This window comes from Methanofollis sp. W23, from assembly GCF_017875325.1.
Taxonomy (GTDB): Archaea; Halobacteriota; Methanomicrobia; order Methanomicrobiales; family Methanofollaceae; genus Methanofollis.
The window spans coordinates 1897131-1954801 of sequence record NZ_JAGGMN010000001.1 but is presented as its reverse complement, the minus strand read 5'-3'; the positions used below and the strand labels follow the sequence as shown (position 1 = coordinate 1954801).

The 57671-nt window shown below is 61.6% G+C and carries 40 protein-coding genes, 2 tRNA genes and 1 CRISPR repeat array (1 of these 43 only partly in view); of the genes, 18 read left to right on the top strand and 24 right to left on the bottom strand.

Going from position 1 to position 57671, the window contains the following annotated elements; translation table 11 throughout:
- The first annotated feature begins 59 nt into the window (after positions 1-59).
- Positions 60-3293: a lectin like domain-containing protein gene (locus J2129_RS08275; RefSeq protein ID WP_209630415.1), complete on the top strand. Its 3234-nt coding sequence runs from the start codon at positions 60-62 to the stop codon at positions 3291-3293.
- Between the two features lie 975 nt (positions 3294-4268).
- On the opposite strand, the gene J2129_RS08270 is transcribed toward J2129_RS08275, so the two are convergent.
- The 4 genes from J2129_RS08270 to J2129_RS08255 all read right to left on the bottom strand — a co-directional run bounded on the left by J2129_RS08270 (position 4269) and on the right by J2129_RS08255 (position 6763).
- Positions 4269-4340: transfer RNA gene (locus J2129_RS08270), tRNA-Ala, on the bottom strand.
- Positions 4341-4492: 152 nt separating this feature from the next.
- Positions 4493-5503 carry a transcription initiation factor IIB gene (locus J2129_RS08265; RefSeq protein ID WP_209630414.1) on the bottom strand — a complete coding sequence of 337 codons (1011 nt, stop codon included), beginning with the start codon at positions 5501-5503 and terminating at the stop codon, positions 4493-4495.
- 328 nt (positions 5504-5831) lie between these two features.
- Positions 5832-6488, bottom strand: a complete 657-nt coding sequence (locus J2129_RS08260; RefSeq protein ID WP_209630413.1) for a histidinol phosphate phosphatase domain-containing protein — start codon at positions 6486-6488, stop codon at positions 5832-5834.
- Complete coding sequence (locus J2129_RS08255) at positions 6485-6763, bottom strand: signal recognition particle subunit SRP19/SEC65 family protein (protein WP_209630412.1); 279 nt, start codon at positions 6761-6763, stop codon at positions 6485-6487. Before J2129_RS08255 ends, J2129_RS08260 begins: the two co-directional genes overlap by 4 nt.
- Before the next feature lie 54 nt (positions 6764-6817).
- Here J2129_RS08255 and hypB point away from each other — a divergent pair, with 54 nt between their 5' ends.
- Positions 6818-7465, top strand: a complete 648-nt coding sequence (gene hypB / locus J2129_RS08250; RefSeq protein ID WP_209630411.1) for a hydrogenase nickel incorporation protein HypB — start codon at positions 6818-6820, stop codon at positions 7463-7465.
- Positions 7466-7549: 84 nt separating this feature from the next.
- Complete coding sequence (locus J2129_RS08245; RefSeq protein ID WP_209631301.1) at positions 7550-7927, top strand: 30S ribosomal protein S8e; 378 nt, start codon at positions 7550-7552, stop codon at positions 7925-7927.
- A gap of 610 nt (positions 7928-8537) precedes the next feature.
- On the opposite strand, the gene J2129_RS08240 is transcribed toward J2129_RS08245, so the two are convergent.
- Entirely contained in the window at positions 8538-8876 is a 339-nt protein-coding gene (locus J2129_RS08240) for a DsrE family protein (RefSeq protein ID WP_209630410.1), read from the bottom strand.
- A gap of 152 nt (positions 8877-9028) precedes the next feature.
- On the opposite strand from J2129_RS08240, the gene J2129_RS08235 reads away from it, so the two are divergent.
- Positions 9029-9454, top strand: a complete 426-nt coding sequence (locus J2129_RS08235) for a hypothetical protein (protein WP_209630409.1) — start codon at positions 9029-9031, stop codon at positions 9452-9454.
- Positions 9451-9915, top strand: coding sequence for a DUF2240 family protein (locus J2129_RS08230; RefSeq protein WP_209630408.1), 465 nt, complete (start codon positions 9451-9453; stop codon positions 9913-9915). Before J2129_RS08235 ends, J2129_RS08230 begins: the two co-directional genes overlap by 4 nt.
- 654 nt (positions 9916-10569) lie before the next feature.
- On the opposite strand, the gene J2129_RS08225 is transcribed toward J2129_RS08230, so the two are convergent.
- Positions 10570-10977, bottom strand: coding sequence for a 30S ribosomal protein S6e (locus J2129_RS08225; RefSeq protein WP_209630407.1), 408 nt, complete (start codon positions 10975-10977; stop codon positions 10570-10572).
- A gap of 72 nt (positions 10978-11049) precedes the next feature.
- Positions 11050-12861, bottom strand: a complete 1812-nt coding sequence (gene infB / locus J2129_RS08220) for a translation initiation factor IF-2 (protein WP_209631300.1) — start codon at positions 12859-12861, stop codon at positions 11050-11052.
- 293 nt (positions 12862-13154) lie between these two features.
- Here infB and J2129_RS08215 point away from each other — a divergent pair.
- Positions 13155-13227: transfer RNA gene (locus J2129_RS08215), tRNA-His, on the top strand.
- A 1024-nt stretch (positions 13228-14251) separates the two neighbouring features.
- Here the strand turns inward: J2129_RS08215 and J2129_RS08210 are convergent.
- The gene (locus J2129_RS08210; RefSeq protein ID WP_209630406.1) at positions 14252-16564 is read right to left on the bottom strand and encodes an RND family transporter; all 2313 of its coding nucleotides are present in this window, start codon (positions 16562-16564) and stop codon (positions 14252-14254) included.
- Between the two features lie 27 nt (positions 16565-16591).
- The gene (locus tag J2129_RS08205) at positions 16592-16789 is read right to left on the bottom strand and encodes a hypothetical protein (protein ID WP_209630405.1); all 198 of its coding nucleotides are present in this window, start codon (positions 16787-16789) and stop codon (positions 16592-16594) included.
- Positions 16790-17225: 436 nt separating this feature from the next.
- Between J2129_RS08205 and J2129_RS08200 the strand changes: the two genes are divergently transcribed.
- The 3 genes from J2129_RS08200 to J2129_RS08190 all read left to right on the top strand — a co-directional run bounded on the left by J2129_RS08200 (position 17226) and on the right by J2129_RS08190 (position 20487).
- Positions 17226-17999, top strand: coding sequence for a TrmB family transcriptional regulator (locus J2129_RS08200; RefSeq protein WP_209630404.1), 774 nt, complete (start codon positions 17226-17228; stop codon positions 17997-17999).
- Between the two features lie 343 nt (positions 18000-18342).
- Positions 18343-19131 (top strand): FHA domain-containing protein, encoded by a 789-nt coding sequence (locus J2129_RS08195; protein WP_209630403.1) that lies wholly within the window; start codon positions 18343-18345, stop codon positions 19129-19131.
- A gap of 15 nt (positions 19132-19146) precedes the next feature.
- Positions 19147-20487: a serine/threonine-protein kinase gene (locus tag J2129_RS08190; protein WP_209630402.1), complete on the top strand. Its 1341-nt coding sequence runs from the start codon at positions 19147-19149 to the stop codon at positions 20485-20487.
- Between the two features lie 1643 nt (positions 20488-22130).
- Here J2129_RS08190 and J2129_RS08185 read toward each other — a convergent pair.
- Positions 22131-25298, bottom strand: coding sequence for a tetratricopeptide repeat protein (locus J2129_RS08185; RefSeq protein WP_209630401.1), 3168 nt, complete (start codon positions 25296-25298; stop codon positions 22131-22133).
- A 437-nt stretch (positions 25299-25735) separates the two neighbouring features.
- Between J2129_RS08185 and J2129_RS08180 the strand changes: the two genes are divergently transcribed.
- Positions 25736-27163, top strand: coding sequence for an aldehyde dehydrogenase family protein (locus J2129_RS08180; RefSeq protein WP_209630400.1), 1428 nt, complete (start codon positions 25736-25738; stop codon positions 27161-27163).
- 8 nt (positions 27164-27171) lie between these two features.
- On the opposite strand, the gene J2129_RS08175 is transcribed toward J2129_RS08180, so the two are convergent.
- A complete protein-coding gene (locus tag J2129_RS08175; RefSeq protein ID WP_209630399.1) occupies positions 27172-28692 on the bottom strand; it encodes an ATP-binding protein in 1521 nt (506 codons plus the stop codon).
- A 195-nt stretch (positions 28693-28887) separates the two neighbouring features.
- Here J2129_RS08175 and J2129_RS08170 point away from each other — a divergent pair, with 195 nt between their 5' ends.
- On the top strand, positions 28888-29259 hold the full coding sequence (locus tag J2129_RS08170) for an HIT family protein (RefSeq protein WP_209630398.1): 372 nt from the start codon (positions 28888-28890) through the stop codon (positions 29257-29259).
- Positions 29260-29771: 512 nt separating this feature from the next.
- Here the strand turns inward: J2129_RS08170 and J2129_RS08165 are convergent.
- Genes J2129_RS08165 through J2129_RS08155 form a run of 3 tightly spaced genes read right to left on the bottom strand, consistent with a single transcriptional unit; the run spans position 29772 to position 33554 of the window.
- Positions 29772-30431 (bottom strand): hypothetical protein, encoded by a 660-nt coding sequence (locus tag J2129_RS08165; RefSeq protein ID WP_209630397.1) that lies wholly within the window; start codon positions 30429-30431, stop codon positions 29772-29774.
- Positions 30432-30474: 43 nt separating this feature from the next.
- A complete protein-coding gene (gene larC, locus J2129_RS08160; RefSeq protein WP_209630396.1) occupies positions 30475-31704 on the bottom strand; it encodes a nickel pincer cofactor biosynthesis protein LarC in 1230 nt (409 codons plus the stop codon).
- Positions 31701-33554, bottom strand: coding sequence for a hypothetical protein (locus J2129_RS08155; protein ID WP_209630395.1), 1854 nt, complete (start codon positions 33552-33554; stop codon positions 31701-31703). Before J2129_RS08155 ends, larC begins: the two co-directional genes overlap by 4 nt.
- A gap of 553 nt (positions 33555-34107) precedes the next feature.
- Between J2129_RS08155 and J2129_RS08150 the strand changes: the two genes are divergently transcribed.
- Both J2129_RS08150 and J2129_RS08145 read left to right on the top strand, forming a co-directional pair.
- The gene (locus tag J2129_RS08150) at positions 34108-35250 is read left to right on the top strand and encodes an aldo/keto reductase (protein WP_209630394.1); all 1143 of its coding nucleotides are present in this window, start codon (positions 34108-34110) and stop codon (positions 35248-35250) included.
- A 2031-nt stretch (positions 35251-37281) separates the two neighbouring features.
- Positions 37282-37857, top strand: a complete 576-nt coding sequence (locus J2129_RS08145; protein ID WP_209630393.1) for a flavodoxin family protein — start codon at positions 37282-37284, stop codon at positions 37855-37857.
- A 68-nt stretch (positions 37858-37925) separates the two neighbouring features.
- Here the strand turns inward: J2129_RS08145 and J2129_RS08140 are convergent, their stop codons facing one another.
- Complete coding sequence (locus J2129_RS08140) at positions 37926-38114, bottom strand: hypothetical protein (protein WP_209630392.1); 189 nt, start codon at positions 38112-38114, stop codon at positions 37926-37928.
- A 61-nt stretch (positions 38115-38175) separates the two neighbouring features.
- On the opposite strand from J2129_RS08140, the gene nudC reads away from it, so the two are divergent.
- Positions 38176-38997 carry an NAD(+) diphosphatase gene (nudC, locus tag J2129_RS08135; protein ID WP_245320692.1) on the top strand — a complete coding sequence of 274 codons (822 nt, stop codon included), beginning with the start codon at positions 38176-38178 and terminating at the stop codon, positions 38995-38997.
- A gap of 901 nt (positions 38998-39898) precedes the next feature.
- Positions 39899-43177: an LAGLIDADG family homing endonuclease gene (locus tag J2129_RS08130; protein WP_209630391.1), complete on the top strand. Its 3279-nt coding sequence runs from the start codon at positions 39899-39901 to the stop codon at positions 43175-43177.
- Positions 43178-43517: 340 nt separating this feature from the next.
- Here the strand turns inward: J2129_RS08130 and J2129_RS08125 are convergent, their stop codons facing one another.
- Genes J2129_RS08125 through J2129_RS08115 form a run of 3 tightly spaced genes read right to left on the bottom strand, consistent with a single transcriptional unit; the run spans position 43518 to position 45928 of the window.
- Positions 43518-44042, bottom strand: a complete 525-nt coding sequence (locus tag J2129_RS08125) for an NYN domain-containing protein (RefSeq protein WP_209630390.1) — start codon at positions 44040-44042, stop codon at positions 43518-43520.
- A 12-nt stretch (positions 44043-44054) separates the two neighbouring features.
- Positions 44055-44609: an O-acetyl-ADP-ribose deacetylase gene (locus J2129_RS08120; protein WP_209630389.1), complete on the bottom strand. Its 555-nt coding sequence runs from the start codon at positions 44607-44609 to the stop codon at positions 44055-44057.
- Positions 44610-44614: 5 nt separating this feature from the next.
- The gene (locus tag J2129_RS08115) at positions 44615-45928 is read right to left on the bottom strand and encodes a methyl-coenzyme M reductase glutamine C-methyltransferase (protein WP_209630388.1); all 1314 of its coding nucleotides are present in this window, start codon (positions 45926-45928) and stop codon (positions 44615-44617) included.
- Positions 45929-46936: 1008 nt separating this feature from the next.
- Between J2129_RS08115 and J2129_RS08110 the strand changes: the two genes are divergently transcribed.
- Entirely contained in the window at positions 46937-47488 is a 552-nt protein-coding gene (locus J2129_RS08110; RefSeq protein WP_209630387.1) for a YIP1 family protein, read from the top strand.
- Positions 47489-48127: 639 nt separating this feature from the next.
- Here J2129_RS08110 and J2129_RS08105 read toward each other — a convergent pair.
- From J2129_RS08105 to J2129_RS08095, 3 genes are all read right to left on the bottom strand, one after another.
- Positions 48128-49405 carry a PEGA domain-containing protein gene (locus tag J2129_RS08105; RefSeq protein ID WP_209630386.1) on the bottom strand — a complete coding sequence of 426 codons (1278 nt, stop codon included), beginning with the start codon at positions 49403-49405 and terminating at the stop codon, positions 48128-48130.
- A 169-nt stretch (positions 49406-49574) separates the two neighbouring features.
- The gene (locus J2129_RS08100; protein ID WP_209630385.1) at positions 49575-50648 is read right to left on the bottom strand and encodes an ABC transporter permease; all 1074 of its coding nucleotides are present in this window, start codon (positions 50646-50648) and stop codon (positions 49575-49577) included.
- Positions 50645-52393, bottom strand: a complete 1749-nt coding sequence (locus J2129_RS08095; protein ID WP_245320690.1) for a PrsW family intramembrane metalloprotease — start codon at positions 52391-52393, stop codon at positions 50645-50647. Before J2129_RS08095 ends, J2129_RS08100 begins: the two co-directional genes overlap by 4 nt.
- Before the next feature lie 137 nt (positions 52394-52530).
- Between J2129_RS08095 and J2129_RS08090 the strand changes: the two genes are divergently transcribed.
- On the top strand, positions 52531-53418 hold the full coding sequence (locus J2129_RS08090; RefSeq protein ID WP_209630384.1) for an ABC transporter ATP-binding protein: 888 nt from the start codon (positions 52531-52533) through the stop codon (positions 53416-53418).
- A gap of 71 nt (positions 53419-53489) precedes the next feature.
- Here J2129_RS08090 and J2129_RS08085 read toward each other — a convergent pair whose 3' ends face one another.
- Positions 53490-54605 carry an acyltransferase gene (locus J2129_RS08085; RefSeq protein WP_209630383.1) on the bottom strand — a complete coding sequence of 372 codons (1116 nt, stop codon included), beginning with the start codon at positions 54603-54605 and terminating at the stop codon, positions 53490-53492.
- A gap of 221 nt (positions 54606-54826) precedes the next feature.
- Here J2129_RS08085 and J2129_RS08080 point away from each other — a divergent pair, with 221 nt between their 5' ends.
- Positions 54827-54973 carry a hypothetical protein gene (locus J2129_RS08080; protein ID WP_245320688.1) on the top strand — a complete coding sequence of 49 codons (147 nt, stop codon included), beginning with the start codon at positions 54827-54829 and terminating at the stop codon, positions 54971-54973.
- A gap of 16 nt (positions 54974-54989) precedes the next feature.
- Here J2129_RS08080 and J2129_RS08075 read toward each other — a convergent pair whose 3' ends face one another.
- Both J2129_RS08075 and J2129_RS08070 read right to left on the bottom strand, forming a co-directional pair.
- Positions 54990-55637, bottom strand: a complete 648-nt coding sequence (locus J2129_RS08075; protein ID WP_209630382.1) for a hypothetical protein — start codon at positions 55635-55637, stop codon at positions 54990-54992.
- Positions 55638-56004: 367 nt separating this feature from the next.
- A CRISPR array of direct repeats spans positions 56005-56705; the repeat unit is 29 nt; unit sequence GTGTTCCCCACACGCGTGGGGATGAACCG.
- Between the two features lie 138 nt (positions 56706-56843).
- Positions 56844-57671 carry the 3' portion of an acyltransferase gene (locus tag J2129_RS08070; RefSeq protein ID WP_209630381.1) on the bottom strand. 270 nt of this gene lie beyond the right edge of the window, so only the last 828 of its 1098 coding nucleotides appear in the window; its start codon lies off the right edge, out of view; it ends in the stop codon at positions 56844-56846.

Sequence of the window (57671 nt, the reverse complement as noted above, 5' to 3'; positions counted from 1 at the left end):
TTTCGCCAATCTCGGACGATTTTTTACCCTATTTTTTCCTTTTTATGAATGTGCCGGAGATGAGCACCATGACCAACCAGCACCTGCCGATCATACTCCTCCTCTCCCTCTGCCTCGCCCTTGGCGGCATGCAGGGGACAGCGGCCCTTGATATTGAGGTCGCACCATTGAACCCGGATTTTGTCAGGTATATGGATGAGCAGGAGACGGCACCTGTTGAGGTGCCGGAACTTTTTGCGGCTGCGGCCGCCCCTGAAACGCCAGAGAACACCTATCCCATCTCCCTGAATACGTTGGTCCCCGCGCCCGGTACCCCGGTCTGGTCCGAGGGCGCCGCCGCCCTGCCCGCCGACCCCCCGGCCGAGTCGTATTTCAACCTCGCCGACGAGGGACGCCTCACCCCGGTGAAAGACCAGGGCAAGTGCGGGGCCTGCTGGGCCTTCGGCTCGCTTGGTTCCCTGGAGTCGGCGCTCCTCACCGACGGCCTTGGCGAATGGGACTTCTCAGAGAACAACCTGAAGAACACCCACGGGTTTGATGGCGGCCCCTGTGACGGCGGCAACGCCTTCATGGCGACCGCCTACCTTGCGAGATGGTCGGGGCCGGTGAACGAGTCCGACGACCCCTACCTCCTCCCGAACCCCTCTCCAGACTCTCCCACTGGCCTTGCGTCGGCGATGCAGGTGCAGAACGTCACCTTCCTCCCGCCGCGGGACGGTCCCCTCGACAACGACCTGATCAAGACGACGATCAAAGACGAGGGTGGACTCTATGCCGGATTCCTGGTAAACTACACCTGCTTCAGCCCGAACGCCACCACCTACTACCTGCCCGAGAACAGCACCGCCAAACTCGACGGCGGCCATGGCGTCCTCCTGGTCGGATGGGACGACGCCTACCCGGCGGCAAACTTCGTCGAGACCCCGCCGGGCGACGGCGCCTTCATCGTGAAAAACTCCTGGGGCACCTCGACAGGGGACGACGGCTACCTCTACCTCTCCTACTATGACCGGAGTATCGGGCGCTTCCAGCATCCTGAGAACACATATATCGGTACAGGCCGTGCGACCGCGGCCGTGCTCTTCACCGGCGAACCCGTCGGCACCTATGACCACCTCTACCAGTATGATTCCCTGGGATGGACCACCAGCATCGGCACCGGCACCTCGACGACGATGTACGGCAGGAATGTCTTCACCGCCGAACGCTATGAATCCCTGGAGGCGGTGGGCGTCTACACCCGCGAGCCCGGCACCGCGTACGAGGTCACCGTCTCCCTCCACGACGGTGACGCCACCAGAGAGGTCGATGCCGCGGTCGGGACGATGGCGCTTCCGGGCTATCACACCATCCCCCTCGGCGCCCCGGTCCCCCTCGCTCCAGGTCAGACCTTCTCGGTGACGCTCAGGGTCAGCGCCCAGACCGACCCTTACCCCCTCATCGCCGAGAGGCCGATTGCAGGGTATTCGAGTGGCGCCGCCGCCCACCCTGGCGAGAGTCTTGTGAGCACCGACGGGGAAGACTGGACCGACCTGACCACGATCTTCTCTGACACCAACCTCTGTATCAAGGGCTTCACGCGCGATCCCGTCAGCGTCCCCGACGACTACGCCACCATTCAGGAGGCAGTCGACGCCGCCGATCCCGGCGGGGTGGTCCTTGTCAGAAATGGGACTTATCATGAGAACATCGTCATCGACCGTCCGCTCACCCTTGTCGGGAGCGGCGGGACCGTCATTGTCGGCGAGGGCGGGGACGTGCTCACCCTGACCGGCACCAATGTCACGGTCAGGGACCTCACCCTTGTCCATGGTGCCGACGGCGCCCTGGTCACCGGCGAGCATGCCGTGCTCGCGGGCGTGAATGTCACCGGGTGCAGCGGCGACGGGATCGCGGTCACCTCCCTGGAAGAGTATACCCTGACCGGGTGCACGGCGCTCGGGAATGCCGGTGCCGGCCTGAACCTCAGCGCGGTGAAGGGCGGCACGCTCTCCGGGAACACGATGGCCGAAAACCAGTGGAACCTCAGGTTCGCCCCGGCCGCCGGCCATGAGGGTTCGGTCATGATCGACGAGACCAACACCGTCGACGGCAGACCGGTCTATGTCTGGGCCGGACGGCATGACGAGGTGGTGCCCACAGATGCCGGCATGGTCTTCCTTGCGGGGTGCCAGAACATCACCGCCGAGGACCTCACCCTCTCGGGCAATTATGTCGGGCTTGCAGTCTTCAACTCGACCGGCGTCACGCTCACCGGGTCGGTCATCACCGACAACCATGTGGGGGCGTCCCTTGCGGCGGCGAGTCAGGGCGACACCGTCCTCTGGCACAACACCTTTGCAAACAACACCGCCGGCCACCTCGCCCTCCAGGGGGAGGTCGCCCTCAACTCCACGGCGCCGGTCCTGTACCGCTATAACGGCACCTCGTACACTCATTTCCTCGGCAACTCCTGGGGCGACTATGCCGGCACCGACACCGACGGCGACGGGATCGGGGAGACCCCGTACCTGATCGGGGGCCTCAACGACACTTCCCCCCTGACCGAGTCGGCCGACCACTACCTGGTGGAGGTCGTCCCGCCCACGCCGACCCCGACCCCTGCGCCCACCCCGAAACCTGCATCCCCCTCGGGTGGAGGCGGCGGCGGGGGCGGTGGTGGTGGCGGCGGCCATAGCGCCGCCCCGTCCCCTCAGCCCTATCGCCCCATGGGCCAGACCGAACCCCTCAACGAGGCCTCGTACGAGGTGAAGGGCGGGACCGCAGTCTCTGCGGTCGGCCTGACCGCGGCCGGCGACCTTGGCGGGGTCAGGGTAGCGGCCAAGAAGACCGACCTGCCCGCGGACATCGCCCCGCCTGGAGCCGCGGTCTACGAGTATGACGAGATCACGCTCTCCCAGATCACCGACGACGAGGTCGCGGGCGCCACGATCTCTTTTGCCGTGCCGCTCGCCTGGATCGAGGCGCAGGGCGTCGGCACCGGGGAGGTCGTCCTCCTCAGGTATCATGACGGTGCCTGGGACTCCCTGAAGACGACGTGTGCGAAGCAAGAGAACTCGAATGCCTATTACACGGCAAAGACCCCTGGATTCTCGTACTTTGCGATCGCCGTGGCAGAGGCGCCGCAGGGAGAGGGGTCTCCTGCTCCGTCTGGGGCGGTTGGAGAGGCAGGCCCTGACAGGGCCGCGTCCCCTGGTGCGGCCGCCACCCCGCAGGCGACCCCGATCGGATTCGTGATCCCCTGCCTTGCGGCCGGGCTTGCCCTCCTCCTCCTCTCTGGAAGGAGGAGGTGAAGCTCTTCTTTTTTGGGCTTTGTAGAATCTCTGTATGGCTCTCTCTGGCCGGGGGAGACCCCACCCCGCCAGACCCCCCACGACGAAGCTGGGGGCAGGGTGGCAGCATGTTCTTGAATGAGACCCTGCTCAAGAACCTTCTTCCACTCCCCTCTCAGGGCCAGGGGAGGACCTGGAGATTATCTCTTACGATGTGGAGGAGAAAATTTCCTCAGGGTGATAGCCCGCTCTCGATCGTCGAACTTTCACTCCTATCTTGCACCCGGGGGTTGCACCTCCAGGTCCTCCATGGAGAGGATCGTGGGGGCGACGAATTGAATGAGGCTTCCACTGAAGTCTCCAGTCTTGAAAAGAGCATATCCCAGAACTCCCTGAGGCCCGACCATCGTCTTGAACTGAAGTGCTTCCATCCAGAAATTCTACACGCTCTCCTCCATGGAGGGGCGTGCCGCCTCCCGTACCCCCTGTCGATGAAGAGTGGCGGAGGGGTGCGTCCTGTCTTCATGATCTTTACCCCGCCTTCCCGTCCCCATCGCCATCCCCGGCGGGGGCGAGGGGGAAGGCGACGAATGCATGGGTGCGCGATGAAAACGCAGGGGACCTCTTCATTGTCATCCATCGCTCTTCACCGGTGAGGATGAGGGCAGGAGAGTTTTGGATGACCTCATGGAGAGAATATGTGTCATCCGCCTTCCTATGGTCTCTCGACGGGGGCGGCTAAGCCCCCCGCCAGAGATAGCCATATAGAGATTTTTACACAGCCAAATATTCTCAACTCTCCTCCGGTCGCCGCTCCCGGGATCCCCGGATTGTGATAGGTCCGGGAAAGCGGAATCGAAACACGTGAGGTTTTGTAGAATCCCTCATTTATTCCGGGTGGAGGGGTGCCTCTCCTGCCGTCTTCAATTCCCTGACACGAAAAATTCGGTTTGACAGAGCGCTCACGCTCTTCTCCAGAAAAATCTTCAAAAGGAATGGACCCGGCGGGATTTGAACCCGCGGCCTCGTCGTTGCGAACGACGCGATCTTCCCCTGATCTACGAGCCCGTGCACGGGATCAGTGCCTGATCCTGCCAGGTACTGTTGCCCCTGTTCCTTTATATCTGTTCCTGATGAATCTCTCGTCGCCGGCGCCCCTCCCTGTGGGAGATGAGTCATCGAGCAGGAGGGCGCGCAAACGCCAGGTGAGAAAAAAAAGATCAGAGAATGATCTCGATATCCAGTTTCTCTGCCAGTTCCTTGTACCGGTTCCGGATCGTCACCTCGGTGACGCCCGCCACCTCGGCGACCTCGCGCTGGGTCCGCCGCTCCCCTGAGAGGATGGACGAGATGTAGATCGCCGCTGCCGCGACCCCGGTCGGCCCACGGCCGCTCGTGAGTTCGCGCTCGCCGGCCTGCCTGAGGATCTCGACTGCACGGCTCTGTACCTCGCCCTTCAGGTTGAGACCAGAGCAGAACCGCGGCACATAGTCGATCGGCGAGGTCGGCAGGAGCTTGAGCCCCAGTTCGCGGGAGATGAACCGGTACGTCCGTCCGATCTCCTTCCTCGAGACCCTGGAGACCTCGGCGATCTCGTCGAGCGTCCTCGGGACCGAGCACTGCCGGCACGCCGCATAGAGTGCAGCCGCCGCCACGCCTTCAATCGACCTGCCCCTGATGAGGTTCTTGTCCACCGCATCACGGTAGATGACCGCCGCCGTCTCGCGCACGTTCCGTGGCAGACCAAGGGCCGAGGCCATCCGGTCCAGTTCGGAGAGTGCGAAGGCGAGGTTCCGCTCGGTGGCGTTCGAGACCCGGATCCGCCGCTGCCATTTGCGCAGACGGTACAACTGCGCCCGGTTCTTCGAGGAGATCGCACGACCGTACGAGTCGCGGTTCCTCCAGTCGATCATCGTCGAGAGACCCTTGTCGTGGATCGTGAAGGTCATCGGTGCGCCGACACGCGACCGCTTCACCCGCTGATCGTGGTCGAAGGCCCGCCACTCTGGCCCGCGGTCGATGAACTCTTCGTCGAGGACCAGACCGCAGTTCTTGCAGACCAGTTCGGCCCTTTCATAGTCGTGGACGAGCTGACGGCTGCCGCACTCCGGGCAGACCGTCTCGCTTGTTGCCTCACGTTTGACCTGTTTTTCCCTGACCGGCGTGCGCACCCTCTTCTTGAGGGCCTCACGCTCGCTCTGAAGCATCTTTAGTTTCTCGATTTCTGCCATTTCCCATCACCTTTTGTATAGAGTTTCTCGCCTGTGCGTGGAGTATGGCCTCCCCGGCAGAAGACCGCCGCATAAGGCGAGGAGACGTTGCCGAATATATCCACAACTCTCCCGATCGGTCTGAGGCGCCTATTGAATACGTCGCCATGGAGGCGGGGGAGCCTGGCGGCGTCGCATCTGATGATCAGAAGACGAGAACCGCAAATCTTAACTGTGGTGCCCAGAAGTTTCAATAGAGTAACCTCGGCAAAACTCCGCTTGATATGGAGTGATGTATATAAATGGGTTTCGTCAGTATTTAAACGTTTCGAAAAAGTATAAATAGTGATTAAATTCCGAGTAAATCCGAAACAATATTTATAGATGCTGATCTCCGGCACTCCTCCTCTGTAAGCCCCGCACCGCGAGCAACAGCCATTCTCTCCTCTGCAGTCATCAAGTCCGAGGGCGCATGGGCATCAGAGTCCACGACCATCATGCACCCCGCCTCCCTCGCGACCATCGCCACATACCCATTTGTCCGGTTATGCCCGGCCCGCGCCGTGATCTCCAGAGCGACTCTGTTCTCTGCGGCAAGGTGTGCATCTTCGGGCGTGATAAACCCGGGGTGGCCGAGGACATCGACCTCAGGACAGGCGCAGGCCGCATGATCGGTCCCCGGTGCCACCGGTTCGACCGTCGTCTCGCCATGGACCACCACCAGGTCCGCGCCCTCGTCTTTCGCACGGGCGGCAAGGCCGGCGATCTCCTCGGGCGGGACATGGGTGATCTCCACCCCGCAGAGGAGCCTGACCCCATAGCGCGCGGCGCTCTCCCTGAGACAGGCCGTCGTCTCGACGACCGATCGAATATTTGAGCAGTCGACATGGTCGGCGATCCCGACGACCTCGTAGCCGAGGACCGAGAGCCGCCGTACCAGTTCGATCGGGAGGAGGTCCCCGTCGCTGAGCGTGGTGTGGGTGTGCAGGTCGTACAGCCCGCTCATTTTTTCTTCACCTCAAGGGCCCGCGCCACCTTCCTGACCAGTTCGCGCTTGGGGCCTTCATACTCGACGACGACCCGGCCCTCGCGCCTGTGCCAGTAGGCCGGGTGATGCTTCTCCTCGGTCTTGAAGGAAGAACACCCGCACTTCTTGAGGGCGGTCTTGAGGTCGGCAAGGCTTGGGTCGCTGACCGCAAGGTCCAGCGGGACACGCCTCCCTTGGGCCCGCCTCAGACCGGCATGAAAATAGCATGGATAGAGGACGCAGACATGTTCCATGACTGTTTAGGTAGATAGTGAATCTATATAGGACTCACGTTCTATACTCAATGTATGCACCACATTGATGTCCAGATCGAGAAGGATGTGTATGCGGCGAACGACCGTCTCGCCGCGGCGAATGCCGCCCACCTCAAGGACCATGGGGTCAGGGGTTTTGACCTCCTTGGTGCGATCGGGTCGGGCAAGACCTCGCTCATCGAACGTCTTGCCCCTCTCCTGAACGCGCGGGGCTTGAATGCCGGCGCAGTCGCCGGCGACGTCTATGGCGACGACGACTTCAAACGGGTCGTGTCCCTCGGCATCCCGGCCGTCAATGCCAACACCGGCACCGAGTGCCATCTGGACGCCCATCTCGTGGAACATGCCCTCGAACACCTCGATCTTGACAAGGTCGACATCCTCTTCATCGAGAACGTGGGCAACATGGTCTGTCCCACCGACTTTGCTCTTGGTGCCGAGAAGCGGATCGTGGTCGTCTCCTGCACCGAGGGCGACGACGTCGTGAACAAGCACCCGATGATGTTCAGGTGTTGTTCGATTGCGGTGATCAACAAGGTCGACCTCGCCCCCCTGGTCGGGTGCGACATGGACCGGATGGAGGCCGACATCCGCCGGTACAACCCTGAGATGCAGATCTTCCGGACAAACATGAAGACTGGCGAAGGGATGGAAGCCCTCCTTGATGCCATTCTGGATTGATCAGAAATAAATACAGAGAGCCTGAATATATATAGCACTCTCTATGGGATTCTGGTCTCACAGAAGATAATCTGAGGTGATAGTATACAGTGGCAAGGTAGATCCGTCCGGCGCCTCACCGGTGGGAGGAACCACCCGGCAGTCGGGAAACGGCGTTATCAGCGCGGCCGGGCTCCGGCCGAGACCCACATCGGGGAGAAGAGAAACCGCAGCGTCAGGGTTCGCGGTGGCGAGACAAAGGTCCGGGCACTCCGTGTCGACTTTGCGTCCGTCTCAAATCCTGCGTCTGGTGAAACAAAGAAGGTCGCTATCCAGGACGTGGAAGAGAATCCGGCAGATATCAACTACGTCCGCCGGAACCTCCTCACCAAGGGTGCGATCATCAAAACTGAAATAGGGCGGGCCCGTGTCCGGAGTCGCCCTGGTCAGGACGGCGTGGTCAACGCCGTGCTGATCGAGTAACTCTTTTTTTCCTGCGTTCCTGGAATGTATCACAGGGATTTCTCCCTCTGAGTTCCATCACGCAGGACCGAACGGGGGGGAGAGATCTGTTCTTCCTGTCTTCCTGGTGTGCTCCTGGCACCTGTGAGTCCGGGAGATTCATTTCGCGGCTTTGTGGAGTTTGGCATGAGGCGAGATCGCGCCTCACAGATACGAGATGAATAGTTTCTGTTGTTGGATCATTCAATTTTAATACAGAAGTTCGGTGAGGTCTTTGTTCCCTCGCGTCTTCATCTTCATCGTGGGACCTCCCATGGCGCGAGACGGCGGGGACAGTCCTGCGGGTGGAGGTGGCCTTCTGATCGATGTGCCTTCCTGTAACGCCATGCCGGGGGCGAGTGCCCCCCGGACCTCCAGGATGGCGAATGGGGCGGAGAGGCAGAGCGATGATCGTGAAGACCGGACCCAGTCCTCCACCTATCTTCATCAGCAGGGGGCGTGCCGCCCCCCGGACCCCCCTGTCAACACGATACGCCGGGGTCTCCCCCGCGTGCCTATGAGAGGGAAGGCGGCCAGGTCATGCCCGCACCACAGACTGGTGAGAGTCTTTGCGTTCTTTGAAGTCGCTCGTTCACGGCCTGATGTACGCGTATCCCTCTGCCTCTCTCCGCACGATCTCGCCGACGCCAGAAGGCACGAAGGCCACGACCCGCGGGAAGTCCTCCCGCGTGAACCCCAGGGCCCGTGCGCTCCTGGCACAGACCGCAAAACGCACCCCTGCACCGGCAAGGTCACGGACCTGATCGCCGTACGGCCCGGTCATGAGCAGGGACTTAATCCCGTCGCCATTTGCCACAACCTCGACGGCGACCTCGTCCCCCCACTCTTCTATGAGGTGCGTCACGTTCTGTACGGTCCGCTCGCCCTTCCCTGCCTCGGTCAGGTGGAAGACGGCCTGCCATTTCTTCATCTTTCATCGTCTCCTCCGCACCCTGGCGGTGTGCTCCCCTCTCTCCCCTCCCCCATAGAGGTGTCGGACCATTGCACAGAAAACCTCATCCCGCCCTCCTTCGCGCCCGGGACGATCAGCAGAAGTTATCAGATCCCCGTGCACATACGTCTATGATGCGCAGAGTGTACTACCGCTTCCCTACCCGTTTTGACCTGAATTTTTCGCTTATGGTCCCATTCCCGCAGGCGATCAGGGCCATTGCCGCCCTTCACCGCACTCATACCAACCGGCGGGAGGACGGGAACCTCTTCAAACATCATATCATCCTTGAGATCGCCGACGACCACACCCACTTTCTCCCGGTCGATCTCCTCTCCGGGATCGAGGACATGGTGACCGAGTCGGCGGACTTCAGGTTCTCGGTCCACGAGACTCTTCTCCGTCCAGAAGGGCGAGTGCCGGTCTCTGAAAATGTCTTTCTGCTCAGGGTCGTCGACCGCGGCCCGCAGTCAGAGGTCTTTGTCGTTAAAGAAGGGACGGCCGGGTCGCTTGATGCCCTTGACGTACGCGATCTCCTCAGGGGTACCTGTGAATGACGCTTGAGATCACAGTGGCGGCCCCATTCAAGCAGATGCACAGGGCGGAGATGGAACAGAACCAGTTTGTATTTTTCCTTGCCCTTGATCGGAAATGGATGAATGTCGACCAGGCCAATGCCGTCCTGCACCTTGCCGAGACAAAGGCCCTGGTGAAGGTGGAGGAAGGAGTCGTCTCCCCCCTCTTCGAGGTCTCGGCGGTGACGATCCCGCTGGGGTTCAAACCCGGTCCCGAAGTACTGGATGCTCCGGATCCCTGTCACGACCTCATCGAGCGGATCGCCGGGGTGCAGGGTCTCGAACCCAATGAGGTGGCGGCAGAGATGAACCAGGTGATCGACGAGGAGTTCGGCGGCACGCTCAGGGCCGGTGCCGCCGCCGTCCTGCTCGCCCGCCGGTACGGGGTGGAGTGGCATGACCTCCTGCCCGAGATCAGGGAGAGCGTGGTGGGAGGAAGATGACCTCCTGAGAGATTGATGGTCACACTTTTTTCTCTGCACTTTTTTTGGTGGAGGGCATATCCCACAACTCCTGAAGCCCGACCATCGCCTTGAACCGGAGTCTTTCCTTCCTGAAATTCAGAATCCTTCCCTCCACCGGGGGGCTGGCCGCCCCCCTGACCCCCCGCCGATGAAGATTGGTAGGGGATCGCATCCCGTCTTCACGACCATCGTTCTGCCTTCCCGCCCCCATCGCCATCCCGGGGGTGCGGGCGGCACTCGCCCCCCGGCGCAGTGGTGTGGGAAGGCACGAATGCACGGGTGCACAACGAAAAGGGGAGGATATCTCCATCACATCAATTGCGCTCGTCTGGGAGGGGGGGGCGGGAGAGTGTTGGGATGACCCTGGAGGCAGGTGCTCGCCGCACGAGAGTATCCTGATGGACGATGGAGGACATGATTCAGAATTTCTGGAAGGAAGCGTTTTGTTCGAGTCCTGAAAATCGCTTCAGGAGCACACTCTGGAGAGATCCTTGGGGACCTACCCTCCGGTCGCCTCTTGTGTTCCTGTGTTCAGAAGGGGGGGCTTTGCGCCGTACAAAAGAGGCGTACTCCTGCCCCCTCAGGAGTGCACCCGTCCCGCGCCGCCCCTTTCAACCCAAAATAAAAGTATTTTTACTCTTCTGCGGCTGCTTCTTCCTCAGGCTTCCCGAAGATCTCCTCGAGCGTCTGGGCGCCATATGCCATGACGATCGTGTTGATCTGGACGAAGTCCTGGGTGATCTCGCTGCCCCGGATCGTCTTCCTGCGCCGCTCGCCGTCGAGTTCAGGATGGAACCCGAAGCCCTCCGAGAGGAGGATCCGCCTGCGGCCAACGCCTGGCAGGTCTTTTCTGGCGGCGATCCCGGTCTTGTCAGAGCCGCCTGAGATCTGGAGGGTGTAGCCTGCAAGCCCGAGAGGTGCGCCGTCCACCTCGTCGCCGATCTTCTTCCCGACAAACCCGGAGGCAGCAGCCCCGCTGGCCTCAATATTGTAGGCGCGGCCCGCCTTTTTGTCTGAAACGACAACCTTGAAATCGACCATTATCTCTGACTCCTTCTCATCCTGATACTATCAGAACGTGTCTATAAAATTGGATGATACCATTATTAAATACTACTTCCCCCAGAAGGGGTTGTCCTTCCTCCGGATCGTGGTATACTCCTCGAGCACCTCGCGTGTCCCTGGGTTCAGGTTGGAGAGCATCTCTGTTTCAAGTACTTTTACGTGATTTTCCGGGATATAGACATACAACTCGTCGTTTTCGTTGATCTGCCGCCCGACAGTGGCGCCTTCGATCGCGACCGCGACCTCGGCCCCCTCGTCTGCCACCGGGACATTTTCCTGCTCGACCTGGATGGTCTTGACGGTTCCGATCCCTTTGGTGTCCTTGCGCATCAACCGCACGCCGCTCCGCAGTTTTCCGCCGAGCACCCTGACCCCGACCACCGCGGGGTTGCTCTGCCTGAAGATGCAGCCTTCCAGGATCCGAATCTTTGCCGGCAGGATGATCCGCTCAAAGCGTGCCGCTTCGATCTTGCGTTTCTGTTCCTCGGCCCATTCGGTGTAGTCGTCGATGAGCTGGTAGATGACGTCGCCTGGGAAGATCGAGACCTTGCAGGTCGGTTGTTTGAGGATGTCGAGGGCGTCTGGGAGGATGGGGGTGTTGAAGGCAAGGAGCACGGCGTTCAAGGGGTCCTTGATCGTCTCGACCTCGATAAGGTCGTGCCTGTTGACCGGGCCGACCTCGGCCTTCATGATCTGGATCCCGTGCCCTTCGAGTTCTTTGGCCAGGGCTTCAAGTGCGCCGATGGTGTCGGCCTTGATAAAGATCCCTTCGTCTGAGAGGGTGACATGGATCTCCTCGACCTCGCGGCGGACCTCTTCGTTGACCTCGTCGATCTCGTCGGCGCTGGGGATGGCCCGTATCGGGGAACCTGAGATGACGGTGTCGAGTCTGGGGGCGGCGACCTTGATCCCCGCGGCGGCGGTGACCGACTTGACCCGTTCGAACTTCTCCTCGACCAGGATCTCGGACATGGGCCTGGGCTTGAGGAGGGAGCGGACCTTGGTGTTGATCACGCCGTCAGAGGAGGCGACCGCGATCTCGTCACCGACCGCAAGGGTGCCGTCATAGAGGATGACGTCAAGGGTCATCCCAAGGCCGCGCTCCTCCTTTACCTCAAGGACGGTCCCTGCCCCTGGGCCGTCGACCTCGACCTCGAGCGCCTCGGTGAGGTAGCGCTGGGCAAGTCCGATGAGCATCATGAGGAGGTCGGGCACCCCCTCTCCGGTGACCCCTGAGAGGGGGACGATCGCGATGTTCCTGGCAAAGTCTGAGACCCGGTCGAAGCGTTCGCAGTTGAAGCCTTTCTCAGAGAGGGTGCCGATCAACTCGTAGGTCTTGTTTTCCAGGTCCATCTTGACGCGGTCGCCCTGGGCCTCGAAGGTCTTCCTGAAGGGTGCGTTGGTGTTCACCCGCCACCCGTGGATCCGGTCGATCTTGGTGGCGGCCACGACAAAGGGGGTGCGGCAGGCCCTGAGGATCTCAAGGGCCTCGATGGTCTGCGGCTGGAAGCCTTCGTTGATGTCGACGACGAGGATGGCCATGTCGGCGAGGGCGCCGCCGCGGGCGCGGAGGGTGGTGAAGGCGTGGTGGCCGGGAGTGTCGATGAAGAGCAGGCCCGGGACGTTGATCTGCAGTTTTTCAAACGCACCGCTCATCTTCTGGATGGCGTCCAGGGGGACGACCGTCGCCCCGATATGCTGGGTGATCGCCCCGGCCTCGCCGTTGGTCACCGAGGAGCCGCGGATCCAGTCAAGGAGTGAGGTCTTGCCATGGTCGACGTGCCCGAGGACGCAGACGATCGGCGTCCTGATCTTTGGTCCTTCGCTCTTTTTTGATTGCTTTTTTTTCTTCTTGCCCATTGGTTCCATGCCCCCTTTCACACGCTGGTGTAGTCAACGCTCCCCGCTTTATGGGGTGGCGGCCGGCAACGGTTCTGGTAATTCTGGTCTGAAGGGCCGGTACCGTCCTTATGCGCTCGCGAAACTCCCGTCTATCCAGGGTATCGGGATTTTGACTATATTAAGGTGCTTCCCCCTATTAATGCTCACCCGCCCTCTTGCACCGGCACAGGATACGGGGCCCTCGTCCCCTGAATGCCAGAATATGCCGATAGGTTAATGTGTGGTGGGATACAATATAGTAGAAGCCTTTTGCCGGGGTAGGGTAGTCGGTCATCCTAGGGGATTGTGGATCCCCCGACCCGGGTTCAAATCTCGGCCCCGGCCTCTTTCTTTTGTGTTGTCTTCGTGGGGTGAGCGGAGGCGGTGTTTTGTCAGGGTGTGATGATTGGCATACTGTCGGTTTAGAGCGATTATTCAGATTTTTTTCTGGTCTGATCTCACTCTCGATGGGAGTCTGACTCCTGAGAATGAATTCTCTCGTCGGCTCTTCTGATCTTGTCTTCCCTCTCTTCTCTTGAAGTGGCGAGAGAAAGGGGTTCGCCGACTGGCGGATCCTGCGGGGTTCCTCTCGGTCGCCCAGAAAAAATATCTCCATGAAAAGTGCGAACTCTGGTCCGCCTCCCGAACCCCCCGCACCACGATAGGTCGGGGGCGGCAATCCCTATTCAGGGAGTTCGAATATGCCTTCCCGGCCCAATCTTCATCCTCGGACCCCCCACGACGAAGAGAGCCGAGGGGCGGCATGATGCTCGACTTCGATCACTCCTTGTTCGTAAAAGGATGAGGGTCAAGAATTGATCAAATTTGAGATGATAGTTTCATCCCATATGCCTGAGGCGTGCTCTCGACTCATGCCAGATTCTACATGGCCAAAACATCCTCTTTTCATCACCACAACCCCCCTGTGACCTTCATCCATCGCCTTCCCTCATGCTCACGCCGGGGGCATGGCCCCAGGGCTCTGGGATAAAGATAAGGTCGGGAAGGCGGAGAGATGACCACGGAGAGGGGGTTGCAGTCCGCCCCCCTGGCAAAGAGAACCATCAAGATGATTTCTACAAAGCCGAAACCCCGGCTCTGTAGAAACCCTCATAGATAGGTCGGAGGGGGCTTCTGATCATGTGCCTCTTTTCCCTCGATCGCGCTTGGAGGGTGCACCCCCCGGACCCCCCACCACACGATAGGGCGAGGGCGGCACCACACTCGTCATGGTCGTCGATTCTGCCTTCCCGTCCTCATCGTGGTCCCGGGGGTCCGGGGGGAGGGCCCCTGGTGAGATGATGGGAAAGGAGGTTGAGTCACGCTCACATCAGGAATAGATGAGGGTCTCTCCAGAACCGTAATTCACCTACGCCGCCGGTGCCGCCCGCCGCCCCTCGCCGTCCCGGCGGTGGGTGACGCGGTACATCAGCGAGAGGACCGCCGGCATCACCAGGATCGCTCCCACCAGCGAGAACCCGACGGTGATCACCGTCACGATCCCGAAGTTCGAGATGATATTGAAGGCCGAGAGAGTCAGCGCCGAGAACCCGAAGACCGTGGTCATCCCCGAGACCGTGACCGCGGTCCCGATCTTCTGCACGCTCGTCTGGATCGCCTCGTAGATATCGAGGCCCCTGGCAAGTTCCTCCTCGCACCGCTCCATGATCAGGATCGTATACTCAGAGGCCACCCCGATGGTCATCGACCCGAGGGTGGCGGTCATCGGGGTGTAGTCGAGGCCCAGGAAGTACATGATCGCCCCATTCCACCCGACGATCATGATGATCGGGATGAGAGGCGTGACGGCGTTCGCCTTCCGGTAGACCAGGAGGAGGAAGACAAGGATGAAGATGAACCCTGCAAGCACCATCATCGTCTTTGAGTGAGCGATGTCGTCCATCAGCGAGGCGAACATCTCGATGCCGCCGGTCACCCTGGCATGGGTCCCTGGCGGGGCCTCCATCCACTCGACGTCCTTTTCCACGTTCTTGATCATCGACCTGGCCACGTCCATCTCCATGTCCACGGTGGAGAACTCCATCACCGCCTCCATCCCGCCGTTGAGGTAGCGCTCCTTCGTCTCCTCAGGGATCCCGGCAAGCACTCTCTCGACCTCGCTCTCGGTCGACGGGAGGACGCCGCCGTTATACTGCCGCACCAGGGTGGCGATGCTCGTGACCCCGGTGACCTTGTCGTTGGTCCGCAACTCGTAGGCCCCGAACTCGTCGATCCAGCCGAGAGTATCCATGCCGAGCACATCGTCGCCGGTCACGATGATCGGGACCGTGTTCGTCGAACCCATCGTCCGCGTCACCTTCTTCATGTCCTGGAGGGCCGGCATGTCCTGCGGGACGAAAGTCTCCTCGTCGGCATTGATCGGGACGTCCTGGTCCAGGTAGATCCCGGTAAAGGCGACCAGCCCGAAGATCAGCAGGACCGGGACCGGGTTTTTCGCGATCCAGTACGCGCTCTTCCCGAGGAGACGGTTGTAGCGCTCGATGAACGAGCCGCGCGACCCCGCGGCATGCGTCGGTTCCTCCTCGCACCCCTCCCAGTCGAGTTCGCAGGCTTCAACGTCGTCGAGTTTCCCGCCTCCCTCTCGTGGCCGGTATTTCATGATAGTCCCGAAGACCGGGACGACGATCAGCGCCGCCAGGTAACAGGAGACGACGCCGATGGTGCAGGTGACCCCGAAGTCGGCGACCATCGGGACCGGGGAGACGAACATGGCGATGAACCCGATGGAGGTCGCCACCATGGCGATGAGCACTGAGGGTCCCGCCCTGGTGACCGTCGCCGACACTGCTTCAGGGATGGAAGTATGCCGTCGCTCCTCGTCGAACCGCGAATGGAACTGGATCGCATAGTCGATCCCGATCCCGATGAGCACCGGGAAGGCGCCGATGACCGTCATGCTGATCGGGATCCCGGCAAGCCCCATGAACCCGAAGGTGAAGATCAGGCCGGTCCCTACGATAAAGACCGGGAGGAGGCGGTAGCGGACATGGGAGAAGAGGAAGGTGACGGCAAGCACCATCAGGAGCATCGCCGCGAGAATGAGCATCCCCATCGACTGCCCCATCTCCTCTCCCATCTCCTGCGAGAACGCCGGGCTCCCAGAGACCGTGACCGCGACCCCCGCGGGGGGTTCAGAGATCTCGATGACGGTCCTGACATTGTCGAGCACCTGCTCCTGGACACTGCTCGCCACCCCTGGTTCGATGGTGATGCTGACGATGGTCATGAGCATGGACGGGAGGTAGCGGTCGAGGGTGCCGGACGGCGCCTGCGCCAGGACGGCATTCACCTCCCCTCGTGACACGGGCATGACCCCGCCGTTCGCCTCTTTCATCAGGTCTGGGATGCCAGAGACCTGGTCGACGTACTGCTCGGTCCTGATGTCGTCTTCAAGACTCTCGATGTACGCGAGCACCTCGGGATCGGTGACGTCGTCGCTCTCGAAGATGAGCATGATGGCGTCCGAACCGTAGGTGTCGGCGTAATGGGCGAGGGTGGCGCCTCTGGGAGTGGTCTTGTCGATGTACGTGTCGTCCCCGGTCTCCATACCCACCATCGAGAGGCCGAAGAGGGCGAGCATGAAGACGGCGGCGGCAATGCCGAGCACGGCGAAGGGACGAGTGTTGATGGCCTCCGCAAGGAGGACGTAGAGTCGTTTCATGGTGTGATTTTCCGTGGGTGTGGTGGGTCACTGGTCGTAGTCGGCGATGATCATCGCCGTCACGTCACGAGCGATTGCGCTGGCATCTCTGCCTGCGATCGCAACACCGTATTCGATGGCGGTGTCCTCGATTTTTTGAATGTCGGCGATATGAAACCTGCTTTCCGGGAGTCTCAGGGCTCGCATGGCGATCCCGATGACAAGGGCGATGCCGTCTCCTTCCACGGTCTCATCATCTATCGTAAGATGGTGAAGGAGTTCCACTGCTTCCCGGCAGACCGGCGGAGGCAAAAATCAGTTTTCAATCCAGATCTGTGACGTGGCTGCCTCTCCTGTTCCAGAATCCCCACGATCCAGAGCCATGGATCGAGGCGGATTCGCGGCCGGTGTGTGCCCCTGGCCTGCGAGGTGGGGGGGTTCATGTCATCTTTCCTCTCACCTTTCAGCAATCATATCATATAGTATTGGTGCAACTCTGTGGAGTTTCAGGTAAAATCGCGGCAAAATAGAGCCAGAATCAGACCTGTCCCGTCATCTCAGGATCCCGGCGGCGCGTCAGGGCCTGATCTGACGGGATCTGCGTCTCCTTTCCCACTGCTGCGTCGCATGTTCCTGTCCTCTTCGGAAATTATTACTCTTGTTGCAACCCAACAGAGGAGCAATGGCCGATACACTCGTCCCACTTCTCCGCCACCTTGGGCTCAATGAATATGAGGCAAAGGTCTATGCCGCCCTGGTCGGTCTGAGGAAGGCGACCGCACGGGACATCCATGAGGTGAGCACAGTCCCGAGGGGCCGGATCTACGAGATCCTCCACGACCTTGTGCGCCGAGGTTTTATCGGTGTGATGGAAGGGACCCCCACCGTCTTCTATCTCCTTGACCCCGACCAGGTGATCGACCGCCTGAAGGAGGACTATATCTGCTCTCTGGAGGAGACGCGCGAGGCGATCCATGCGGTCTCGTTCCCCCGGCCTCCTTCCCCTGATCCAGTGATCCTGCTGAAGAGCGAGTGGGCGATCGAGAATCACCTCAATTCACTCTTCAGGAAGACGAAGGATCAGATGACCATCCTCTGTCATACTCCTGCGTTCTTGCAACGGCACCTCAGGGCCCTCAGGGCGTTTGACCGGCGGATCGATCTCGCGATCATCGTCCGCGACGCCGGCGCCTATGCCGGGATCGATCTCCCGATCTATGTGGCAAGCGGTATTGTTGCCGGTTTACTCGATGATCAACACATGAGAAACGATGGGGCCGACATGGAGTGTGTCATCTTTGTCGACGAGAAAGATTTCATCTATATCGGGGGGACGGGTTCTGAACGCTATGCGGTGATCGGGTCAGACATCCCGCTGGCAAGGTATATCCAGCGCTCGCTGGCCGGCTGGGTGAAGGGGGAGATCAATTGCTCTGGTTCCCGGGATATACACTGAGATGCATGATCGTATGTTCATCGTTCGGATGAAATGAAGTGTATCCGAACAATATTCTCTTTTTTTGGCTCTGTAGAAACCCTCAGGATGTCTTCCTCTGGCGGGGTTTGGTCGCCCCCCGATCCCCCCGCGAGCGATAGGTGGCGGATGGTATCTCTCTTCAAGTCCACTGATTGTGCCTTCCCGGTCCTGGTTGAATCGGGTATGAAGTATGCTTCAAATCCGATCCGAGTCTTCATGGATGAAAGAGGAGAAGTACCTGCTCTGAAGGTGCTCTCTCCTCTCTCATTGCCAGAACTGCGGGACCGTACGGGTTATCTACCATGCCTCCCCATATTCCTTCATGACAGAGGGCGACCGCACCATGCTCTCAGGCGCCGATCCCGACTTCCTCGAAGAACTCTCTGACTACCTCGACGTCCTCGGGAGTCCGGCACGCCTGCGGATCCTGCAGTCCATCGCTGGGGGGGCAAAGGACGCCAGGTCGCTCTCCCGTGTGGTCGGGACCAGTTACGAGAATACCAGAAAACATCTCGACCGCCTTCTTCTTGCCGGCCTGGTCACCAAAGAGGCCGGGATCTCCGGCGAGACGGCGACCGGCGTGCACCCGGTCTGGAAATATTCCCTGGTCCCTGGCGGCCTCGAACGGGTGGTCCAGAACCTCGCCCTCTTCGGGAACCTGGGGATCGCCGCCGACGCCCAGGGGGTCTCGCTCAGGCTGCAGGAGATGAGGGACCAGGTCTCGTCGACGTTCTTCGGCGGGGTGCCCCTCCTCCTGGTCGTCGGCGGGCCTGACGACGGCAGGGTCTTCTCTCTTGAGGGGCGGCAGTATGCCGTCGGCAGGGAGGACACCGCACCCCTCCCGTCTGGTGTCGAAGCGCTTGTGCTCTCCCCGGGCTACACCGCGGTCACCCGCGTCTCCCGCCCGCACTGCCGCCTGGTGATGGCCGCCGGCGGTGCCTGGCAGGTCGAGGACTGCGAGAGCACGGGCGGGACGCAGGTGAACGCCGTCCCTCTCCGCAGGCACGAACGCCGTCTTCTTGAGGACGGCGACCTCATCGACCTTGCCCGCGGGCCGCAGGGCGCCCGCCTCATCTTCACGCTCCCGCCGTCCGGGGGAGAACACGACTGAGCGGGTGGGGTCCTGATGTGGTCTGAGAAGAGAGGCGCGGTGGTGCGATGGGGTCTTGTCCTCCTCGTCGTGTTGGCCCTCACGGTCTCTGCGGCGGCGGTGCCGCCCGACCATGCCGCCGCAAAGGACACGAACAATCGTGGCCACGGCCAGGACGCCCCCCCTGGCCTGGCCCATGCGCCAGGGCAGCAGAAGACCGAGCCTGCGCCTGAGGTGCCGACTCCTGCTCCGACACCGCCGTCCACCACTGAGGCCCCGACCCCTGAGCCCACTTCTGTGCCCACATTAGTTCCTCCCACCGAGACCCTGGTCCCTGAGTTCACTCCTTCCCCCTCTTCCACGTCCCTGGAAACGGTCGAGGCGCAGGAGACTCCTGATGCCGCCGTTGAGACCGATCTCTTCTCGCCCCTCGTTCTCTCGGCGGCCGCCCTCCTCGTCTCTGCCGCCACCCTCGGCGGGGTCGTCTATGCCCGCCGGCGAGAGCAGGCCCCTTTCCCCCCTCCTCCTCCGGGAGCAACCGAGGAGACGACCGTCGTCGTTCCGCCTGACATCGAGACAGAGTCTGGATTCCCGCAGGCGCTGGGCGAGAAATATACCGGGGTCGTGGCGGTCGGGAGCGGGGGCACCGCCCGGGTCTTCAGGGCGATCCGCCGTGCCGACGACCAGACCGTCGCGGTCAAAGTCCCGCTCCGCCAGGACGAGGCGACAGGCCGGTGTTTTCTCCGCGAGATCAGCATCTGGCAGGGTCTGGCCCACCCCAATATCGTGAGGGTCTATGCGGTCAATGTCCTCCCGGTCCCGTACGTGGAGACCGAGTACCTGGAGCGCACCCTCGCCGACCTTGCGTCCCCGCTCCCCCCTGCCAGGGCGATCGAACTTGTCCGCGGGATCGCGGCCGGGCTTGCGTACGCCCACGCCCGCGGGGTCGTCCACCGCGACCTCAAGCCCGGCAACATCCTCCTTGCCGCCGACGCCACCCCGAAGATCGCCGACTGGGGGCTCGGCAAGGTCCTCGGTGAGGGGGACGAGACGGTGGCGCCTGGCTACTCCCTCCACTACGCCGCCCCAGAACAACTCGCCCCGGCCCGTTTCGGCCATCCCGACGAGAGGACCGATCTCTACCAGGTCGGCGTCGTCTTCTACGTCCTCCTCACCGGGACCTTCCCCTATGACGACGAGGGCCCGGGCGCATACTCGGCCGCCGTCCTCGACACCCCGCCCCGCCCGCCTTCGGGCGTCGACCCCGCCCTCGCCCCCTTCGATGGGATCGTGCTCAGGTGCCTGGAGAAGGATCCGGCCATGCGGTTCGGGTCGGCCGGGGAGTTCTGTGCCGCTCTTGATGCGGTCGAATACTGAACTTCCCGGTTCAGGGTACGAACCGCCAGGACCGTGTTTTGTTATATCCTTTCATGGCGACCTATTCTATGGAGTCGCCTGGTATGAGTGCCGGGGGGAAGGGAGGAGAAGAACCATGGACCCAAAAACGGATCGGGGCCTTCGCCCTCTCTGCATTCTCCTGAAGACACCTGTGCCGGCTGCGGCATGGTCTGGTGCTGGCGGGCACCATGGCTGGCTGCATGCAGCCTGTCTTCAGGGGAGTGTGTATGGGCGAGTCCCGTTTCAGACTGTCCCTGTGCTGACGATTGGCACCTTCTAAGCCCGGTCAGGTCAGGTGGGACACCGCCTGGACGGGTCATGACGCCCTGGTAACCCACGTCTGTGACACCACACACCACCACACCCCGACCCTTTCGGCGACTCTACCGGGCATGGACGAGCACAGGGTGTTTTTGTGTCTTCTCTGGAGGAGACAGAACACGTATGCCCGGGGAGCGAGTCTCATTCGATGGCGGTGCTGTCACTATTTTGGCTTGATCAACAATCTCTGGAGTCAATACTCTGGGATTCCCATTCAGGATTACTGGTGGCATGAGGCTTACTCTTGAAGACTGGAGAGTGTATTGATCCCTCCCATTCATCTTCGGTGTCTGGATTCAGTCGAAGACGGCACTCCGTGGTTCAGGCCTCTTCTCTCCGCCTCCTCTCTCAATCGTGAGGGGGTCAGGTGGTGAAAATCATGGACGCGAGGAGGGAGAGATGGAGGGATTCTTCATCGCCTCCCCCGGACCTTCGCGATGGCGATTGGCTCGGGAAGGCAGAGAATAAACCATGAAGACGGAACGCACCCCTCCGCCAATCTTCATCAGTGGAGGCTCAGGGGGGCGGCACGCCCTCCGTGGAGGAGAGCGTTTTGAATTTCTGGAAGGAAGCACTTCGGTTCAAGGAGATCTTCACCTCAAGAGAGTTTTGGGATATGCTCCTTGACTGTTCTCTGCGACAGGGAACTGGATACGAAGATAGGCGGCGGATGGTAATACCCTCTTCATGGTCCCCTCTCCGCCTTCTGTCCCTATCTTTATCTGGGGAAAATCTATGGGAAGGCGGTTGCATCACGCTCCCCCCCGCTTTGTAGGACTCTGTAGGCAAGCGTGATTCTCCCTCCCCTCTCGGCGCCTGGGACACTGCCCTGGACCCTCTGGACCACGATAAGGGCGAGAAGATGACGAGTGCGTTACCGCCCCTGCCCTCTCGCGTCGCACAGGAGTAGGGGGGCGCCACGCCCCCCTCAGAGATGGCCATCCTGAAGGCTCTACAAAGCCGAAACTCTTCGATCTTCAGTGGACGGGAAAAATGAGCTCTTTTCGCCCTCGCTGACTGACGTTTGTTCCAGCAGATGATCTGGGGAAGGCGAGAGGTCCATATTCAGGCAGAAAGGATCGGCTCTGTAGAAACCCTCTCCTCTTGTGTGGGGGAGACGTGTGTCACCCCCCTTCATGATAGGTCGAGGTCGGCAGCACTCTCTTTATGGTCATCTATTCTGCCTTCCTGCCCCTATCGTGGCCCCGGGGGTTCGGGGGGGCGCCACGCCCCCCGCCAGAGAGATGCATCAAGAGGATTTCTACAGAGCCAGAGGATCATCCCGCTCCTCTCCTCTCACGTCACTTTGGTTTTAGGCATCGCTCGACCCGTGTGCTGAGCCTCTCGATCTCGTCGGCATGTCTCCTGAAGTGATCCATCTCCCTCGCACGGGCGAGGCACTCCTGTGCGCGGGAGAGGTATGGCATCTTTGCCGGGATCACTGGCTTCTCCTCTGGAATTTGGTTCTCCTCTTCCTCTGGATCCTGTATTTCCTCCTTCAGTGCCCCGAAGGAAACATAGGTCTTGGCCATGGCAGTGTATTTTTCTTCAGTAGGTTTCCTCTCAGAAACCGGCTTTGACCCCTCCAGTTCTCCACATGAGATGCAGGCCCTGGCCAGGGCGAGGTACTTCCCCGCCGTCGGTCTCCCCTCCAGGCCTTTGGTGAGCAGGGTGATGCTCTCTTCAAGGCATCTTCTTTTGTCTCCTGGATCTGAATGAGACCTGGTGTATTCATAGAGCCCCAGGCACGATGCATGACAACCGGAATAACGGGGAGCGTTTTTCTCTTCGATCTTCTTTGCTTTGTTCAGATAAGACTTGGTCTCATCAGGGGCAATGCCACGGAGAAAAAATGAATATGCCAGGCCAAGATAGGAACAATATGTGATCTCCCGGCCCTTGATCTCATCTTCGAGATCTCCACTGAGATCAGTATGGAGATGGTTCTCAGCGAGAAGAATTGTCTCTCTAAATTTAATTTCTGCCAGGTCATAGTCCTGGTTTCTCAGATACGCCCATGCAAGCCGGGAGGTCAGTCCTGTCTTCAGGTCAGATGTGTACCCTCTGCATGAGTCCTCTGCAAGCTGGGTGGCGAGTTGAAATTTCTCGATCGCCTCGGGATACCTCTGCTTGATCGATAAGAGGCGCCCGAGCCAGTAATAGGTGCGTACGATCCCTTTCAGAAATACCTCGGCGTTGCTCTCCGCCTCAAGGATCTTGTAAATCCGGTGCCGGTAGATCTGGAGGGCGTTCTCCAGGTTTTTCTCGCCCTTCTCCAGGATGGTAGCATAATCGCGGGGATGAGAGGAGAGGACATATTGTACCGAGGCGATCCCGATGTACTCGGAGGCGCGTGGATCCTGGGGCCTGAGCGGGAGTGTCGTCTCCAGGAATTGGATCGCGAGGCGGTATCTCTTCTCCTGATAATGGAGGCGTGCAAGGTCATAGTGCTCCTGGAAGGTGAGCGGCTCTTCCCAGTACTGCTGCCATGTGGTGTGGAGTTCGCTCTTTTTGTTCCTGCTGTACGTGGCGATATCGGTGATCTCCTCCTTGTGGACCTTGCAACATAGGGCGTGGAGATCATTGAGATCGTCTCTAATTTTATCTTGGTCCTCTTTTTTCTCACACTTATTTTTTGGATCTTCACTTTTCAGATCTTTTACCATCTCGTCGATCTCGATCCATTCTTCCTCGCTCACCTCAGCGCAGAGTTCTCTTTCCATCTCTGTATCATTCGTACTGCCCCCGTCGATGATCTGAAGGCATCCACCGATCTTCTTCTCGATGACCTGAGGACATCCGTCTATCTTATCAGCGTCCGTGAGACACTCGGCGATCGCGAGGGCCAGGCAATATTTCATCCTCTGCGGGGCGATCTCGGTCGCCGTCCTGAACGCCCGAACCGCCTTCTCCTTCTGCTCCTCCATGAGATGGATCCGGCCGCAGGTGAAGTAGACCTCAGGGCAGGTCGGGTCGATGGAGATGGCATGGGAGATGAGGCACTCGGCCTCGCTGCGGTTAGTGTGGGCATAGGCATAGGCGAGAGAACTGAGGGACTCCTGCATCAGTCGGCATGCGGTCTCCTCTCTGGCAAGTTCGGAGACCGTGGTCGGCGAGGATGCAAGATGGGCCCGGTACCGCCTCCATCCTGCGAGGGTCGCCTCCCTGAGGTCGGAGACGCCCTGGTCGAGGTCGTCCTGATCCTTGCTCATTCGATATATCCTGAGATAGGTCTCGCCCCTCACCATGAAGACCTCTGAAACATCATTGCGGCGCTTTTTTTTCAGGACTCTCTCTGCCTGGTCGAGGTGTGCGATGATCTCCTGATACTTTGCGGCAGGATCCGGAGTCCTGTCCTGAAGGGGCGGACATTTTTGCGTGGCCGCTTTGCAGAACGTTCTTTCTGTATCAGTTATGATCTGGTGCCTGGCATTCACCGCCTTTGCATAGTAGGGTTCCCACTGTGAGTGATCGATCTCGGCTGCACGAGAAAACGCCTTCTCTGCGGCGTCATGTCGTTTCATCTCACTATAGACGACGCCGAGGTTGTACCAGGCGAATTTGTAGCCTTCATCATATCCGAGCGCCTTGAAAAATTTGTCCTCTGCCTCTTTGAGATAGAAAATCTGGTCTTTCGGTGACCTGAGGCCTTTGCGGTAATTCTCGAGTCCTTCGACAAATGCCTCTGTCGCTTCCCAGCGCTGGGTCTTGCCGCGTGTCATGCCGGTGAAGATCCGGCAGGCAAGTTCTCTGACCATATCATTGTCAGGGTGTTCTTCGGTCGGGGGCGCATGCGGGATCGTGCGCGTGACCTGCCAACTGAGGTTTTTTGGAGATGTCAGCACCGCGCTGAGTCTGACCGTCCTGTCCTCACGGTCGACCGAGAGGAGGAGGCGGGGGCCCTTCAGCACCCTGTTGGTCAGGGACAGCAGAAAGTTGGACGGGACCGAGACCGGACCGAGAGTGACGGCGGTCTCTGCAAGGGTCGCGCTGTTGAGGAGAGAGTCCAGACTCCCTGCCCTCAGAGACGCCGAGGTGATGTCGCATTTTTCTGCCATCGAGGTTTTTATGGGACGCTGTTCGTCGACATCGCTGTAAATCTGGTAGATCCGGTTGAGTTCCTCGATGAGGATCAGGTGGTAGTTGGGGGATCCCTTTTTCTCGTCCTTCTTCTCTTTTTTGTCGTTCTTTTTCTCTGCCCTCTGCACATCCTCGATGATCAGGGTGTTTCGCGCCCGGTTGAGCAGTCCGAGGATGAAGAGTACGATAGTGAGGATCAGGATCGGGGCGATGAGATCAAGGGTGAAGAGGGTGTTGAGACTCTGGAGGATATAGGAGACAAGACTTTTCAGTTCATCCCTGGAGAGGTCGTGCACCACCAGGTCGAGGAGGATGAAGACCCAGACGATCCCGGTGCTGATCACGAGATTTTTCAGGAGAATACACATCGTCCTGTTGACCCAGGACATGAACCGAGAGTAGGCTTTTTTGACCCTGATCTCTCCGGGAAGCAGGGATATTCTGATCTGCGTGCGCGTGGATCGGATCGTCCGGATGCACCTGCAGTCAGGCACCTCCAGCCAGAATATTCCCACGATGAAAAGGAGTGCGAGAGATATGAGAATTGGTGCCAGCATGGTCTCGGGGATCGTGCGAAGGAGAACGTGCAGGAGCGCGACGGTCTCCCAGACTATGACCCCAATTGCCAGGAGGATCACGAGTATCGTGAGTATCAAGATGATCCAGAACCGACCTGGAGAATCTATTCTGCACAGTCGAGAGTCCATCCCGCCCCACGTCCTCCCCCGGGCACCGGTGCTCACACCCGGTACACTATTCTATATGAACCTTCCCGGCCGACCCCATGCCGAAACCTCCATATCCAGGTCTGCCCAGATCCCCTTCCATGACAGAGCCTCGACCTTTCCTTGTCGGCGGGGAGCGGCGGACGAGCGAAGAGATCCTTGAGGTCAGATTCCCGTACGACCACGCCCTCGTCGGCACCGTCTGCCTCGCCGGCCAGGCCGACCTGGAGGACGCCGTCGGTGCGGCGGAACTGGGGTTTGAACGCACCAGGCGGCTCCCGACGCATGCACGGACCGGCGTGCTCACCCGCCTTGCCGCCCTCATCGAAGACTGGAGCGACGAGATCGCGGAGACGATCACCCTGGAGAGCGGGAAGACCGCGGTCCTTGCGAGGGCCGAGGTGGCGCGTGCCGTCGAGACCCTTCTCCTCTCGGCCGAGGAGGCGGGGCGGATCTACGGCGAGGTGATCCCCCTCGACCTCACCCAGGCCACGACCGGGCGGACCGGCTACCTCCGCCGTGTCCCTCTCGGCATCGTGCTTGCGGTCACGCCCTTCAACTTCCCTTTCAACCTTGCCTGTCACAAGATCGGGCCGGCCGTGGCCGCCGGCAACGCCGTGGTCCACAGGCCTTCCTCAAAGACCCCGCTCTCAGGGCTCGTCCTCGGCGACCTCCTCGTCGAGGCCGGGTATCCGGCAGAGGCCGTCTCGGTCGTCCCGTGCACCACCGACCTTGCCGAAAGGATGGTGCGGGACGACAGGATCGCCTTCCTCTCCTTCACCGGGAGCCCGGCGGTCGGGTGGCACCTCCGCGCGATCGCCGGGAGAACGCGGGTCGGCCTCGAACTCGGCGGGAACGCCGCGGTCGTCGTGGACGAGGACGCCGACCTCCCGTACGCCGCCGAGCGGATCGTGCAGGGCGGGTTTTCTGGCGCCGGCCAGGTCTGCATCTCGGTCCAGCGGGTCTTCATTCACCGTTCGGTCTTCCGGACATGCCTGGAGATGGTCCTGGAACGGACCGGGGCGCTCGTGAGCGGCGACCCGAGGGACGGGGGCGTCGACGTCGGGCCGATGATCTCTGAAGAGGCCGCGGCGGCGGCCGAAGAAAAGGTCGGGGAGGCGGTCGAGGACGGGGCGACCGTCCTTGCCGGGGGGACGCGGACCGGCACCCTCTTTGCCCCGACCGTCCTCACCGACACCCTCCCTGAGATGCGGGTGAATGCCACCGAGATGTTTGCGCCGGTGATCACCGTCACCCCCTTCGACGACTTCGACGAGGTGCTCGCGAGGGTGAACGACTCCCCCTTCGGGCTGCAGGCCGGGATCTTCACCACCCGGCTCGACCGCGCCTTTCACGCCTTCGACGAGTGCGAGGTCGGCGGCCTGATCGTCAACGACGTCCCGACCTTTCGGGCCGACGCCATGCCCTACGGCGGGGTGAAGGCCTCAGGCGTGGGCAGGGAAGGGCCGCGGTATGCGATCGAGGAGATGACCGAGCCGCGGCTGATGGTCCTGCACCGGCGGGGGTGATCACCGGGTCAGGCCGACGGGTGCGGGCCCTGCGCCAGGTCCTGCGCCCACCTGTACCGGCCGTCAGGGACCAGGATCTCAAACCGCGCCCCTTCCCCTTCTCTGCCTGTCTCCCTGATCTCGATCCCGGTGCTCGCGAGGATCTCCCTGGAGAGGTAGAGTCCGAACCCGGTGTTCTGTCCATGCCCACGCCTGAAGATCTTCTCTTTTTCGTCTGCCCTGATCCCGGTGCCGTCGTCCTCCCAGCAGATCCTCAGCCCTCGTTCGTTTTCCTGGCACGAGATCAGAACGTTCCCGGCCCCCTCGCCGTGGCGTTCGGTGTTGTCGAGGAGGTTGAAGAAGACTTTTTCAAAGAGGGGGTCGGCATAGATTTCGACGCCTTTCACCTCTGACCTGACTGCAAGGGTGCTGGGGCGCAATCCGGCCACTATTGTCTCCAGGGCACACCACTGCGGGGTATCGGCCCCGACCTCCTGGTAGGTGCGGGTGAACTCGACCTGCCTCCTGATGGCGGTCGCGGCCTGGCGGACCACCTTGAGGTGGTCGAGATATTCGTGGTCTCCGGGCCCTCCCTCCCCGGCGATCTCGAGGTGGGCGAGGAGGGCCGTGAGCTGGTTGAGGACGTCGTGGCGGGTGATCTCCTCCATCATGGTGAGTTTCTTGGTGTACCTGGCCAGCGATTCAGAGAACCGTCTGAGTTCGGCGGCGTGGTACTCGAGTTCTTTTTGGAGGGCCATCTGTTCGGTGAGGTCGGTCAGGACGAGGAGTGCGGCGTCCTCGTCCAGGTAGGTGACCGGCGCCGCCCTGACCATGACAGGGATCCGCGCCTCGCCAGGGGTCTTGAGCCAGACTTCTCCAGGCCCGGTCTCTTTTCCGGCACAGGCATCTGCGATCACGATCCTGAGGCGTTCTCTGGACTCTTCGACGGTCAGGGAGAGGACGGAGATGCCTTCGAGACCGCCGCCCGGTGCCGCCGCAGGCGCGGGGTCGGCACGGGTCACGACAGACCTGGGAGGCCCCCGGACGTCAGAGGCGATCTCCTGTGCGGCCTGGTTTGCATAGAGGATCTTCCCCTGGGGGTCGAGGACCATGGTCCAGGCAGGCAGGACATCGAGGAAGAAGGTGGCGCGGGACTGGGGGTAGGAGGAGGGGTACCTCTTTTTCCGATGTATGAGGGCCTGGACCTTTTTCAAGAAGGTATGCCGGTCCTCTTCGATGCAGTCCCTGCAGATGCAGAGGTCGGCGCCGTGGGCGAGTGCATGGATGACGCTCTCGTCTTCCTCCCCTGTGAGATAGATGAAAGGCGTCGGGTCGCCGATCTCCCTGAGGTGCGTGAGAAGGGAGATCCCGTCGTTCTCTCCGGTAGAGCGGGCCGAGATGATCGCGTCGAAGGGACGGTCGTGCAGTACCTGGAGGGCGTTGCCTGCCGAGGGGGTGGTGGTGACCGAGAACGCCCCTCCGTCTTCCAGGCATTCCCTGACCTCGTCGGAGGGAGGGGCGTTATTATGGACATAAAGTATGGATGTCATCAGATCTCCTGAATTATGGGTTTAGGTAGGATGATAGATGATGGTGACAGAAGAGAGCTTAAATATTTTCATCATATTTAATAATTATATGTAAATCATTTGTGGAGGGTTTAATCTTTAGGGGTCATGATCGCTCTGGTGGGGCCGCGGCCTGGGATTGCCAGGTATTTATGATCAGAGGTGCGACCTCTGGGCATGAGTTGTCCATTCTGCGATCCCCTGGCCGACGAGGTCGTCGCCCGCAACGACCTTGCCTATGCACGTCCCGACCGCTACCCGGTCAGCCCCGGCCACCTCCTCATCGTCCCGTTCAGGCATGTCCCCACCTATTTCGAGGCGACCGCCGGGGAACAGGCGGCCCTCCTCGATCTCGTCGCCAGGTGCCGCCCGCTCATCGAGGAGGCCTATCACCCTGACGGGTATAATCTCGGGATCAATGTCGGCGCCGCTGCCGGGCAGACGGTGCCGCACCTCCATCTCCATCTCATCCCCCGCTATGTCGGGGATGTCCCTGACCCGAGGGGCGGGGTGCGGGGCGTGGTCCCGGAAAAAAAGACGTACCCATGACCTGGGCATGCGGGGGGTCTCTCGCAGACCTCCTGACGGATGATTTAGGGGCGGGAAGGCAGAACCGATGAGGGGGAGAGATGATGATGATGAAGAGATCTCTGCGTTTTCATCGCGCATCCCTGCATTTGTCACCTTCCCCCACGCCCATGCTGGGGGGAGTGCCGCCCGGACTCTCGACATGGTGATAGGGCCGAGAATGCAGAGCGACGATCGCGACGAGAGGGTGCGATCCCCCGCCACTCTTCATCCGTGGGGGGAGGAGGAGGAGAGAGTTGAGAATTTCGGTTCTGTAGAAATCCTCTTGATGAATCTCTCTGGCGGGGGGCGTGGCCGCCCCCCGAACCCCCCGCCACATGATAGGTCGAGGACGGCAGCACTCTCTTTATGGTCATCTATTCCGCCTTCCTGCCCCTATGTGGTCCCGGGGGTCCGGGGGCACTCGCCCCCGGCGAGAAGATGGGGGAAGGCGGAGAATAGGTACAGATTTCTACAAAGCCAAAAAAAGGGGCTCAGGAGATCGAGACACTCCAGTTCCCATTCGAGATGACATTCAGGTAATATGGCCCTTTCTCCTCGATGGCCACCGGCACGGACCCATTATAAGATCCCATGTGTCCGTGGAGCGGTTGGAGATAGGTGTTCGTCTGGTCGAAGACCGGGTGCCCGGTCTTGTTGTACAGCCAGACCGCAAAGACCGAGTCGCCGTCATTGGTGAGGTCGCACGTGACCTCGCCGATCGGGAGGTCGACCCACCCGGCGGTGTCGTCGCCTGAACCGTTGAGCGTGAACGGGAGCGGCGCCCCTGCCCCGGCCTGTGCGGTCAGGAGTTCGACATTCACGACCCACGCATCCTCGGCGGTGACATTCATGACATAGGTCCCGTTCTCATAGATCCCAAAGACCTGTGATCCCGAATACGGACTCTCGCCGCGGGCGATGAGGCCATAGGTGTCAGGGTTCTGGATCCCGACCTCGAAGGCCCCCGACCCGCTGGAGTTCATCACAAAACGGTACAGCCCGGGATCCAACTGCATCGTCTCGGAGGCGTTGCCGCTCTGGGCATAGCGCGTCCCTGGCAGGGGTTCGTCGCCCTCGTCGCCGTTCTGCATGCACCCGCAACAGAGAAGGGCGACGCAGAGGAGGAGAGTTACACTCATCCATCGTTTCATGATTTCCGGTACGGCGCCGACATATATTACTCTGTAGGTGGCTTCAGGAGGTGCGAGGCCCCCCCGACTCCTCTCTGAGACCAGGAAGATGCCGGTGCACCTCGTCGGCCACCGCCCTGAAGGGCATGCCGAGGGTAAGAGCGATCTCCTTCATGTCCTCGAACTCCGGCTTGATAGCCACCACCCGCCCGCATGAGCGTGAGGTCTTCACCCGCACCTGGAAGGTCCGCCCGCCCACCTCGACCTCCACCGCCTCTCGCGACCTCTCGGCGACAAGCCGCGGTTCCTCGCGCACCCTCACCCCGAGCGTCCCGGTCTCGTCCATCAAGATCCTGATCAGGTCCTGGTAGCGGGCATGATCGGTGATCACCGAGAGCACCTGCACCGGCCGGTGCTTCTTCCCGATCGCCGGGGTGATATAGACGTCCACCGCCCCGGCCGCAAAGAGGCGTTCGAAGGTGTAGCCGACCGTCTCCCCGGTGATGTCGTCGAGGTTGGTCTCCAGGACCACGATCCGCTCGTCCACCAGATCGCCGATCTCCCCTTCGACGACCCGCAGGAGGTTGTGCCGCCCGTTCTGTTCACGGGTGCCCGCCCCATACCCGATGCGGGCGGGGACCATCGCCGGGAACCAGTCCGCGACGACCGCCAGGTTGGCAAGGAGGGCGGCGCCGGTCGGGGTGGTGAGTTCCATGCCGAGCGCACACTCAGAGATCGGGAGGCGGTGCCTGGCACAGATCTCGAGCGCTGCCGGGGCCGGGCCGCCGACCTCGCCCTCGCCGGTCGGGATTGTCCCGCCGCCAAGCGCCGGGGGCGTGGCGTAGACCGGACACCCCCACAGCCCGGCCTCCTCCATCAGGAGGAGCGGGCCCAGGATATCGAAGATCGTGTCGGCCGAGGCGACGGCATGGCGGGAAAACCCCGAAGGGTGGAGCCGCCGCTCGGCCTCGACCAGGTCTTTCAGCACGCCCCTGGCCGTCGCCGCCGCACCTGGGGAGAGCCCGACCCTCTCGATCACCTCCTCCATCGCCGCCACCAGGTCGCCGTCAGACCCGGCCTGCCTCTCAGGGAGCATGACCCTGAGTTTCTTTGCCCTGATCCCGTGCGCGGTCTCGGTGACCGCCACGTCGAAGGCCGCACATCCGGGCAGGGTGGCGACCGCCTCTGCAAGAGAGGTGAGGGGTTCAGTCAGCCCGGTGAGGTCGACGAGGGCGGCGACGAGCATGTCGCCCGCGATCCCCCCGACCCTCGGGTCGATGAGCAGCGCTCTCATGCGGCAGGCGGGAAGGGCTCGTTGATCTTTGCATAGACCCGCTGTGCAAGTTTTGCCACGTCGAGGGCCTTCTCGTCGGCGCCAGGAATGGCACGGGTGAGGAAAGCGCCGTCTTCGGCCCCTTTCGCGGCCTCCTCCGCCTCCATCCCGATGAGCCCGGCGACCGCCGCGGGGACGGTGATGTTGATGATCGTGTGCCCGATGTACTGGAGTTCCTGGGTCAGGATGGACCCGCAGAAGAGGGCGACCGGCCAGTCAGGATCATCGCGGTTCTTCCCCTCAAGGGCGAAGGCGGGCACCTCCTTCCCGCTGAGGTTCTCGACATGATACTTCTTCCCGTCGATGGAGACGTCGTACGAGGCATTGGAGTCAAAACCCCAGTAGCGTGCGGTGAACTTGTCGGTCCGGCGGCCGTGAGCCTTGATCGAGGTGAACTTCAGCGCCACCTCCCTGCCGGTGAAGCCCGAGAGGATCGCCGAACCCCGGCGTTCGACATAGGCGAGTCTCTCCTCGTCAAGGATCCGCGTGGCGTCGGCGACGGTCTGCCCGGCCTTGATGATGTCGTAGGTGTGAGCGGCCCGCCGGTAGATGGCGCGGTCCCGCACCCCTTCTGAGGCGAGGATGCAGGCCCTGGTGACCTTGCCGCGGCTCACCTGCTCGGCCTTTCTGGCGATGGTGTTGAGACTGCAGAGGGCCAGTTCGGGATCGATGAAGGCCTCCATCTTGTAGTCGCGGACCGCTTCCGAGACCGCGAAGACGTCGCCCTGGTGCCGCATCAGGAGTCTGAGGGCCGGGACGCAGTCGCCTGCAAGGTGGCCGAGAGGCGGGTTGACCGGGCCGCCCGAGAACCCGGCCCCGATGGACGACGACTCCTCGAAACAGGCGAAGATCTCGGAGAGCGCCATCGACCCGATGACCGAGGGCCCGCCGATGTCTTTGAGGATCAGCCCGAAGTCGCCGAGCACCTTGGCGGTGTCGTACTCCTCGTGCGTCCCCCTGATATGGAGTTTTTCTGGCATCCCGGCGGCGTCCCGTGCGCCCTTGCCGGCGAGGTACGACGAGTCGACGCGCCCGAACTTCCCGAACTCTTCGCCCAGGATGGCGTCAGGGTGGACGATCTCCATCGTCACCGCCGCCCCGATGAGGGCCGGCCAGAGGGCGAGGGGCGTGATCCCGGCGCCGGCCATGCTCTCCATCATCGCTTCGGTCCCGACCTTTGCGGCGTTGTAGGCAAGTTCGGGGATGTTGTAATCTTCGCCAAGGGCCGAGTGGCCGTAGATGGTCCCGCCTGAGATGAAGGGCGGGAGGATGGATCCGTCGACCCTGGTCAGTTTCTTCTCTGCCAGGGCTTCGTAGATGGCCATATAGGCCGGGAACGCCTGGATCCGGTGGGTGGACTTGCCGGTGACGAGGGCGATCGCACTCGTCCGTGCGGCCCCGGCATGGATCCGTGCGATGGCCCCGAGTTTCCGGTTGCCGAGCGGGACGCCCGACCTGGCGCACGAGCCAGAGAAGTAGGCGAGCGCCGCCACGATGAGGGCGGCGTTTGCAGGTTCGGCCCCGGCGTTCTTTGCCTCCCGCACCGCTTTCTCGACGACCATGTCGAGGGGCAGTTCGCCGGCGGCGGCGTCCACCACGGTCATGCGCCCCATCAGGCTCATCTCGGGCCCGGCGACTGAGCAGAAGAGGTCTTCGGCGATCGAGTTGGCCGCCGCATAGACCGGGATGACCAGGGAGCCGTGCCCTTTTGTGGCGGCCTCAAGTTTGTCGTTGGTCATCGAGTCCGGCTCGAAGGTCGAGGCCATCGTCGCGGCGAAGATGACTTTGTCTTTTTCATGCGTGTCTGTCATGTCGTCTCTCTCCTTTCTTCGATATGGGGAGATCGTCCTCCTCCCACATATATCTTGAGACTTTTATGAAACGATGGGATTGACCGGATTTCTCGTTCTCCTGACGAGAATGGGCAGGACCATCGATGGCGACAGGGGGGGAGAGTTCTGGGGCGGGCGGATGAGGGGCGGGAGCGGGGGGAGTGTGCGCGCCCTGGAGAACGGCGTCGTGAAGTGATCGAACGGGTGCCTCGGGCATACGGATGGAAGATCATCGTGGAGGGCGAAGGGGACGCGGCTTCCCCTGTACAGAGGTCCAGAGGCTCTCTAAAAATGGCCGTGGAGAGATCCTCCGGATGGGTCCTCTCTGGCGGGGGGCACCCTCTGGCGCGAGGATGTGGGAAGGTACGTGATCAGAAGACTGCGCTTGAGAGATCTATGGCGTTTTCTTCGGCGCGGGATGATCAGGTCTCTGTCGTCTTCGCGGCTCCCCCACGGCGAGGCCTCGTGCAGACCCGATTGTGCCAGGCGAAGACCGGCAGTGAATTCTCTGGGGCCGACAGAGTAGGATACGATGTTCTATCGAGAGATCCCGTCATCTGGAGAACCCCTCCCCGCCCTCGGCATGGGGTGCATGCGCCTGCCAGAGACCCCTGACGGCAAGGTGGACGAACCCGCAGCCGTCGCCCTGATCAGGGCGGCGATCGGCGGGGGGGCCACCTATATCGACACCGCCTGGCCCTACCACGACGGCGAGAGCGAGAGGATCGTCGGGCGCGCCCTTCAGGACGGCTACCGGGAGCGGGCCTTCCTCGCGACCAAACTCCCTTCATGGAAGGTGGAGAGCCGCGAGGACATGGACCGCTACCTCGACGCCCAACTCCGCCGCCTCGGCACCGACCACCTCGACGCCTACCTGGTCCACGCCCTCACCCGCCGGCGGTGGAACAAACTCTGGGACCTTGAGGTCGACACCTTTCTTGAGGAAGCAAAGGCCGACGGGAGGATCAGGTACGCCGGGTTTTCGTTCCACGACGACCTCTCGACCTTCAAGCGGATCGTCGACGAATACGCCTGGGACCTCTGCCAGGTCCAGTACAACTACCTGGACGAACACTATCAGGCCGGGACCGAGGGGATCAGGTACGCCGCGGAGAAGGGGCTTGCCGTCGTCGTGATGGAACCCCTGCGCGGCGGCCTCCTTGCCCGCCGGCCCCCGGCAGACGTGGACGAGATCTTTGCCGACGCCTCGGTGCGCCTGAGCCCTGCCGAATGGGGACTTCGATGGGTCCTCGACCATCCCGAGGTGACGACCGTCCTCTCAGGAATGGGGACGCCCGAAGACCTCGACGAGAACCTCGGGGTTGCGGGGACCACCCGGCCGGGAGCGCTCTCGCCAGAGGAGCACACGGTCGTCGAGGACGTGCGCGAGGTCTACCGGGCGCGGCTCGCGGTCCCGTGCACCGGGTGCCGTTACTGCATGCCCTGCCCGTGCGGCGTAAACATCCCTGAGTGTTTTGCCCAGGTGAACAATGCCGGGCTCTACGACGACCCCGCGTATGCACAATTCTTCTACCGCTCCCTCCTCGGCGAGGGGGGTCTGGCCTCGTGGTGCACCGAGTGCGGGATGTGCCTCTCCCTCTGCCCGCAGGGGATCGAGATCCCGACGGTGCTCAAGGAGGCCGTCGCTCTCTTTGAGGACGGGACAGACCTGTAAGATTTCGGTTTTGTAGAACACACCGCGGTGTGTTTCATGGCACCCCCTCGTCTCTTGTGTGGGGGAGACGTGTGTCACCCCCCTTCCCCCCTCTTTGGCCGGGGGCGGCACACTCCCCGAGAGCATCGCTAATGTCGAGTCAAGAACGAAAAGTCGTCACCACGATGCAATAAAACGAGATCTCTCTCTCCTCGCGTGAAAAGAACGTAGGTCTCGCCCCTGTCCTCTTCATGTTCTCGCCCCTGCCTTCCCGTCCCTCTCTTCATCCCAGGGGGAGACCCCCCGGACCCCCCTACGACGAAGATGGCCGAGGGGCGACATTCCCCCTTCATGGGTATTGACGGCGCCTTCCCGACCCTATCGCCATCCCCGGGGGGTCCGGGGGCAGCGCCCCCGGCGCGAGGGCGCGGGAAGGCACGTCAATCAACTGTGCCGCCCCCACAGAAAAACGAAGACATTGTTGTCACTCTCTCGTGCCAGGGGGAGACCCCCCGGACCCCACGATGGAGATAGGAGGGGGGCGGCGAGGACGCGGCGATCCCGCCTCCTGCCCACTCGTGAAGAGTGTGATCCGCGGCATCCAGGTCGGACATGTGAGTGATGACACGACACCTGGAGGATTTCTACAGAGAGCATATCCCAAAACTCTCTTGGGCTGTCCATCTCCTCGAACCGAAGCGCTTCCTTCCAGAAATTCTGGACCCTATCCTCCACCGGGGGGCTGGCCGCCCCCCGAACCCCCCGCCGATGAAGAGTGGCGGGGGATCGCATCCCGCCTTCACGATCATCGCTTTGCCTTCCCGACCCAATCGCAATCCTGGGGGTCCGGGGGCAGCGCCCCCGGCGCAGTGGGGTGGGAAGGCATGAATGCATAGGTGCGCAACGAAGAGGGGAGGATATTTCCGCCACATCCATCGCGATCTTCTGAGAGGGCGGGGGCTTGAGAGTTTTGGGATGACCTCAGAGCCAATATTTCTCCCAATTTTCTCCCATCATAGGTACCGGGCCGAGGAATGAGGGGACCGGATCATATCGACAGGAGTATATATTGCAAAGATAATCTCTCTGTCGGCGGTCTCCTCTGACACCTGTGGATCGCAAGGTGGCCTGGAGGCTGCGGTTCGAAAAGATCTTATTTCGGAATAGACTTGACGAATAATATTACCTGTCGTATTCGCGATCAAATCGTGCGGGCCGCGCTGAAGCGGCCCCCGATCTCTTCCTTCTCTCTCTTGAGATGTTCTACAGGGGCTCTGTAGAAACCCATATCATTCTTTCAGAGCAGTCTTCCGGCCTCGATCGCACCGGGGGGTGCACCCCTGACCCCTGCCACACGATTGAGTCGAGGACGGCAATGGTGCGTTCATGTTTGTCGAAGTGTGCCTTCCCCGCCGAATCCTCCTTTCTGTGGTCAGGGGGCTTGGCCGCCCCAGGCGTGGTCGTGGGGAGAGGCGATGAATGCATGGATGCGGATGAAAACGCAGAGATCTCTTCATTCTCATCTCTCGCTCTCATCGATGAGGAGAAGGGCGGGAGAGTTCTGGGATGACCGCCATGAAAATGATCCTGACGATGATCTCTCCGGGTTTTTTTGAGAATTTAGCCCTGTAGAACCCCTCTGGACCTCTCTCTGTGGCGGGGGGCTGGCTGCCCCCCGACCCCCCGCGCCACGATAGGTCGTGGACAGCAATCTCTCTTCAGGGAGTTTGGATATGCTTCCCAGTTCAATCGTCATCCCGGGAGTCCGGGGGTGCTGGCGTGGAGGTGTGGGAAGGCGCGATGATCAGGTGTGCCGCCCCAGATCGTAGAATCTTTCCTGTACTCTCGCGGCAGGTGGGTGGTGTTCCCCCTGTGGCGTCCTGCGCGAAATGGGAGCACAGGCCCACACCCCCTGGAGGTCCACGATCATGTTCATCCCGTATGCGTGAACCAGGGGTTCATGCCTGATTCTCCAGGGGCTCTTCAGGTCCGTCTGGATACCTGCCAGGCCGCAACGCCTTTATCACGAGAGGACGCGAGAGCCCGATCACCATGAAAGTCGTGGCGTTCAATGGGAGTCCGCGTAAAGACGGGAACACCGCCCGCCTCCTCCGCGAGGTGCTGCTGGAACTGGAGACGGAGGGCGTCGAGACCGAACTCGTGCATATCGGCGGGAAGCCCGTCCATGGCTGCACCGCCTGCATGAAATGTTTCGAGAAGAAGGACGGGCGGTGCGTCATCGAGACCGACATCGTCAACGAGTGCATCGCGAAGATGGCCGCGGCCGACGGGATCCTCATCGGCTCGCCCACCTTCTTCGCCGACGTCTCCGCTGAGACGAAGGCCCTCCTCGACCGCGCCGGATTTGTCGCGATCGCAAACGACGGCATGTTCGCCCGCAAGCCCGGGGCGGCCGTCGTCGCCGTCCGCCGTGCTGGTGGGATCCATGCCTACGACACCATCAACCACCTCTTCGGGATCTCCCAGATGGTCACGGTCGGGTCCTCGTACTGGAACATCGGCATCGGTCTCGCCCCCGGCGAGGTGGAAGAGGACGCCGAGGGGCTGGAGACGATGCGGGTCCTGGGCCAGAACATGGCCTGGCTCCTGAAAAAGATCAGGGGATGATGCCCTTGTCTGGAGGGCGAGCGGGGTGCTCCTGCCAGAATGCCAATTAAAGAGTGTGGCGGCGGCATCTACAGGACCCCGAACCAGACTGTGTACGAGATGAGGACCATCGCGACGAAGACGACGACCCCTCCTTTGTACAGACACCCCGGGCAGATCTGGAGGCGGCATCCCATGCATTCCGGGCAGAAACCCCGCCCGCAGATCCGGCACCGCCCGGTGATGATGTTTCCTGGGTGGCGGTCGCACCTCTCCATGCCGTCCCCTCTCTATGGTCCCAGATAAATCTGCCTGACGCCTATGGGAGAGATGATTCTCATGACCTGGACACACTTTGCCGTCGAGCGCCTCGTCTTCCACCCTGACCCCGCGCCCGACGCCCCGCCCGTGTGGCTCCTCGTCCGCGGGGGGGAGGTCTTCTGCGACGAAAACGGGTCGCCTCTCCTCTTGTCCCTGCCCGACGGTCTCGACCCCTCGGGGGCCATCCTGCTCGGCGCCCTCGACGGCACTCCCCTCTACGCTCTCGGAACCGATACTGCCCCTGTCGGGCTCACCCCGCACCGGCTGCGCCGCCTCTTCGGGCGGGTGGACGAGGAGACGCTTGCCATTGCGGGCCGGGGCGTGCACCTCGTCCACTTCGACGAGACGACGCGGTTCTGCGGACGGTGCGGCGAACCCACTGTCTGGAAGGAGGGCGAGGTGGCGAAGGTCTGCCCCGCGTGCGGGGAGAGCGTCTACCCCACGCTCGCCCCGGCGGTGATCGTCCTGGTGCGGCGCGGGCGCGAGGTCCTCTTCGTGCGCTCGCCCCGGTTCCCGCCTGGGCGCTACTCCCTCATCGCCGGGTTCGTCGAGCCCGGCGAGACCCTCGAACACGCCGCCGCCCGCGAGGTCGCCGAGGAGACCGGGGTCTCGATCAAAAACCTCAGGTACGCCGGGAGCCAGCCCTGGCCCTTCCCCCACTCCCTGATGGCCGGGTTCTTCGCCGAGTACGCCGGCGGCGAGGTGCGCCCGGACGGCGTGGAGGTCGAGGAGGCCGGATGGTTCCCGCCCGACGCCCTGCCCGACCTTCCCGGTCGCCTGAGCATCGCCTGGACACTTATCCAGCGCCACCTTGCTGAGGGGCGGCCTCATGGAGATTGACCTGTGCTCCCCCTTCTTCTGAGAGAATATCTGTAGTTCGGCTCTGTAGAATCGGGCATGAGCCCTGGGCTCAAGCATACGGGATGAAAATTTCTCGTCACTTGCTCTCTCTCTTTTCAAGACAGGAGAACTGGTGGAGACTTCGTTCCATCGCCGCCCCCGCCTATCTTCGGTCTGTGGGGGGTCCGGGGGGTTTCCCCCCGGCGCAAGATGGCAGGGAAATCTCGTCGATGGGGGCGGCCGATCCATGAGAAGAATTTTCTATCCTCTGTGTATTGGCTTCAACGTGATATGACGAGTTCAAACTCCCATGCAAACTTGAAGAGAGGATCTTCTGGATCATTTTCATGGTAAACCCTCCAGATGTCTCTCTCTGGCGGGGGCTCGCCGCCCCCCAAACTCCCCGCCCGAAGATACGCGGTGGATGGCAGTGCGCTCTTCATGGTCATTGATTGTGCCGCCCTGACCCCCAGGATGACGATGGGGACGGGAAGACACAATCGATGAACATAACGAGGGGTTTTGACCTATCGTGTCGCCGCGGCCACCTCTCTGTTCCTCCTCGCCTGACGATGGAGGAAGGCAGGTGAGCCGCGTTCACGCCAGGAAGTGGTGACGATCTCTCAGCCGTCATCCATCGCTCTCTTGCGACGGTAGGGCAGGAGAGTTCGGGCTGACCTCGTCTCCTCGTCTTTCCCCTGTGGTCTCCATGATGAGGGCGCTCCTCTCTCATTCGGTCTCCATATTCCAGTTTCTTTCGTTGTTTTTCTCTCTTCACCTAACGAAGAAATTGTTCCAGGCCAGAGCAGACCCTGACAGTATGCCGATGAAAATAGTATTATCTTCTACGCCGATCTGATGTAGAGAAGAGCTTCCGACTCTTATTTTATGGTGCACCACAATGACCGATTCAGTTGTTGACAGTATCCTTGCGGCCCGTTACCTCCGCAAGGGTGAAAAAACCTTTGAAGATATCTGCAGGAGAGTCTCCTCCGCGCTCGGCAAGGACGACGCCGAACGCGAAGAATTTTTTGAAGCCATGCGCTCCCTCTCCTTTCTCCCGAACTCTCCCACGTTGATGAACGCCGGCACCGAGATCGGCCAACTTTCGGCCTGTTTCACTCTCCCGGTCGGCGACTCCATCCCCGAGATCTTCCATGCCCTCGAATGGGGGGCGCTCATCCACAAGAGCGGCGGGGGCACCGGCTACAACTTCTCCCAACTCCGCCCCGAAGGCGCCCCGGTCCAGTCCACCGACGGCGTGGCCTCAGGCCCGATCTCGTTCATGAAAGTCTTCAACGCCGCCACCGACGTCATCAAACAGGGCGGGCGGCGGCGGGGTGCGAACATGGGCATCCTCAATGTCTGGCACCCCGACATCATGCGGTTCATCCATGCCAAGAAGGTCGAGGGCGACCTCTCGAACTTCAACATCTCGGTGATGGTCAATGACCGGTTCATGGAGTTCGTGGAGTCAGGGCAGTTCAACAAAGTCTGGATCACCCACCCCTACTCTGGCGAAGAGATCACGGTCGGCGAGATCTGGAACGGGATCATCGATGGTATCTGGAAAAACGGCGAGCCCGGCGTGCTCTTCTACGACGAGATCAACCGGAAGAACCCGGCTCCCCACCTCGGCCCTATCGAGACCACGAACCCCTGCGTCACCGCCGACACCTGGGTGATGACCACCGAAGGCCCGCGCCAGGTCGCCGACCTCATCGGGCGCCGGTTCGACGCCGTGGTCTGCGGCACCCCCGCCTCCTCGGGGCCAGAAGGGTTCTTCCAGACCGGGACCAGGGCGGTGCTCCGCCTCTGCACCCGCGAGGGATATCACCTCAGCCTCACCCCCGACCACCCGGTCTGCCGGGTTGCGTCCCTGACCCGCTCCAGGACCGAGACCGAGTGGGTGCGGGCCGGCGACCTCTCCCCCGGCGACCGCCTCCTCCTCCACGACCACCGGGCGTGTGCCGCGTGGGACGGCGCCCTCACCGAGGAGCAGGGCTACCTCCTCGGAATGCTCGTCGGCGACGGCACGCTCAAGAAAGACGCCGCCGTCCTCTCGGTCTGGTCGGCGAACGCCGGCGCCGGGTCGGTGATGGCCCATGCCGAGACCTGTGCCAGGACGCTCGACCACCGCGCCGACTTCTCGGGATGGTTCCCGGTGGACGGAAGGGACGAGTCCAGGCTCAAACTCTCGGCCGTCCGCGACCTTGCCGAGGCGATGGGGATGGCCCCAGGCGCCAAGGGGATCACCCCGGCGATCGAGCAGGCCTCCTCGGCCGGCTACCGCGGGTTCCTTGCCGGACTCTTCGACGCCGACGGCTCGGTGCAGGGCACGCCTGCAAAGGGCGTCAGTGTCAGGCTCTCCCAGAGCGACCGCTCGCTCCTTCTCGCCGCCCAGCGGATGCTCCTCCGCATGGGTGTGAGGAGCACGATCTACCGGCGCCGTGCCGCAGGCCACCGCCGTCTCCCTGACGGCAAGGGCGGCCTGAAGACGTACGCCGTGAAGAGCCAGTACGACCTGGCCGTCAGCGGCGAGAACCTCCTCACCTTCAGGGAGCGCGTCGGGTTCAGGGACGAAGAGAAGGCCGCCAGACTCGACGCCCTCCTTGCGAAATATTCCCGGAACCTGAAGAGAGAACGGTATGTCGCGACCGTCGCCTCGGTCGCCGCCGACGGGACCGAAGCGGTCTACGACGTCCAGGTGCCGGGCGTGAACGCCTTCGACGCCAACGGGTTTGTGGCCCACAACTGCGGCGAACAGCCACTCCTCCCCTTCGAGTCCTGTGTGTTGGGCTCGATCAACCTGGCAAAGTTCGTGAAGGACGGGGCGGTCGACGAGGCCGGGCTGAAAAAGATGACCAGGATGGCCGTGCGGTTCCTGGACGCCGTCATCGACGAGAACGTCTTCCCGATCCCGCAGATCGGCGAGGCGACCAGGAAGACGAGAAAGATCGGGCTCGGGCTGATGGGGGTCCACGACGCCCTGCTGATGCTCGGCATGCCCTACGACTCTGACGAGGGCCGGGGGGTCTGCGAAGAGGTGATGGCCCTCGTGAACGAGACGGCGATCGAGGAGTCGCACGTCCTCGCCGGCGAGAAGGGCACCTTCCCGGCGTTCGAGGGGAGTGTCTGGGGCGACTCTGAGATGCGCAACGCCGCCCTCACCACCATCGCCCCGACCGGGACCATCTCCCTCCTGGCCGGGTGTTCGAGCGGGGTCGAACCGGTCTTCTCCTATGCCTACACCCGCAAGAACACTGTCGGCAAGACCTTCATGATCCTCCACCCGATCTTCGAGGCCGAACTCCGCCGGGTCGTCGGCGGGATGGGCCTCCCGCCCGAGGAGGAGGAGGCGAAGGTGAAGGAGGCGATCGAGCACGTCCACGAGACCGGCACCATCCGCGACGTCGCCTGGCTCCCGGCCTCGTTCAGGCACCTCTTCAGGACGGCGCTCGACATCGACTGGCGCGACCATGTGCGGATGCAGGCGGTCTTCCAGAAGCATGTCCACGCCTCCATCTCCAAGACGATCAACATGCCCAACGCCGCCACCCGCGAGGAGATCGCCGAGGCGGTCATGATGGCATGGAAGAGCGGGATCAAGGGGATGACCATCTACCGGACGGGAAGCCGCGAGGACGTGGTCCTTGCCCTCAAGGAGAAGAAACCGGCGGCCGAGAAGGAAGTGAAGGTAGTGACCCAGCGTCCGAAAGAACTCGCGGGCAAGACTTATCTTGGCCAGTCTGGGTGTTGCCGGTTGTACATCACGGTCAATCTCATGGACGGCAAACCCTGGGAGGTCTTCATCAGGACGGTGGGGAGCGGCGGGTGCGAGGCGAACTCCAACGCCCTTGGCCGGTCCATCTCGACCGGGCTCCAGAACGGGGTGCCGTACCAGAAGTTTGTCAAACAGTTCGCGAAGGTCAACTGCATCGCCGCCCTCAAGAACCCGGAGGCCGAGGGGCTTTCGTGTGCGGACGTCGTCGGCAAGTGCATCGACCTTGCGGCGTCCAGGCAGACGATCGCCACCCTCGACAACTGGACGATTACCGAGGTCGGCGGCGCCGGGACGAAGAAGAAGAATCTCTGTCCTGAGTGCGGGGCAGAACTCGATTTCGGCGAGGGGTGCAACCAGGGTACCTGCAAGAACTGCGGGTGGAGCGGGTGCAACTAATTTTTTTTGCTGTGTAGAATTTTGCATGAGGCGAGAGGGCGCCTCACGCATATGGGATGACCATTTCTCGTCGCTTGATCGCTCTTTTTCAAGACAGCAAAACTGGTGGAGACCTTAATCCATCGCCGTCCCCGCCCCTCCTCATCGTGGGGGGTCCGGGGGTCTCCCCCGGCGCGAGACGGCAGAAAATTTTCTCCGAACTGGGGGCGGCACGCCTGATCCTCACGCCTTCCCCCCATCCATTCGCCGGGGGCGAGTGCCGCCCGGACCCCCGGGATGGCGAGAGGGTCGGGTCGGGAAGGCGGAGATCGGTCCGTGATGACGAAGTGCCGCCCCCCCTTCACCGATACTCCATGAAACACCCCTCAAGATACTCCTCGTCGAGGACCGTGCTGAGGTCGCAGCACTCGCTCAGGTGCGCCGACCACCCTGACTGGAACTGGACGTTCTCGACATGTTTTCCGAGGTCTTTGACGGCGTTCACCACCGAGACGAAGTCCCCGTCCCCGCTCACCAGGACGGCGGTGTCGTAGACGTCGGTGTAGGCGAACCTGAGCATGTCGACGGCAAGGAAGACGTCGACGCCCTTCTCGATCTTGAACCCGTTCCTCTGGACCATGCGGCCGAGTTTGATCTCAATGTAGGGCGTGGACCTGAGCGAGTCGAAGAAGCGCTGCTGGGCCTTGTAGGCTTCTTCGTTGTCCTCGCGGTCGAGGGGTGCGTTGTAATAATAGGTGCGGACCAGTTTTCTCCTGTCGCACAACTTCTGCCCGAGATAATGGAAATTGATGGCCGTCCTGCCGAGGTTATGGCGCAGCCCGTGATAAAAATTGCTGCCGTCGATGAATATACATACTTTTTCCATATTGAAATTGCATTATAGATCATTAATGATAATAATGTGCCCCCTCTCTCCCTCTCTCTCGACCGCCGCCCTCAGCACCTCCTCGGCGGCGGGTGAGTATGCCACCAGGAAGACCTCGGGGGCGTCGTCGGGGTGCGCCGCAAGAAAGGCCCGCACCGTCTGCACCGCGATCTGGGCCGCCCGTTCTGCCGGGAACCCGTAGGCCCCGGTCGAGATCGCGGGGAAGGCGATCGTCCGTGCCCCGAGGCGCACTGCCTCCTCAAGGGAGCGGCGGTAGCACGAGGCGAGGAGGTCGTCCTCGCCCCGCTCCCCGCCCCGCCAGACCGGGCCGACGGTGTGGACCACCCACTTTGCCGGGAGACAGTGGCCCCCGGTCACCTTCGCCTCGCCGGTCCGACACCCCCCGAGCGCCCGGCACTCCTCGTCGAGTCCTGGCCCGGCGGCCCGGTGGATCGCGCCGTCCACCCCGCCGCCGCCGAGGAGACTGGTGTTCGCGGCGTTCACGATCACGTCGACCTCGAGGGTCGTGATGTCGGTTCTGAGGACGGTGATCCGTTCGCCGGTCATCAGTTTTACGCACCGTCGTACTGCTCGATCAACCCCGTCGCCCGCCGGACGTCCTCGCCCTGCGTCTTCGCCTCGGCGAGATAGCCATTGAAGACCTCGTCGGTGACCACGTGCAGGAGGGGCTTGTACATGTCGGCATGCATCGAGAGGTCGAAGTAGCGGGCCTCGGCCTCGGTGAGATGGAGGGCGTGGTACTCCCCGGTGTGCGGGAGATAGACCGGGTTCTCGTCGTGCGGCGTGCGCAGGACGAGGTCGGCGAGCGGGGTGCGGGGGATGGGTTCGGCGACCGAGATGAAGACGTCGTCGAGCATCTCCTCCTCGATGAACGCCTTCGTCGCCTCGTAGTCCTCGATGGTCTCGGTCGGATACCCGACGATGAAGCACCCGGCGACCTTGAGCCCGTGCTGGCGTGACCACTCGACCGCTTCGTGCATCTGCTTGACACTCACCCCCTTGCCCATCTGTTTGAGCACGGAATCGCTCCCTGACTCGAACCCGAAGAAGAGCCAGCCGATGGTGTACTTCCTGATCGCCTCCAGCACCTCGTCGGTGAGGGCGTCCACCCTGATGTCAGGGGCCGAGACGTTCTTTGGCCCGAACTCCTCGGCAAGGACTTCGAGGAGGGCGATGACGGCGTCGTTGTTGATCGTCTCCCCGTCGTAGCCGTACAGCGACCCGGTCCCGCCCGAGACCGAGATCCGGCGGGCGCCCATCTCCTTGAACGCCCGCACTTCGGCCCGCACCTCGTCGAGGTCGCGGCTCCTGATCTCGCGCCCGAAGAACCGCGGGACCTGGCAGAAGGTGCAGGCCCCGGTGCACCCGCGGTGGGTCTCGATATACACGTTCGCCCCCCGCACCGACTGCTGTCCGATGGTCGGCGGGATGAGGGGGAGCGAGCGGTGCTGCACCGGCGCCGGGGGTGCCGGCGGGGTCAGCACCGGGGTGCCGTCGGCGTCGAGGTAGGCGATCCCTGGCAGGTCTGGGCCGACCCCGTCTTCGAGGAGGCGCGGCACCGTCTCCTCCCCTTCGCCCACGACCACGGCGTCGGGGGCGAGTTCGCCGAGCACGTACTCAGGGTAGGCCGAGACCGGGCCGCCGACATAGCAGGGCTTCCCCGCCTCTCGCACCGAGGCGACGAACTCCTTCACGCGAGGGTCCATGAGATGTTGCGTCGAGTACAGGCTGAGGAGCACCGCCCCGGCGTCGCCGGCGGCGAGGGCGGTCGAGAGCCGGACCTCGTGTCCGGCGTCCCGCACCACTCCGCCGATGAGCATGGCGCCATAGGTGGCGATCTCAGGGGAGATGACCACGGTTTTCATTGTCTGATCTATCGGTTGCCACACTCTTGAAAGATGCGATATGCCGGTGGAGCCGGTGGAGAATTTTCGGGGGGTGGGGGGGATGCGGGGGTTCTCTTCGTCGTCGGTTTTGTGATCGCCTGACGACCGGGACCGCAGGCCGTTTCTCGTGAAGATTGGTCGGTGGCGGCATCCCCGCGATCAAACCCAGACGACCCCCGCCAGATCCGATCTTCAGCGGTTCCCGACCCATCGCCATCCGCCGGGGGTCCGGGGGTGCGAAGTCCCCCGGCGCGAGATGCTCGCATTTCGGTATGAAGATTGGTCGTGGGCGGCATCCCCGCGATCAGAATGGATGAAACCCATCTGATCCGATCTTCAGCGGTCCCTAGATGACCACACACGTCTTATGAAGACTGGCACGAGGGACCACACCCCGATCCAAACCAGACGACCCTCACCTGATCCGACTTCAACGACCCTCGACCCATCGCCCTCCGCCGGGGATCCGGGGGCAGAGTCCCCCGGCGAGATGACCACACACGTCTCATGAAGACTGGCACGAGAGACCACACGCTCGATCAAAACCAGACGGCCCTCCCCTGATCCGACCTTCAGCGATCCCCGACCCCTCGCCATCCGCCGGGGGCCCGGGGGCGGAGTCCCCCGGCGCGGGGACAGACGTACACTTTTCTTGAAGAGTGGGTGATACAAAAACACCACGCACTTCGACGGGGACTGTAGGCCTGTCGGCCCCAGAGCCCCCTGTCATGGAGATTGGTCGAGGGCGGCGTCCCCGGCGCGAGCATGCACGGGCCGCCGCCACGATAATCCGGTATGGCCTCGATATCATCGAGACAGGGCTCCTGGATCTTAACCCATGTGACCCTCTCGTCTCGTCTCGTTCCCCTCTGATCGAGTGAAATGCCGATCACAATCGACATATATATTCTCAATTATATGGATCGTTACCAATGCAAGAACTGCCGATCTTTGGGACATGATTCTTGCATCCGAGTGAGGAAAAAAATGAACCAGACCACGAATGGCACCTCCTATCTTCGTCTGATGATACGAACACTCACCCATCCTGCCGGGGCCTTTCAGGAGGTGAGAGCGATGAGTGTAGGGACGGTCCTTGTATACGGCCTCGGGATCGTCGTCTTCAACCTGCTCATGACCGTCCTTCTCTCGATGACGACCGGGTTCACCCCCGACATCCTCCTCCCGGTGGCGATCTCCTCGATCCTGGTCGTCTGTCTCGGGGGGTTCTGGCTCCATCTCTTCGTCTATGGACTGGGCGGGCGGAGCGGGGTCGGCAGCACCTTCACGGTGGTCGTCCTCGGGTTGACCCCGACGGCGCTCCTCGGGTGGATCCCGGGCATCGCCCTCGTCGGGTTCCTCTGGTCTTTTGTCATCCTCTATTTCGGGCTCCAGGAACTCCAGGAGTTCTCGAAAGGGGAGGCGGCCCTGGCGCTTGTCCTGGTCTTCGGCATCCCCCTCCTTGTCCTCGCCGTCCTTGCCGTAACTCCGGGCTACTCGGTCTTCTGGCTTGCGCCGGGAAGGATCACCTGGGTGTAGGAGGTTTGAGGGAGACCAGGTGGTGGACCCCCCTGATAAATCACCCCTGCGACGGGGACCACGGGGCTTGCGGCCCCTGGTCCCCCTATTGTGAAGATTGGCGGGGTATGGCAGGTGGGCCGATCCAGAAAGGGTGGCGCTCATCTGATCAGATGCTCTGCGGTTCTTGGTCAATCATGTGGCGGGGTCTAGGGGCGGCGAACCCCCGGCGCGGGGACGGGCGTACACTTTTCTTGAAGAGTGTGTGGTCCAAAAACACCACGCACTTCGACGGGGACCGCAGGCCTTCGGCCCCTGAGCCCCTTGTTATGAAGATTGGTCGTGGGCGGCATCCTTGCGATCCAAATTAGATGCCCCTCCCCTGATCTGAATTCAGCGGTCCCCGACTAATCGCCATCCGCCGGGGGACCGGGGGCGGAGTCCCCCGGCGCGGGGACAGACGTACACGTCTCATGAAAACTGGCACGAGAGACCACACGCCCGATCCAAATTAGGTGACCCTCCCCTGATCAGGATTCAGCGGTCCCCTGTCTCTCGCCCGTCGGACCGTGATCCCCGACCACTCGCCCTCGCGAGGAGCGTGCCGCACCCATAGACCATCAGGACCAGAATCAGATCTGGCCGACCAAAAAAAAGAATTTAATCTGCTCTCCGGGCCGCGAGGAACCCGAGGAGAGCAAGTGCCCCGACGACCGGGAGGACCGGCGCCGGGGTCTGCGTCGTCGGTGCGGGCTCGGCGAACTGGGCGGCGACCGGGGTCTTCGCACCCACGTTCACCTCGGCGGTCGTCTTCCAGTCAGGGTGACCGCTGAGTTTGAGGCTGACCGCATAACTCCCTGGGGCGAGGCCTTCGAGCGTCACCGGGGTCACGCCCCTGTACTCGTTGTTCAGGTAGACCTCGGCCCCTGCCGGTTCAGAGGTGACCTCCATCGACCCGGCGTCAGAGGACGGGACCGCCGGGTTGAGGGTCATCCTCACCGACGACTCCCGGCCTGAGTTCACGTTCACCGAGGCCGAAGCGTCCTTATAGCCCGTGAGTTTGAGGGTGACCGTATGGGTGCCAGGGGCGACCCCGATGACCACGAACCCTTCAGGATAGGTCCGGCCCTGGTACTCCCCGTCAAGATAGATGTAGGCCCCCACCGGATTCGAGAAGACATCGATCGTCCCTGAGACCGGTTTCGGCTCGGTGTTCAGGCTGACCGAGACATAGGCCTGCTGCCCTGCGACGACCTTCACCGGCCCGGTCCATTCCTGATACCCGGCCTCTTCGAGCTCGACATAATGGCGCCCTTCGCTGACCCCTGAGATAGTCCGCGGGGTCTTGCCCTCGTACTTCCCGTCCAGGTAGACCTTCGCCCCAGACGGACTGGAGGTGACGTAGAGCGAGCCATAACTCACGTGCGGGTGCAGATCGGCACGGACGCCGGTCGTCTCCCCGGGCCTCACCTGCTGAGTGCTGCTCCAGGTGTCGTAGCCGTCGAGGCGCACCTCGACCCGGTGGCTCCCGGCCGCAAGCCCGTAGACCTTCTGCGGCGTCCTGCCATAATACGACCCGTCGACATAGACCTTCGCCCCGCTCGGCGAGGAACTCACCGAGAGGGTGCCGGTGGTCGGCGGGGGCGGGGTCGGGACCGGGTTGAGGGTGAGGTAGACGGTGCTGGTCTCACCGACCGCAGGGTACGGTCCGAGGGGCGCCGAGGCGGTGTAGTAGCCGTCCTTCTCGGCCCTGGCCGTGTGGTACGGGGTCGCCGTAGTGAGGACCGCGACGTTCACCTCGCCGTTCTCGATCGTGCCCTTGTATTCATTGTCAAAATAAACCGCCGCACCGTCGACGTTGCAGCGGACCTTGATCCACGCCTCGTCGCCGCCGAGGGTGGCCGCGGCGACAGGTGCGGCAAGGAGAAGAAGGAGCATAAGTAGAGCTCCGGCCAGCATGGGCCTGCGTGTGTCCATAGTGGATCTACGTTTAATTCCGATTTTTTGTATTTACTTTTTTTCTTTTTTCTCTGGGATTTGCTGAATCTTTTCAATATCTCTGAAGATTTTCTCAGGGATTTGAGGGAGAGGAAAGAGGGAGAAGTTCTCAGCCGCGGGTGCGGATCTCCATCGCCCTCGCGTAGCGGTCGGCGAGGGCCGCAAGGACGACCGTGCCGAGCACCGAGGCCCCGACCATCATATACTCCCATGGCCCGGCGGCCCCGGCCGAGAGGAGGACGAGGAGGTGGCCCGGGTTGCCGGGGACCGCGAGGGCGGCGAGGATCACCGCGACGAGCGCCGTCGAGTAGACGAACTGGGCGGCCGTCCGCTCGCGGTAATGGAGGGCCGCAACCCCGGCGAGGAGGATGAGGGCGAGGGCCGCCGCCGAGACCAGGGCGAGGACGGCGAGGGCGTTCTCGATGAAGATCCCGTTGGCGGCGAGGAGGAGGAGCCACGCCCCGGCCTGGAGCGGGACCAGGATCCATGCGGCGAGCACCTTGCCCCAGAAACACTCGACAAAGGTGACCGGGGTGGAGAGGAGAGTGTCGAGGGTCTGGGCGCCGTACTCCTCGGTGACGAAGTCGATGACCAGGCTTGCCGAGATGATCGCGGGCAGGAAGAGGAGGAGCGGGATGAGAAGCCCGTAGACAAAGAGGAAGAAGGTCTGCCCGCCCTCAGACTCGGGCGCCGCCACCTCGACCGGGACGGTGGCGAGGCGGTCGGCCCGCACGTCCCTGAGGTCTTCTTCATAGGCCTCGAAGGCGTCTTTGAGGCCTGCCGACGCTGCCGCTCCCTGGATGTCGTTTTTGATCGTGTAGAGCGTGACCTTCACCGGCGCCTCGGCGTCGGGCCGAGTGTCGGGGACATAGACCACGGCCGAGACCTGGCGTTCCTTGAGGGCGGCGACCGCCTCGGAGAGGTCCATGCGGTAGACGACGAACCCGCCGTCTTCGTGGAGGAGTCCGGCGAGCGGGGAGTCGGCCCCGGCGTAGCCGATCGCAAGCCCCCCGCCCTGTTCGCCGAGGGCCTCGGGGTCGTAGAGCGAGGTGAGTCCGACGACTAAAAACGAGGAGAACATGGCGATGAAGACCTGGAGGAGGATCGCGAGCACGATTGTCCGCTCGCTCTTCACGCCATGGAGATCTTTTTTTGCAATGGTCCAGAGATGACGTGCGTTCATAGGGCGCCTCCGATGAGGACGAAGTTATAGAGGGCATGGACGGCGGCGGCGGTGAGCACCCCGAGCGGATAGGCCCTGGCCCCGCCGATCTTGAGGTAGGCGGCGACGATCGCCGCACCGGCGGTGTGGAGGAGGAAAGGCATCCAGAGGAGTCCGACGCCCGAGAAGAGGACGTCGCCGAAGACCGATCCGGTGACCTGCGAGAGGGTGACGAAGAGGAGGAGTTTCTCGCCGAGCAGGAACCCCAACCCTGTCGCCACTGCGGCGATCCCGAGGGTCTTCCATCCTGGCGCCTTGCCCGCCCGCCTGAAGAGGGCGGCGATCCCGAGCGACTTGAAGACCTCCTCGGTGAGGGCGGCAAGGAAGATGAGGAGGACGAGGGCGAGCGGGAGGGGGAGGTTGAAGAAGAGGGCCAGGCACATCATCTGGACCATGCAGACGAGCGGGATGGCGAGGGCGTTGAGGGCGACGAGCGAGGCGTACGGGTGGCCTCTCGCCATCGCCCCGGCGACGAAGGAGACGACCTTGGCGGTGAGGCGTTCCTGCGAGAAGAGTCGTTCTTCGTTGAAGTTTTTGATGCAGAGGACGAGGACGGCGGCGGTCCCGAGGTAGAAGAGGGCGGTGGCATAGACATAGTCGGCCGCTCCGAATCCGTTCCCCTGGAAGAGGAGGACGACGAGGGTGAGCGGGGAGATGAGGCTGACGGCGTGGACGTTGGCGAAGACCGAGGGGAAGAAGAGGTAGGCGGTCATCACGGTCGAGAAGAAGATGGAGAGGAAGGAGAGTTCCCTGAAACTCCGGGCGGTCATGCCGATGAAGAGGGCGCCGGCAAGGAAGAAGAGGATCACCGGGACGAGCGGGAGGAGGACGGTGAGCGGGCCGCCGGTGGCGAGGAGGATCGCCGCCGAGATCCCGAGCATGAGCAGGAAGTAGGGGAGGGCCTTGCCGGCGATGATCGTCGCCGGGCCTGCGGGGGTGGAGAGGAGCACTTCGCCCCGCCGCCCGCTGCGTTCGTTGGCGATGGCCATCATGAAGAACTGGGAGGTGAAGTAGAGCGGGAAGATGAAGACGAAGACGTAGACGAGCGAGTCGAAGGGGAGGCCGGGCGAGAGCTGGGACGGGGTCTTGAAGGTCCCGAGGGTGGGGCCGTCCTCCTGGCCGTCGCCGCCGAGGACGGTCTCGACCCTGTCGGTGCGTGCGGGCCCCTGTGCGGCCGCGAGTCTGAGGGCCTCCTCGTCGACGTCGAGGTCGGCGGCGGGGGTCGGGACTGGTTCGATGGTGCCCCTGGGGAAGGGTGGGATCTGCGGGCCGCGTTGCATCCCGGCGCTGGTCCCGGATTCGGTGGCGGTGAAGTCGAGTTCGCTCTCGATCTCGATGGTGTCGATCCAGAGGGGGTAGGCGGCGAAGAGGTCGTCGGCACTGCCGTAGACGGCATTCTGGTAGTGAAGGTAGGCGGTCTCGAAGGCGGCGAGCGCGGCTTCGCCTTTGGTGGTCCTGGCGGTCCAGACTTTGCCGCCGGTGATGATCAGGTCGTAGCGGTGGGGGTCTTCCAGGATGACGGCGAGGTCGGCGTAGGTGGTCGCAAAACTGGGGTCGCTCGCAAGGATGGCGGCGGCTGCGTCGTCGTCGGTGGCGACAGAGTAGATGCCGTCGTGGAGGTGCATCCCGCTCTGCGCCGTGAGCCCGGTGGCTACGAGGAGGGCGAGGAGGAGGACGGCGGTGACGGGGAGGACTTCTTTGCTCATCGAGGTGAGAGAGCGTTTGGTCTCCCACCGGGCGATGGTGAGGGCGGTGCGAATGCTGATCTCGATCGACTCCTGCCCTGGTGGTTGGTCGGAATGGGATATGATTTATCCGGTTTCCGGCCAGAAGATCCCATAGAATGATCGCGGCACACGACCTGGTGAAGGAATACGGGACCTTCCGCGCCCTTGACGGCGTGAGTTTTGACCTGGAGGACGGCGAGGTGCTCGGGGTGGTCGGGCACAACGGGGCCGGGAAGACGACGCTCCTCAAGATCCTCTCAGGGCTTTCGCTCCCGACGGGCGGGGGGCTTCTGGTGAATGGGGCGGATGTCCTTGCCGATCCGTCGGCGCTCAAGCAGACGCTGGGTTATCTGCCCGAGGAGTCGCGGCTCTACGAGACGATGAAGGTCTATGAGTATCTCACGTTCTTCGGCGAGATCTATGGGCTGGACCGGGCGACGGTGCGGGCGCGGGGGAGTCGTCTTCTCGATTCGCTCTCGCTCGACGCGGGCGAGAAGAAGATCGGGGAGCTCTCGAAGGGGATGCGCCGCAAGGTCGCGATCGCACGTTCGCTCATCCACGACCCGTCCTTCCTGGTCTATGACGAGCCGACTTCAGGGCTTGACCCGATGACCGGGCGGTTCATCGGCGAGTTTCTCAAGGGCCTTGGGGAGGAGGGCAAGACGATCGTCCTCTCGGCCCACAACCTCTATCAGGTCGAGGCGATCTGCGACCGGGTGATGATCCTGCGGCGGGGCCGGATCGAGGCCTTCGGGACGATGGCGGAGTTGCGGGAGCGGTTCGGGTCGCTCACCTATGCGATCTTTTTCACGGTGCCCGACCCCGGGCTCCTCGATCCCGAGCTTTCCTACTCGAAGGCCGAGGGGGTGTACCTGGCCGAGGCCGGGGATATCGAGGGGATGCACGCGGTCACGGCGGCGGTGACGGCGGCCGGCGGGCGGGTGGAGCGGGTCGAGTCGAGGTACCCGTCGCTGGAGGAGATGCTGGTGGCGGTGGGGAGGTAGAGTCGCCCTTCATCGTTCTATCCTGACAGAGGGTTTGAGGGGACTCCCCGCTCAAAAAATATTTTTTCCCTCTATCTGGTGCTTCCGATGATGTATGTGCTGTAGGGGATCTTCTGGATGATCTCCACAGAGATATAACTCAGAATAAGAGTCAAACAAAATATCACGGGGTAGTAGAACCAGTTGTTCCAGTCAAACCCAAACATCGGGAATACCAGAGTGAGCATATACAGAATAAATGCATGGACCAGGTAGATCCCAAAGGAGTAGTGGCCGATTTTGTCCAGCAATGTGAATCCTATTGGTTTACTGGAGAGAAGGTGCAGGGAGATGCTGAGACTGAGGGCAAAGATAACCACATAATACAAGGGAGTTATCGCAACGGTAAGCCCATGCCAGAATTGTCCTGCAAATGGTAGGACTGAGGCTATGTCAAAGTTAAAGTATTCCCGGGCGTAACTGAAGACACCAAGGATTGTGCAGCAGAGCAAAGGGATTGAAATGCAGTACAAGGATGTTTTAGACACAGATTTCAAAAGCAATTCATCATATCTGCTTCGGACGGCCATTCCAAGTATAAAATAAAAGAGATATCCTATGAACGTGGTGGCAACCCTCAGTATGGGTGTGTCAACTCCGAGAATGTCTACATCCGGGATAGGGCATAATCTGTAGATCACTCCGATGAGGAAGGTCGCAAGGATGAGTTCGAAAACTCTTCCTCTCGATTCAAATGAATGGTACATCCAGAGTATGATGGGGTAGAGGAGATAGAGCTGGATGATCAGGACAAAAAACCAGAGATGGTAAAAACATCCCCCTGTTGCGTATCGGTAGATGATATGCGGGATGTCGAGGTTGACTGATTTTGCGAGCACGATTGAACCGATATATGTCATACTCAAGTAAAAGGTAGAGAAGATGAGATATGGTGGGAGAGTGGACTTCAGCCTTTTTTTATAAAATCTTTTGAGGTCTATTGAATCAGAATATTTGTTGTACAGGACAAAGCCTGAGATGGCTATGAAGAGGGGGACAGCGAAGTGAGAGAATGCGTCGATCGCCATATATGTTGTTGTCAGTAAATTGATGGTACTCATCTTTGTGAAATATGCTGAAACATGGATGCCGATCACAGCCAAGATTGCAAAAGCCCTCAAAATATTAATCTCATCAAAGTATCGCATCTCATTTCCCACAATATTTATAATTGCGATATTTTGTATATTATATTTTTTTAAATGGGTTTCATTCTATGGGCCATGTGAAATCCTTTGGATGATTCATAGTGAGGCACCACAATCTTCAGGATCTTTTTCTCAGCCTTCCTGCCAGAATCGCCACCTTGTAGGTTCTGAGGGCAGAGCCCCCGGTGCAAACTTTTGGGAAGGCATGAGAGTGGGGGCGAGTGGGAGGGGTGTACCTGGCCGAGGCCGGGGATATCGAGGGGATGCACGCGGTGACGGCGGCGGTCACGGCGGCCGGCGGGCGGGTGGAGCGGGTCGAGTCGAGGTACCCGTCGCTGGAGGAGATGCTGGTGGCGGTGGGGAGATAATTCTGTAAAAAAGAGATTAAAGGTATTCGGGGTTTGGTTCCTTGGTGACCTTGATATCGACAGGGGATGAGTCGCCGATAATGTTTATGTCGTCAGGTATGATGCGGCCGTCAAGGTAGAGGTAGTATTTCCCTACTTTTTCTATGGTATACTCTATTTTTTTCTTTGTAATTTCTTCATACTGGAACATGGGGTCTGCGGCATCATAGTTCCAGGGGCCATGCTTACTACAGAGTGAAACTTTATCTGAGCTTTTCAGAAGGAGAATATTGATCATATCATCGGATCTGATCTCGATGGTGTAGTGGTCGCCGGGGTACTGGAACTCCACGTCTTCCTCTTCGCAGAGGTCATAGACTTTGTGACTTCCGGCATAGACGGCGGTGCCCTCGTCGATGATCACTTCAGGCTGGGGGGCGGGGGTGGTGACGGCCGTGGGCGCGGTGGTCAGGGCCGGCGTGGGTTCGGGGGTGGCGGCGGCGGCCGGGCCGGTCATGTTCGTAGCCGGTCCGGTGGCATTGGTCGCGGCGGCGGTCGTCTGCGTCGGGACCGCGGTGGTCTCGGCAGGAGTTGTCTGGCCGTCGTCGGCGGCGGGCTGCGGGGTCGTGGTGCACCCGGTGGCGAAGACCAGGCAGAAGACCAGGAGCACTCCTATTATGCTCAAATATGTTCTCATGATGAATCGCGTACGTTTTGGTGAATTTTATGATATATTTTTCGAACTTAGATTCTTTTTAGGTCATTTTTTTGAAAATAGGTCTTTGAAATGTTCTGTTATTTCATCGCCTCCAGCCTCTCCTCGCGCGATGGGCGAGCGAGACTTTTTCGTGGTCCTTGCCTGGTCCAATGGCGTGCGGTCCTCCTCGCCGGCGGAGTGAATTCAGAAGGTTCATCTTCTCTCTCTTCTAAAGTGAGACCTGATGACACCGTGGTCTCTTCTGTGTCTCTGGCATTGTGGTGGTGCTGGAGGTCCGCGGTGTCATGGGGCATGGTAGGAAAGAAGGTTCTTTCCGGGGATGATAAGGTGAAGAGTGTTCCCCACACGCGTGGGGATGAACCGGAGTCAGAGCGTTCCGGTATTACGACTCCAAAGTGTTCCCCACACGCGTGGGGATGAACCGATGGCGAGGAGGAGGGTGATCAGGACCCCGAGGTGTTCCCCACACGCGTGGGGATGAACCGCCTATATATGGGCCTATTTCGTAATTCTGAACGTGTTCCCCACACGCGTGGGGATGAACCGGTCTCGTCGGGCACCTATGCGTTATCTAATAGGTGTTCCCCACACGCGTGGGGATGAACCGAACCGAGTCTTCCCGACATCATGACGGCGGATGTGTTCCCCACACGCGTGGGGATGAACCGCAATCCTCACAGTAGAAATCACCATCAATCCAGTGTTCCCCACACGCGTGGGGATGAACCGAAGACCTGGGACCCGGACGAGTCTGTCCAGGTGTGTTCCCCACACGCGTGGGGATGAACCGCACACCGAGAACCGCGCCCCGGTCTTGATACCGTGTTCCCCACACGCGTGGGGATGAACCGCTCGCGAATGGGTGGCGCACTCCGCAGACGGGGTGTTCCCCACACGCGTGGGGATGAACCGACCTTACTACTTCCTCTCGCCGCATCGATTGCGTGTTCCCCACACGCGTGGGGATGAACCGTCGCTCCGTGTAAAAGCGGGGCTGGAGGAGACGTGTTCCCCACCCGCGTGGGGATGAACCGATCAATCTCTACGCTCGGCCAGACTCTGGAAGGTGACCCCCGCACGCCTGGGAAAAATCCTCCCGCACCCCTGCAAAACTCCATGCCGCGCGGCCTCTCTCCTCTCCCTCGCGCCCCCGCGCGTTGTCCCTCGTCGCCCTTACCTGGTGCTCCCGATGAGATAGGTGCTATAGGGAACCCTCCTGATGACCTCGACCGCAAGATAACTCAGCACGAGCGTCAGGACAAAGGTCACCGGATAGAAGAGCCAGTCATTCCAGTCAAACCCGAGCCTTGTGAAGACCGGGACGATCGTGCACAAGATGAAGGCATGGACCAGGTAGATCCCGAAGGAATAGCGGCCGATCTTTTCCAGCACGGCCGAGACCTTCGAGCGGTGGGAGACGAAGTGCAGGGCGAGCGCGAGGCAGAGGAGGAAGATGATCACGTAGTACAATGGCGTGAGCGTCGCCGTGAGGACATGCCAGTACGCGCCGGTCACCGGATAGATCTGGGTGATCTCAAAGGAGGGGAAGTAGGTCGGGGCGCAGTTGAGGAGGCCGAGGAGGGTGCCGTAGGGGAGGGCGAGGCTGAGGCCGTAGAGGGTGGTGCGCGAGACCGGTCTCTTGACGAATTCGTCGTATCTGTTCCTGGCGGCCATGCCGAGGACGAAGTAGAAGAGGTAGCCGACACAGACCGTGGCCACGCCGAGGTGAGGGATCTCGGGGAGAGGAGAGAGGGTGTAGACGACGCCGAGGAGGAAGACTGCGGCGAGGAGTGCGGGGGTGCGCCCTCGCGCCGCACAGGCGTTGTAGGCCCGGACGATGAGGGGATAGAGGAGGTAGAGTTGGATGATCAGCACGAAGAACCAGAGATGGAAGAAGCACCCCCCGGTGGCGTAGTGGTAGAGGACCTGGGGGAGGTCGAGGCTGATTGCCCGCGAGAGGATGAGGGCACAGGCCGTGGAGAAGGCGAGGTAGAATGTGGA

Coding starts and splice junctions, on each gene's coding strand:
- J2129_RS08170 (WP_209630398.1), top strand. CDS start 28,888: ATGAGTTGTCCATTCTGCGATCCCCTGGCCGACGAGGTCGTCGCCCGC.
- J2129_RS08230 (WP_209630408.1), top strand. CDS start 9,451: ATGACGCTTGAGATCACAGTGGCGGCCCCATTCAAGCAGATGCACAGG.
- J2129_RS08240 (WP_209630410.1), bottom strand. CDS start 8,876: ATGAAGAAATGGCAGGCCGTCTTCCACCTGACCGAGGCAGGGAAGGGC.
- hypB (WP_209630411.1), top strand. CDS start 6,818: ATGCACCACATTGATGTCCAGATCGAGAAGGATGTGTATGCGGCGAAC.
- J2129_RS08235 (WP_209630409.1), top strand. CDS start 9,029: ATGATGCGCAGAGTGTACTACCGCTTCCCTACCCGTTTTGACCTGAAT.
- J2129_RS08110 (WP_209630387.1), top strand. CDS start 46,937: ATGAACCAGACCACGAATGGCACCTCCTATCTTCGTCTGATGATACGA.
- J2129_RS08125 (WP_209630390.1), bottom strand. CDS start 44,042: ATGGAAAAAGTATGTATATTCATCGACGGCAGCAATTTTTATCACGGG.
- J2129_RS08085 (WP_209630383.1), bottom strand. CDS start 54,605: ATGCGATACTTTGATGAGATTAATATTTTGAGGGCTTTTGCAATCTTG.
- J2129_RS08150 (WP_209630394.1), top strand. CDS start 34,108: ATGTTCTATCGAGAGATCCCGTCATCTGGAGAACCCCTCCCCGCCCTC.
- J2129_RS08155 (WP_209630395.1), bottom strand. CDS start 33,554: ATGACAGACACGCATGAAAAAGACAAAGTCATCTTCGCCGCGACGATG.
- larC (WP_209630396.1), bottom strand. CDS start 31,704: ATGAGAGCGCTGCTCATCGACCCGAGGGTCGGGGGGATCGCGGGCGAC.
- J2129_RS08105 (WP_209630386.1), bottom strand. CDS start 49,405: ATGCTCCTTCTTCTCCTTGCCGCACCTGTCGCCGCGGCCACCCTCGGC.
- J2129_RS08145 (WP_209630393.1), top strand. CDS start 37,282: ATGAAAGTCGTGGCGTTCAATGGGAGTCCGCGTAAAGACGGGAACACC.
- J2129_RS08165 (WP_209630397.1), bottom strand. CDS start 30,431: ATGAAACGATGGATGAGTGTAACTCTCCTCCTCTGCGTCGCCCTTCTC.
- J2129_RS08265 (WP_209630414.1), bottom strand. CDS start 5,503: ATGGCAGAAATCGAGAAACTAAAGATGCTTCAGAGCGAGCGTGAGGCC.
- J2129_RS08225 (WP_209630407.1), bottom strand. CDS start 10,977: ATGGTCGATTTCAAGGTTGTCGTTTCAGACAAAAAGGCGGGCCGCGCC.
- infB (WP_209631300.1), bottom strand. CDS start 12,861: ATGGGCAAGAAGAAAAAAAAGCAATCAAAAAAGAGCGAAGGACCAAAG.
- J2129_RS08090 (WP_209630384.1), top strand. CDS start 52,531: ATGATCGCGGCACACGACCTGGTGAAGGAATACGGGACCTTCCGCGCC.
- J2129_RS08095 (WP_245320690.1), bottom strand. CDS start 52,393: ATGAGCAAAGAAGTCCTCCCCGTCACCGCCGTCCTCCTCCTCGCCCTC.
- J2129_RS08275 (WP_209630415.1), top strand. CDS start 60: ATGAGCACCATGACCAACCAGCACCTGCCGATCATACTCCTCCTCTCC.
- J2129_RS08255 (WP_209630412.1), bottom strand. CDS start 6,763: ATGGAACATGTCTGCGTCCTCTATCCATGCTATTTTCATGCCGGTCTG.
- J2129_RS08175 (WP_209630399.1), bottom strand. CDS start 28,692: ATGACATCCATACTTTATGTCCATAATAACGCCCCTCCCTCCGACGAG.
- J2129_RS08130 (WP_209630391.1), top strand. CDS start 39,899: ATGACCGATTCAGTTGTTGACAGTATCCTTGCGGCCCGTTACCTCCGC.
- J2129_RS08115 (WP_209630388.1), bottom strand. CDS start 45,928: ATGAAAACCGTGGTCATCTCCCCTGAGATCGCCACCTATGGCGCCATG.
- J2129_RS08260 (WP_209630413.1), bottom strand. CDS start 6,488: ATGAGCGGGCTGTACGACCTGCACACCCACACCACGCTCAGCGACGGG.
- J2129_RS08140 (WP_209630392.1), bottom strand. CDS start 38,114: ATGGAGAGGTGCGACCGCCACCCAGGAAACATCATCACCGGGCGGTGC.
- J2129_RS08210 (WP_209630406.1), bottom strand. CDS start 16,564: ATGAAACGACTCTACGTCCTCCTTGCGGAGGCCATCAACACTCGTCCC.
- J2129_RS08190 (WP_209630402.1), top strand. CDS start 19,147: ATGTGGTCTGAGAAGAGAGGCGCGGTGGTGCGATGGGGTCTTGTCCTC.
- J2129_RS08100 (WP_209630385.1), bottom strand. CDS start 50,648: ATGAACGCACGTCATCTCTGGACCATTGCAAAAAAAGATCTCCATGGC.
- J2129_RS08180 (WP_209630400.1), top strand. CDS start 25,736: ATGACAGAGCCTCGACCTTTCCTTGTCGGCGGGGAGCGGCGGACGAGC.
- J2129_RS08200 (WP_209630404.1), top strand. CDS start 17,226: ATGGCCGATACACTCGTCCCACTTCTCCGCCACCTTGGGCTCAATGAA.
- J2129_RS08195 (WP_209630403.1), top strand. CDS start 18,343: ATGACAGAGGGCGACCGCACCATGCTCTCAGGCGCCGATCCCGACTTC.
- J2129_RS08185 (WP_209630401.1), bottom strand. CDS start 25,298: ATGTCCTGGGTCAACAGGACGATGTGTATTCTCCTGAAAAATCTCGTG.
- nudC (WP_245320692.1), top strand. CDS start 38,176: ATGACCTGGACACACTTTGCCGTCGAGCGCCTCGTCTTCCACCCTGAC.
- J2129_RS08120 (WP_209630389.1), bottom strand. CDS start 44,609: ATGACCGGCGAACGGATCACCGTCCTCAGAACCGACATCACGACCCTC.